Origin of the sequence: Methanobrevibacter sp. V74, assembly GCF_963082495.1 — an archaeon.
Taxonomy (GTDB): Archaea; Methanobacteriota; Methanobacteria; order Methanobacteriales; family Methanobacteriaceae; genus Methanocatella.
The window spans coordinates 288,211-345,881 of record NZ_CAUJAN010000003.1 but is presented as its reverse complement, the minus strand read 5'-3'; the positions used below and the strand labels follow the sequence as shown (position 1 = coordinate 345,881).

Annotated in this window: 59 protein-coding genes and 6 tRNA genes (2 of these 65 only partly in view); 41 read left to right on the top strand and 24 right to left on the bottom strand. The window is 31.6% G+C overall.

All coding sequences use genetic code 11. The annotated features are described in order from the left end of the window. Positions 1–2,661, top strand: the 3' portion of a protein-coding gene (locus tag Q9969_RS06745; protein ID WP_305555657.1) for a hypothetical protein. It extends 705 nt beyond the left edge of the window; only the last 2,661 of its 3,366 coding nucleotides appear in the window; its start codon lies off the left edge, out of view; its stop codon occupies positions 2,659–2,661. A 347-nt stretch (positions 2,662–3,008) separates the two neighbouring features. On the opposite strand, the gene dnaJ is transcribed toward Q9969_RS06745, so the two are convergent. The 3 genes from dnaJ to Q9969_RS06730 form a co-directional block, all read right to left on the bottom strand. Then, a complete protein-coding gene (dnaJ, locus tag Q9969_RS06740; RefSeq protein WP_305555655.1) occupies positions 3,009–4,151 on the bottom strand; it encodes a molecular chaperone DnaJ in 1,143 nt (380 codons plus the stop codon). A gap of 136 nt (positions 4,152–4,287) precedes the next feature. Next, a complete protein-coding gene (dnaK, locus tag Q9969_RS06735; protein WP_305555652.1) occupies positions 4,288–6,162 on the bottom strand; it encodes a molecular chaperone DnaK in 1,875 nt (624 codons plus the stop codon). A gap of 42 nt (positions 6,163–6,204) precedes the next feature. Then, a complete protein-coding gene (locus tag Q9969_RS06730; RefSeq protein ID WP_305555649.1) occupies positions 6,205–6,756 on the bottom strand; it encodes a nucleotide exchange factor GrpE in 552 nt (183 codons plus the stop codon). A 245-nt stretch (positions 6,757–7,001) separates the two neighbouring features. On the opposite strand from Q9969_RS06730, the gene Q9969_RS06725 reads away from it, so the two are divergent. Then, positions 7,002–7,577 (top strand): ArsR family transcriptional regulator, encoded by a 576-nt coding sequence (locus Q9969_RS06725; protein WP_305514657.1) that lies wholly within the window; start codon positions 7,002–7,004, stop codon positions 7,575–7,577. 28 nt (positions 7,578–7,605) lie between these two features. Here Q9969_RS06725 and hypF read toward each other — a convergent pair whose 3' ends face one another. Continuing rightward, positions 7,606–9,846, bottom strand: coding sequence for a carbamoyltransferase HypF (hypF, locus tag Q9969_RS06720; protein ID WP_305555646.1), 2,241 nt, complete (start codon positions 9,844–9,846; stop codon positions 7,606–7,608). 55 nt (positions 9,847–9,901) lie between these two features. On the opposite strand from hypF, the gene larB reads away from it, so the two are divergent. Together larB and Q9969_RS06710 are read left to right on the top strand one after the other, a co-directional pair. Further along, positions 9,902–10,663 carry a nickel pincer cofactor biosynthesis protein LarB gene (gene larB, locus Q9969_RS06715; protein WP_305555643.1) on the top strand — a complete coding sequence of 254 codons (762 nt, stop codon included), beginning with the start codon at positions 9,902–9,904 and terminating at the stop codon, positions 10,661–10,663. Further along, complete coding sequence (locus Q9969_RS06710; protein WP_305555640.1) at positions 10,664–11,224, top strand: GNAT family N-acetyltransferase; 561 nt, start codon at positions 10,664–10,666, stop codon at positions 11,222–11,224. On the opposite strand, the gene Q9969_RS06705 is transcribed toward Q9969_RS06710, so the two are convergent. From Q9969_RS06705 to Q9969_RS06665, 9 genes are all read right to left on the bottom strand, one after another. Next, positions 11,225–11,731 carry a hypothetical protein gene (locus Q9969_RS06705; protein ID WP_305555635.1) on the bottom strand — a complete coding sequence of 169 codons (507 nt, stop codon included), beginning with the start codon at positions 11,729–11,731 and terminating at the stop codon, positions 11,225–11,227. A 14-nt stretch (positions 11,732–11,745) separates the two neighbouring features. Continuing rightward, the gene (locus tag Q9969_RS06700; protein ID WP_305555632.1) at positions 11,746–12,600 is read right to left on the bottom strand and encodes an ABC transporter ATP-binding protein; all 855 of its coding nucleotides are present in this window, start codon (positions 12,598–12,600) and stop codon (positions 11,746–11,748) included. Positions 12,601–12,609: 9 nt separating this feature from the next. Continuing rightward, positions 12,610–13,374 carry an ABC transporter permease gene (locus Q9969_RS06695; protein WP_305514669.1) on the bottom strand — a complete coding sequence of 255 codons (765 nt, stop codon included), beginning with the start codon at positions 13,372–13,374 and terminating at the stop codon, positions 12,610–12,612. A gap of 63 nt (positions 13,375–13,437) precedes the next feature. Beyond that, positions 13,438–13,728, bottom strand: coding sequence for a phosphoribosyl-ATP diphosphatase (gene hisE / locus Q9969_RS06690; protein WP_305514671.1), 291 nt, complete (start codon positions 13,726–13,728; stop codon positions 13,438–13,440). Continuing rightward, positions 13,721–14,533 (bottom strand): CBS domain-containing protein, encoded by an 813-nt coding sequence (locus tag Q9969_RS06685; protein ID WP_305514673.1) that lies wholly within the window; start codon positions 14,531–14,533, stop codon positions 13,721–13,723. The genes hisE and Q9969_RS06685 overlap by 8 nt, the downstream gene beginning before the upstream one ends. A 15-nt stretch (positions 14,534–14,548) precedes the next feature. Next, positions 14,549–15,901, bottom strand: a complete 1,353-nt coding sequence (gene gatB / locus Q9969_RS06680) for an Asp-tRNA(Asn)/Glu-tRNA(Gln) amidotransferase subunit GatB (protein ID WP_305514675.1) — start codon at positions 15,899–15,901, stop codon at positions 14,549–14,551. A 150-nt stretch (positions 15,902–16,051) separates the two neighbouring features. Beyond that, positions 16,052–16,819 (bottom strand): phosphocholine cytidylyltransferase family protein, encoded by a 768-nt coding sequence (locus Q9969_RS06675; RefSeq protein ID WP_305555628.1) that lies wholly within the window; start codon positions 16,817–16,819, stop codon positions 16,052–16,054. A gap of 11 nt (positions 16,820–16,830) precedes the next feature. Then, complete coding sequence (locus tag Q9969_RS06670; protein WP_305555625.1) at positions 16,831–17,802, bottom strand: NAD(P)H-dependent glycerol-3-phosphate dehydrogenase; 972 nt, start codon at positions 17,800–17,802, stop codon at positions 16,831–16,833. Positions 17,803–17,838: 36 nt separating this feature from the next. Then, positions 17,839–18,819 (bottom strand): radical SAM protein, encoded by a 981-nt coding sequence (locus Q9969_RS06665; RefSeq protein ID WP_305555622.1) that lies wholly within the window; start codon positions 18,817–18,819, stop codon positions 17,839–17,841. 190 nt (positions 18,820–19,009) lie between these two features. On the opposite strand from Q9969_RS06665, the gene Q9969_RS06660 reads away from it, so the two are divergent. From Q9969_RS06660 to Q9969_RS06625, 8 genes are all read left to right on the top strand, one after another. Next, positions 19,010–19,082 (top strand) — tRNA-Asn (locus Q9969_RS06660). A gap of 5 nt (positions 19,083–19,087) precedes the next feature. Next, positions 19,088–19,161, top strand: a tRNA-Ile gene (locus Q9969_RS06655). A gap of 30 nt (positions 19,162–19,191) precedes the next feature. Next, positions 19,192–19,266, top strand: a tRNA-Glu gene (locus tag Q9969_RS06650). A 55-nt stretch (positions 19,267–19,321) separates the two neighbouring features. Then, positions 19,322–19,404 (top strand) — tRNA-Leu (locus Q9969_RS06645). 33 nt (positions 19,405–19,437) lie between these two features. Then, a tRNA-His gene (locus Q9969_RS06640) sits at positions 19,438–19,513 on the top strand. Between the two features lie 100 nt (positions 19,514–19,613). Next, on the top strand, positions 19,614–20,024 hold the full coding sequence (gene hjc / locus Q9969_RS06635; protein WP_305514683.1) for a Holliday junction resolvase Hjc: 411 nt from the start codon (positions 19,614–19,616) through the stop codon (positions 20,022–20,024). Between the two features lie 51 nt (positions 20,025–20,075). Beyond that, positions 20,076–20,224: transfer RNA gene (locus tag Q9969_RS06630), tRNA-Trp, on the top strand. A 57-nt stretch (positions 20,225–20,281) separates the two neighbouring features. Then, complete coding sequence (locus Q9969_RS06625; RefSeq protein ID WP_305555619.1) at positions 20,282–20,890, top strand: MBL fold metallo-hydrolase; 609 nt, start codon at positions 20,282–20,284, stop codon at positions 20,888–20,890. On the opposite strand, the gene Q9969_RS06620 is transcribed toward Q9969_RS06625, so the two are convergent. Together Q9969_RS06620 and Q9969_RS06615 are read right to left on the bottom strand one after the other, a co-directional pair. Beyond that, positions 20,879–21,529 carry a TrkA family potassium uptake protein gene (locus Q9969_RS06620; protein WP_305555616.1) on the bottom strand — a complete coding sequence of 217 codons (651 nt, stop codon included), beginning with the start codon at positions 21,527–21,529 and terminating at the stop codon, positions 20,879–20,881. The genes Q9969_RS06625 and Q9969_RS06620 overlap by 12 nt on opposite strands. A gap of 56 nt (positions 21,530–21,585) precedes the next feature. Then, the gene (locus tag Q9969_RS06615; RefSeq protein ID WP_305555613.1) at positions 21,586–22,962 is read right to left on the bottom strand and encodes a TrkH family potassium uptake protein; all 1,377 of its coding nucleotides are present in this window, start codon (positions 22,960–22,962) and stop codon (positions 21,586–21,588) included. A 136-nt stretch (positions 22,963–23,098) separates the two neighbouring features. On the opposite strand from Q9969_RS06615, the gene Q9969_RS06610 reads away from it, so the two are divergent. Together Q9969_RS06610 and fhcD are read left to right on the top strand one after the other, a co-directional pair. After that, positions 23,099–24,163, top strand: a complete 1,065-nt coding sequence (locus tag Q9969_RS06610) for a UPF0104 family protein (protein WP_305555610.1) — start codon at positions 23,099–23,101, stop codon at positions 24,161–24,163. A gap of 342 nt (positions 24,164–24,505) precedes the next feature. Then, positions 24,506–25,396, top strand: a complete 891-nt coding sequence (gene fhcD / locus Q9969_RS06605; protein WP_305555607.1) for a formylmethanofuran--tetrahydromethanopterin N-formyltransferase — start codon at positions 24,506–24,508, stop codon at positions 25,394–25,396. A gap of 25 nt (positions 25,397–25,421) precedes the next feature. Here fhcD and Q9969_RS06600 read toward each other — a convergent pair whose 3' ends face one another. Beyond that, positions 25,422–26,558 carry an NAD-binding protein gene (locus tag Q9969_RS06600; RefSeq protein WP_342766061.1) on the bottom strand — a complete coding sequence of 379 codons (1,137 nt, stop codon included), beginning with the start codon at positions 26,556–26,558 and terminating at the stop codon, positions 25,422–25,424. Between the two features lie 273 nt (positions 26,559–26,831). Here Q9969_RS06600 and Q9969_RS06595 point away from each other — a divergent pair, with 273 nt between their 5' ends. The 3 genes from Q9969_RS06595 to sfsA all read left to right on the top strand — a co-directional run bounded on the left by Q9969_RS06595 (position 26,832) and on the right by sfsA (position 30,548). Beyond that, complete coding sequence (locus tag Q9969_RS06595; protein WP_305555604.1) at positions 26,832–27,995, top strand: ATP-binding protein; 1,164 nt, start codon at positions 26,832–26,834, stop codon at positions 27,993–27,995. A gap of 311 nt (positions 27,996–28,306) precedes the next feature. Continuing rightward, positions 28,307–29,848 carry an NAD(P)H-hydrate dehydratase gene (locus Q9969_RS06590; RefSeq protein WP_305555602.1) on the top strand — a complete coding sequence of 514 codons (1,542 nt, stop codon included), beginning with the start codon at positions 28,307–28,309 and terminating at the stop codon, positions 29,846–29,848. Further along, the gene (sfsA, locus tag Q9969_RS06585) at positions 29,835–30,548 is read left to right on the top strand and encodes a DNA/RNA nuclease SfsA (protein ID WP_305555599.1); all 714 of its coding nucleotides are present in this window, start codon (positions 29,835–29,837) and stop codon (positions 30,546–30,548) included. The genes Q9969_RS06590 and sfsA overlap by 14 nt, the downstream gene beginning before the upstream one ends. 51 nt (positions 30,549–30,599) lie before the next feature. Here the strand turns inward: sfsA and Q9969_RS06580 are convergent, their stop codons facing one another. Next, on the bottom strand, positions 30,600–30,851 hold the full coding sequence (locus tag Q9969_RS06580) for a transposase (RefSeq protein WP_305555596.1): 252 nt from the start codon (positions 30,849–30,851) through the stop codon (positions 30,600–30,602). A 326-nt stretch (positions 30,852–31,177) separates the two neighbouring features. Here Q9969_RS06580 and Q9969_RS06575 point away from each other — a divergent pair, with 326 nt between their 5' ends. Further along, complete coding sequence (locus tag Q9969_RS06575; RefSeq protein ID WP_305555593.1) at positions 31,178–31,360, top strand: hypothetical protein; 183 nt, start codon at positions 31,178–31,180, stop codon at positions 31,358–31,360. A gap of 73 nt (positions 31,361–31,433) precedes the next feature. On the opposite strand, the gene Q9969_RS06570 is transcribed toward Q9969_RS06575, so the two are convergent. From Q9969_RS06570 to Q9969_RS06560, 3 genes are read right to left on the bottom strand one after another with little or no spacing between them, the layout of a single operon-like run. Further along, entirely contained in the window at positions 31,434–31,715 is a 282-nt protein-coding gene (locus Q9969_RS06570; RefSeq protein WP_305555590.1) for a winged helix-turn-helix domain-containing protein, read from the bottom strand. Next, positions 31,645–31,917, bottom strand: a complete 273-nt coding sequence (locus Q9969_RS06565; protein ID WP_305555587.1) for a helix-turn-helix domain-containing protein — start codon at positions 31,915–31,917, stop codon at positions 31,645–31,647. Before Q9969_RS06565 ends, Q9969_RS06570 begins: the two co-directional genes overlap by 71 nt. Before the next feature lie 45 nt (positions 31,918–31,962). Then, positions 31,963–32,601 (bottom strand): NAD-dependent protein deacylase, encoded by a 639-nt coding sequence (locus Q9969_RS06560; protein ID WP_305555584.1) that lies wholly within the window; start codon positions 32,599–32,601, stop codon positions 31,963–31,965. 117 nt (positions 32,602–32,718) lie between these two features. Between Q9969_RS06560 and Q9969_RS06555 the strand changes: the two genes are divergently transcribed. Next, positions 32,719–34,368, top strand: a complete 1,650-nt coding sequence (locus Q9969_RS06555) for a helicase C-terminal domain-containing protein (protein WP_305555581.1) — start codon at positions 32,719–32,721, stop codon at positions 34,366–34,368. Positions 34,369–34,376: 8 nt separating this feature from the next. On the opposite strand, the gene Q9969_RS06550 is transcribed toward Q9969_RS06555, so the two are convergent. After that, positions 34,377–35,555, bottom strand: a complete 1,179-nt coding sequence (locus tag Q9969_RS06550; RefSeq protein WP_305555578.1) for an argininosuccinate synthase — start codon at positions 35,553–35,555, stop codon at positions 34,377–34,379. Positions 35,556–35,797: 242 nt separating this feature from the next. Further along, positions 35,798–37,720: an IGHMBP2 family helicase gene (locus Q9969_RS06545; protein ID WP_305555575.1), complete on the bottom strand. Its 1,923-nt coding sequence runs from the start codon at positions 37,718–37,720 to the stop codon at positions 35,798–35,800. Positions 37,721–37,805: 85 nt separating this feature from the next. Between Q9969_RS06545 and Q9969_RS06540 the strand changes: the two genes are divergently transcribed. Together Q9969_RS06540 and Q9969_RS06535 are read left to right on the top strand one after the other, a co-directional pair. After that, positions 37,806–38,507 carry a succinylglutamate desuccinylase/aspartoacylase family protein gene (locus tag Q9969_RS06540; RefSeq protein WP_305514709.1) on the top strand — a complete coding sequence of 234 codons (702 nt, stop codon included), beginning with the start codon at positions 37,806–37,808 and terminating at the stop codon, positions 38,505–38,507. A gap of 120 nt (positions 38,508–38,627) precedes the next feature. Beyond that, a complete protein-coding gene (locus Q9969_RS06535) occupies positions 38,628–39,329 on the top strand; it encodes a metal-dependent hydrolase (RefSeq protein ID WP_305555572.1) in 702 nt (233 codons plus the stop codon). On the opposite strand, the gene Q9969_RS06530 is transcribed toward Q9969_RS06535, so the two are convergent. Then, complete coding sequence (locus Q9969_RS06530) at positions 39,326–40,288, bottom strand: arsenic resistance protein (RefSeq protein ID WP_305514713.1); 963 nt, start codon at positions 40,286–40,288, stop codon at positions 39,326–39,328. The genes Q9969_RS06535 and Q9969_RS06530 overlap by 4 nt on opposite strands. A 299-nt stretch (positions 40,289–40,587) precedes the next feature. Between Q9969_RS06530 and Q9969_RS06525 the strand changes: the two genes are divergently transcribed. From Q9969_RS06525 to Q9969_RS06515, 3 genes are all read left to right on the top strand, one after another. Next, positions 40,588–41,310 carry a transposase gene (locus Q9969_RS06525; RefSeq protein ID WP_305555569.1) on the top strand — a complete coding sequence of 241 codons (723 nt, stop codon included), beginning with the start codon at positions 40,588–40,590 and terminating at the stop codon, positions 41,308–41,310. 67 nt (positions 41,311–41,377) lie between these two features. Beyond that, a complete protein-coding gene (locus Q9969_RS06520) occupies positions 41,378–41,821 on the top strand; it encodes a transposase (RefSeq protein WP_305555566.1) in 444 nt (147 codons plus the stop codon). Further along, positions 41,721–42,008, top strand: a complete 288-nt coding sequence (locus tag Q9969_RS06515; protein ID WP_342766060.1) for a transposase — start codon at positions 41,721–41,723, stop codon at positions 42,006–42,008. The genes Q9969_RS06520 and Q9969_RS06515 overlap by 101 nt, the downstream gene beginning before the upstream one ends. A 547-nt stretch (positions 42,009–42,555) precedes the next feature. Here Q9969_RS06515 and Q9969_RS06510 read toward each other — a convergent pair. Further along, positions 42,556–45,663, bottom strand: a complete 3,108-nt coding sequence (locus tag Q9969_RS06510) for a hypothetical protein (protein ID WP_305555559.1) — start codon at positions 45,661–45,663, stop codon at positions 42,556–42,558. A gap of 2,364 nt (positions 45,664–48,027) precedes the next feature. Between Q9969_RS06510 and Q9969_RS06505 the strand changes: the two genes are divergently transcribed. The 17 genes in view from Q9969_RS06505 to Q9969_RS06425 are tightly spaced (at most 32 nt apart) and all read left to right on the top strand, a layout consistent with a single transcriptional unit that may run on beyond the window. After that, a complete protein-coding gene (locus Q9969_RS06505; protein WP_305515576.1) occupies positions 48,028–48,342 on the top strand; it encodes a monovalent cation/H+ antiporter subunit E in 315 nt (104 codons plus the stop codon). A gap of 32 nt (positions 48,343–48,374) precedes the next feature. Further along, a complete protein-coding gene (locus Q9969_RS06500; RefSeq protein WP_305515574.1) occupies positions 48,375–48,641 on the top strand; it encodes a hypothetical protein in 267 nt (88 codons plus the stop codon). After that, entirely contained in the window at positions 48,638–49,060 is a 423-nt protein-coding gene (locus tag Q9969_RS06495) for a cation:proton antiporter (RefSeq protein ID WP_305515572.1), read from the top strand. Before Q9969_RS06500 ends, Q9969_RS06495 begins: the two co-directional genes overlap by 4 nt. After that, positions 49,053–49,295, top strand: a complete 243-nt coding sequence (locus Q9969_RS06490) for a DUF4040 domain-containing protein (RefSeq protein WP_305515713.1) — start codon at positions 49,053–49,055, stop codon at positions 49,293–49,295. The genes Q9969_RS06495 and Q9969_RS06490 overlap by 8 nt, the downstream gene beginning before the upstream one ends. Beyond that, positions 49,295–49,681, top strand: coding sequence for a cation:proton antiporter subunit C (locus Q9969_RS06485; protein WP_305515570.1), 387 nt, complete (start codon positions 49,295–49,297; stop codon positions 49,679–49,681). The genes Q9969_RS06490 and Q9969_RS06485 overlap by 1 nt, the downstream gene beginning before the upstream one ends. After that, positions 49,671–51,128, top strand: coding sequence for an energy conserving hydrogenase EhbF (gene ehbF, locus Q9969_RS06480; protein ID WP_305515568.1), 1,458 nt, complete (start codon positions 49,671–49,673; stop codon positions 51,126–51,128). Before Q9969_RS06485 ends, ehbF begins: the two co-directional genes overlap by 11 nt. After that, complete coding sequence (locus Q9969_RS06475) at positions 51,125–51,460, top strand: hydrogenase (RefSeq protein WP_305515566.1); 336 nt, start codon at positions 51,125–51,127, stop codon at positions 51,458–51,460. The genes ehbF and Q9969_RS06475 overlap by 4 nt, the downstream gene beginning before the upstream one ends. Beyond that, positions 51,453–51,731, top strand: a complete 279-nt coding sequence (locus tag Q9969_RS06470) for an EhbH (RefSeq protein ID WP_305515564.1) — start codon at positions 51,453–51,455, stop codon at positions 51,729–51,731. Before Q9969_RS06475 ends, Q9969_RS06470 begins: the two co-directional genes overlap by 8 nt. Beyond that, the gene (locus Q9969_RS06465; RefSeq protein WP_305515562.1) at positions 51,728–52,204 is read left to right on the top strand and encodes an MnhB domain-containing protein; all 477 of its coding nucleotides are present in this window, start codon (positions 51,728–51,730) and stop codon (positions 52,202–52,204) included. The genes Q9969_RS06470 and Q9969_RS06465 overlap by 4 nt, the downstream gene beginning before the upstream one ends. Continuing rightward, positions 52,204–52,452: an energy-converting hydrogenase B subunit J gene (locus Q9969_RS06460; protein WP_305515560.1), complete on the top strand. Its 249-nt coding sequence runs from the start codon at positions 52,204–52,206 to the stop codon at positions 52,450–52,452. Before Q9969_RS06465 ends, Q9969_RS06460 begins: the two co-directional genes overlap by 1 nt. 12 nt (positions 52,453–52,464) lie before the next feature. Further along, positions 52,465–53,874, top strand: coding sequence for a 4Fe-4S binding protein (locus tag Q9969_RS06455; protein WP_305555556.1), 1,410 nt, complete (start codon positions 52,465–52,467; stop codon positions 53,872–53,874). Next, positions 53,875–54,366, top strand: a complete 492-nt coding sequence (locus Q9969_RS06450) for a 4Fe-4S binding protein (protein ID WP_305515556.1) — start codon at positions 53,875–53,877, stop codon at positions 54,364–54,366. After that, entirely contained in the window at positions 54,367–54,813 is a 447-nt protein-coding gene (locus tag Q9969_RS06445) for an NADH-quinone oxidoreductase subunit B family protein (protein ID WP_305515554.1), read from the top strand. It begins immediately after the preceding gene. A gap of 11 nt (positions 54,814–54,824) precedes the next feature. After that, positions 54,825–55,952, top strand: a complete 1,128-nt coding sequence (locus Q9969_RS06440) for a nickel-dependent hydrogenase large subunit (protein ID WP_305515553.1) — start codon at positions 54,825–54,827, stop codon at positions 55,950–55,952. Between the two features lie 3 nt (positions 55,953–55,955). Next, on the top strand, positions 55,956–56,954 hold the full coding sequence (locus tag Q9969_RS06435) for an NADH-quinone oxidoreductase subunit H (RefSeq protein WP_305515551.1): 999 nt from the start codon (positions 55,956–55,958) through the stop codon (positions 56,952–56,954). Between the two features lie 12 nt (positions 56,955–56,966). Beyond that, on the top strand, positions 56,967–57,230 hold the full coding sequence (locus tag Q9969_RS06430; protein ID WP_305515549.1) for an energy-converting hydrogenase B subunit P: 264 nt from the start codon (positions 56,967–56,969) through the stop codon (positions 57,228–57,230). After that, positions 57,223–57,671: the 5' portion of a DUF5612 domain-containing protein gene (locus tag Q9969_RS06425; RefSeq protein ID WP_305515547.1), read on the top strand. Its footprint extends 211 nt past the window's final position; 449 of the gene's 660 nt are visible here — the first part of the coding sequence; its start codon is at positions 57,223–57,225; the stop codon falls past the right edge of the window. Before Q9969_RS06430 ends, Q9969_RS06425 begins: the two co-directional genes overlap by 8 nt.

The window sequence follows — 57,671 nt, the reverse complement described above, 5'->3', positions numbered from 1 at the left end:
GCTTTTAGTGAGGGTATCGTATTTCTTACATGTGAAAATGTAACTTTGACCAGAAATAATATAAAACTCAATTATAGTGGAATTTCTGGATCTTCGGATACTATTTATGTGGTAACTATTGGCAATGCTAATATGAATTATACTGATTTTACTTTTCCGAATGTTTGTAAAAATGTTGTAGTTAGTGATAATAACATCACTGCTAACGGTCATGGGTATATTTATAGTATGTCAATAGTTGCAGATGAATTTGAATTAACTAATAATAATTTCGATATTACTGCTGAAGCAAATTATGCAAATGCTATTGCTGTCGGAGGACCTTCTTCTAATGGGAAAGTTTCTGGAAATGTAATTGAAATAACTGCACCTAACGTAGTGTATGGTATTTATGCCTATCAACTGATGGGACCTATTGAAAATGTTACTTATTCAGATAATATAATCACCGGTAATGCTTATGCTGCTTGTGGGTTTGAAATTGTCATGAAGAATCCTGTAATATCTGACAATAAAATTACTTTAAATGGTAATCACACTGTTGCTATTGTTGCAAATTCTTTAGATGAAGGAACTATCTCTGGAAACCAAATCAATAGCTTAGGTTCCAATATTGGTAATCAAAGTACTGGAGATTCCATGATACATATGGAAAGTGCAGGGATTAGTGTTAAAGGAGATTGGGATATTTCTGATAACTCTATAAATTCTACTTCTATTGGTGTTAATTTAATTCTAGGTGGCGACATTGATTTGGAAGACAATGTAATTAATGTCATTGCTAAAGGCGAAACTGATAATTATGCAGTATATGCTAAAGGCATGGATGAATTGACCATGAGCGGCAATATTGTGAATTTTGTAGGGAATGTAAATGAAAACATCACCAGCAATGGAATATATGTCTTTAGTAGTAATGGGGTTCACATTTTTGACAACGAATTAAATTTAAATTTAGTTTCTGCTTTCGTTCCTTGGATTGAAGAGCCTCCAGGCTCTTGGAATTATGTACGTCATGCTAAGTCTAGTGGAATTGTTGTCGTAAATTCTGAAGATGTTATTTTTGCTTCTAATAATGTTACTACAACTTTTGTTGATGTTGTTGGTAATTCAGATACTATTTATGTTTTAGATTTCACTGATACGGGTAATGCGATAATTAAGAATAATAATATTAATTCTTTGGGAAATACTTACATTTATGGCATTATTATTGAGGCAGATAATTTTACTATTAGCTTTAATAATATAACCTCTTCTGCTAATTATTATGCTGATGGTATTGATATTGAAGGCGGTTATGGTAATGTTGAATCCAACGTAATCACTGTCAATGCTAATAATTCTACTTATGGTATTTACTCTGGTATGAGTGGTAAAAGCGTTTCTGTTAACATTACCCATAATAAAATTCATGGCAATGCTTATTATGTTGTAGGTATTGAAGTAGGTGGAGATGAAGCACTTATTGATAACAATATTATTTATGTAACTGGAAATCACACTATTGGTATTGGATCTAAGGTTGATAAGATAAATATAACAAACAATAACATTACTTCCGAAGCTTCAAATGAAGGTAATTTATCAATTTGGGATTCCATGGGAACTGATACTGTAGGTGTTAAAATTGCTGCTGGAAATGCCACAATTGCAAACAACACCATTCAAACTTCAGGGGATTATGCAGTTAACTTAAACGGCAATAATGCAACCATTTCAAATAATTACTTAACTGGTAAAAAAGGTGTAGGTTCTAATTCTGTTGCTAATGCGGGACCTTCAACTGTCATTACTGATTCAAGTCCTAAATATAAAGTAATTATTTCAGTTATGGATTATAATACTGTTTATAATAGTGGTCTTATCTATTATGCGATTTTATCAGATGAAAATGGAGATCCTATTAAAAATGCAACTGTTTTCTTATCTGCTGGGTTAAACAAGATAAATACAACAACCGATAATTCAGGTGTTGCAGCATTTGAAGTATCTGCTTGGGATGTTGGCAAATACAATGTATATGTCACCTATTTTGGTAATGAAACCTACGGCCCTAAATCTGTTAAAGGTCACATTAATATTGAAAAAAGATTATCTGAAATTGCAGGAGTTAGTTCCAAAACTGTTTTATTGACTGCAATTAAATCTGGATCTTATTACGACATAACATTAAAAGATGATATGGGCAATCCTTTAGCTAATAAAGAAGTGACTATCACATTCAATGGTAAAACTCAAACTGGAATTACCAATTCTGCAGGAGTCGTTAAATTTAGACTGGCTGCAACTAAAACAGGAACTCAAAAGTTAGTTGTTAAATTTAACAGTGATAGTAATTATGTAGCTTCTACACTTACTGCTACAGTTAAAATCACCAAAGAAGCAACTAAATTAACTGCTAATAAGAAAGCTTTCAAGGCTAAGAAAACCAAAAAATACAATATTGTTCTAAAAGACAGTAAGAAAAAAGGCATTAACAAAGTTAAAGTTACCTTAAAAATCAAAGACAAAATCTACAATGCAAAAACTAATTCCAAAGGTAATGCAGTCTTTAAGATTAAATTAACTAAAAAAGGCACATACACAGCTAAAGTTAAATTTGCAGGTAACTCTTATTACAAAGCAGCAAGTAAAAAAGTTAAAATTACTATCAAATAGAGATTTTTCAATCTCTATTGTTTTTTTTATTTTTTCAAGTATCACTTGATTCATTGTTGTCAAGGTTCATTAAGAAATCATATTTCTTTTCATTGGTTGTATTGATTTAACCAGTCGTTTTCTTGATTATTTTAAGACTAACATTGTCTAAAAACTCCTTAATTCTACACATCCTCTAAAATTAATTAGGTTATGTATATCACAGGAAATGCAATGCATATTTTAAAAAGCATCCTATCAAATTATTAAATTATCAATAAATAATTTCAATGTAAAAATAAGTTAGGTATAGTTTAATTAACTATAGTTTCAATAAAAATAGGTGGAGTAAATTAGTAAAAACTAACTTACTTCATAGCATCTTTAACTCTATCAAAGAGTCCTTTTTCAATATGTTTAATCTCTTCTCCGCTGACTTCAGCGAATTCTTCAAGTAATTCTTTTTGTTTTGAGTTCAGTTTTTTAGGAACAACGACCTTAACAGTTACATACATATTTCCTCTACTGGAATGTCTAACAGAGTTCATACCTTGTCCTCTTAATTTGTAAACCGTTTCGCTTTGTGTTCCAGGTGTAATTTTGAATTCAACTTCTTTTCCCTCAATAGTCGGAATGCTTATAACATCACCTAATGCTGCTTGTGGGAAACTTACTTGTTGTTCTAGGTATAAGTGATCTCCTTCACGGATGAATTTTTCATGTTTTTTAACATGTATAGTTACTATTAAATCACCTTCAAGACCAGCGGCTTCACCACAGTTACCCTCACCGGATACTCTTAAGTGGTTTCCTTCATCAACACCATTTGGAATTTCGATTTTAATAGTTTTTGTTTTTCTTTTACTTCCTTTACCGTGACAGTCTTCACATGGATCGGTAATTATCTTACCGGTTCCGCCACATTTTCTGCATGGTTTAACATTAACCATTTGACCTAAGAATGTATTGCTAACTTCTTTAATTTGACCTGTTCCTCCGCATACGCTACAAGTTACGGGATCAGATCCGGGTTTTGATTTAGAACCATGACATGTTGGACATAATTCACTTCTTGTAATTTTAATTTCTTTTTCGCATCCATTAAATGCTTCTTCAAGAGTGATTGGAACTTCAGTGTAAATGTCTGAACCTCTTTGAGGGCCTGTTCTTCCTCTTGAGCGGGATCCTCCACCAAATCCAAACATATCAAATATGTTTCCAATATCAAATCCTTGGAATATGTCTTCGAAGTTCACGTTTTGATAGAAGTCTTCAGCGGTAAATCCATCCATTCCAGCATGACCAAATTGATCATATCTTTGACGTTTTTCATCATCGGACAAGACAGCATAAGCTTCACTTACCTCTTTAAATTTATCTTCAGCTCCTTCCTCGTCACAAACGTCTGGATGGTATTTTCTTGCTAAGTTACGATAAGCTTTTTTTATTGTTTTTTCATCAGCATTTTTATCTACTCCGAGAACTTCATAATAGTCACGCTTGTCTGCCATTTATTCACCTTAAAAAATAATTATAAAAAATAATAAGTTAGAAGAAATAATAGTTTTATCTAAATGTTAGTTTATTACTGATTGATTCTGATTTTGTTTATAACCTAACAATCTCAATAAAACCGTATTATTTATTCTAATCGTCTTTTACTTCATAGTCTGCATCAATTGTGTCATCATCACCATTGTTAGCACCAGCATTAGGGTCAGCTCCTGCTTGTTGTTGAGCTTGTGCTTCTGCTTGTGCTTGTTGGTAAATTTTAGCACCAATCTCTTGAATTAGATTAGATAATTCATCAGACTTTGCTTTAATGGCATCAACATCATCGCCAGCTATAAGTTCTCTTAATTCAGCTACAAGTCCTTCGACTTTAGTTTTTTCATCTTCAGATACTTGATCTTTGAGTTCATCTAAAGTTTTTTCTGAAGTGTAAATTAATGAGTCTGCATTATTTCTGATTTCTATTTCTTCTTGTCTTTTCTTGTCTGCTTCAGCATTCATTTCTGCTTCTTTGATTTTCTGTTCGATTTCTTCATCGGACAATTTGGTGGAGGAGGTAATGGTAATAGCTTGCTCTTTACCGGTTCCTTTATCTTTAGCAGTTACATTAATAATACCATTTGCGTCAATATCAAAGGTTACTTCAATTTGCGGAACGCCTCTTGGTGCAGGTGGGATGCCTATAAGTTGGAAACGTCCGAGAGAGGTATTGTCAGCCGCCATTTTTCTTTCCCCTTGCAATACATTAATATCTACTGAAGGCTGGTTATCTGCAGCAGTGGAGAATACTTGGCTTTTTTTGGTAGGAATAGTAGTGTTTCTTTCAATTAAAGTAGTGGATACTCCACCTAAGGTTTCAATACCTAAGGATAATGGAGTCACGTCCAATAATACGATATCTTTAATTTCACCAGCTAATACTCCTCCTTGAATAGCTGCACCCATAGATACACATTCCATTGGGTCAATACCACGTTCAACTGTTTTTCCTATGAATTTTTCGACGAATTTTTGTACAATTGGCATTCTTGTAGGTCCACCAACTAAGATGATTTTATCAATTTCGGATTTGGTCATTTTTGCATCATCTAATGCTTGTTGCATTGGTTTACCTGATTTTTCGACAATTGAATCAACGAGCTCTTCTAATTTTGCTCTTGTAAGTGAGATAATTAAGTTTTTAGGAGCTCCATCACTTCCCATTGCAATGAATGGCAAGTTTACTTCAGTGGTTGTGGTAGTGGATAATTCTATTTTCGCTTTTTCAGCAGCTTCTCTTAATCTTTGCACGGATTGGTCATTATCCATTAAGTCAATACCTTCTTTTGCTTTAAATTCATCAGCTAAGTATTTGATTAATACGTTATCCATATCGGTACCACCGAGTTGGGTGTCTCCGCTAGTGGATTTTACTTCAAATACTCCTCCACCGAACTCCATAATAGTCACGTCTAAGGTACCTCCGCCTAAGTCGTATACCATAATATTCATGTCATCGTCTTCGGATTTATCAAGACCATATGCAAGGCTTGCTGCGGTTGGTTCGTTTACGAGTCTTACAACATCAAGTCCAGCAATAGTTCCTGCGTCTTTTGTTGCGGTTCTTTGGTTGTCGTCAAAGTAAGCAGGTACTGTAATTACAGCTTTTTCTATAGGTTCTCCGAGGAAGGTTTCTGCATCTTTTTTAATTTTTTGTAAAATAAATGCGGAAATTTCTTGTGGGGAATATTGTTTTCCGTTTACAGTAACTTTGTAATCAGTACCCATACTTCTTTTAATTGCACTGATTGTATTTTCAGGATTTGTTACTGCTTGTCTTCTTGCTGGTTCACCAACTAACATTTGACCTTCTTCGGTAAATGCAACATAACTTGGGAATGATTTACCATATTGACTTGCACCTTCTGCAGATGGGATTGTAGTAGGTTTACCACCTACGAGCACAGATGCTGCAGAGTTACTTGTACCGAGATCAATTCCAATAATTTTTTCTTTTTTAGTATCAGACATAATTATCACCTTATTTTTTTTCAATATATTATTTAATAAACATTATTTTTTACAAACTATAACTTTTGAATATTTAAGAACCTTGTCTTTATACATATATCCTTTCATCAACTCTTCAATAATGTATCCATTTTCAACATCGTCGGATTCTTGCACTATCAATGCTTCATGTTTGTTTAAGTCGAATTTTTCACCATTTGTGGGAATTTCATTAACTCCTTCTTTTTTCAAAACATCACTGAATTTATTATATATGAGTTCTACACCATTTCTTAAATCTTCATCTTTTTCAGTTTCTAAAGCTCTTCCAAAGTCTTCATAGCAATCAAGAAATGATTTTATAACATTTTCATTTGCGAATTTTATTAAATCTTGATTTCTTTTGTCAGTAATTTTTTTGAAATTTTCAAAATCCGCTTGAAGTCTTTGTGATAGCGAGATATATTCTTGAGTTTCATTTTCGGATTTTTCAAGATTTTTTTCGAGCTTTTCAATTTCTTCATCTTTTGAAGTTAACTTTTCAAGAAGTTCTTCATATTTTTCCTGAATATCTTCGTCTTTAACTTCAGTTTTGCCTTTATTTTCGTCAGTCATCTTGACACCTTATTTAGGTTTTTAGAAAAACCAATGTAATAACTCTTAACCGAGAAGTTATTCTTATGATTCTTTAATATTGGTTTTTGGGAATTTATGGACATATAGGAAAATGGTTCATCAAATAAGAGTTATTACCTTAAGTTTTTCTGAACCAAATATTAAAGTAACCAAAAGTTATCTTTCTCTTACATTATTATAGTAACAAAAAGTTATATAAAGGTTTCGATACAGAAAGTATAATCATGAATAATACAAACGACATTGAGAAAAATGAAAGAACTCGCAGAAATGTCGAAATGCCTAAAGGTCACATAGAATTAAGAACTAACTACAATGGCCCTGCTGAAGACATGGATGTGGAAGATATCCTTGATGTAATGGGTTGTAAAACTAGAAGAGATATTATAAATCTTTTAAGAGAAGAACCTATGTTTGTAAGTGAAATTTCCAATGAACTGGACATTGGTCAAAAAGCTATTATTGCGCACCTTCGTGCAATGGAAGATATAGGTATCTTAAATTCTTCTTATAGAAAGATTTTAAGAGGTCGTCCACGTAAATACTACGATTTACAAAATGAAGTTAACATACATATTACGATTAATAGAAACAACTTCGATGTACAACTTACAGATGACATGCTCAATACATTACAACTACCATCTGGGGACGAATGGTCTAAATTATTAGACATTGAAAAAAGAATCGATGACGGTCAACTCGAAGCAATTGACGAGTTGAAAAATCAAATCAGATTATATGGCAATCTTTTAGAAAGAGCGGAATATATTCTTGAGAGAACCATGAAAACTAAATAATATTGTTTGAATTAATTTTCAAACTTTTTTACATTTTTTTAGCCACAATACTTTGACCTAAAGATACAGATCCATCTCCGGCACAGGTATTCGTGTGTTGAATGAAATTAAAACCATTTTTTTCAATGCAATTTTTAACTTGATCGGTAATGGCTTCATTATAAAATACTCCTCCGGTGGCTCCAATATCGGCGATATTCTTTTTATCGGATGCTTGAATTGCAAGTTCGCTTAAGCCATTTGCCACAGCAATTTGACCTGCAGATGCAACATCAGCCTTTTTTTCTCCACTTTGGTATAATCTTACAACTTCACGTAAAATTTCAGTTGTGTTCAATTGATTATTTTCGATTATCACAGGGATTTCTAGCTTTTTGGTTGAGTAATATGCAGCCGATTCAAGTTTCATTGAGCATTCTCCTTCATAGGTACGCTCATGACAAATTTCCAAGGCCACAGCCATTGAATCAAGCACTCTGCCTGTACTTGTGCTTACTCCTACATTGATTCCAGCTTCAATTTGTTTTTTAATGTTTTTAATCTCAATTTCGCCATATCTGAAATAATCAGCATACTTTTTTATTAGCTCATCATCTTTTAAGATACCTGCAAGCATTCTTACAGGATATTTTGTTGCAGCATCTCCACCGGGCATTAGCTGAGGCTCTAAATTGCCCATTCTTTCAAACGAGTTAATATCTGTGTAAAGTATTTCTCCTCCCCAGCTAGTTGAATCGCTTCCATATCCCACTCCATCAGCAGCAATGCTAATCAGCTCATCAATTCCATGGTCATTGGCAAGTGCTGCTGAATGTGCATGATGGTGTTGCACTGGCAGGACTTCTGCACCATACTTTTGAGATAATTCATGTGCTAAACGTGTAGTAAAAAAATGAGGATGCATATCACAGGCAATCACATCAAATTCATTGATTTTTAGAATTCTTTCCATATTGCTAATTGCGGTTTTTAAAAATTCTAATGTTTTTGATTTGTTTGCATTTCCAATGTGCTGTGAAGGATATGCTTTATTTCCTTTAGCTATTGAAAATGTCACATCAAGTTCAGGGCCCAATGCAAGCACATCCAAATCATTAGTTTCATAACTGATTGTATAGGGTTCTGGAGTGTATCCGCGTGATCGTCTAATAAAGGATAACTCGTCATTTCTAAATCTGATTACAGAGTCATCACATCTGTTTAGGATTTTACGATTATGGATGAGGGAATATTCATTAACGCCTGTAATTATCTCAGCGTTATCAATCACCATTGGTTCACCTGGAATATTGGCTGATGTCATAACTAATGTGTCAATATTGCTTTCATCAAATAATAAGTAATGCATTGGTGAGTAGGGAAGCATCACTCCAATATTGTGCAGACCGGGTGATAAGCTTTCAGGGAAGTTATAATTTTCATTTTTCTTTAAAATAACAATAGGTCTTTTATTGGAGGTTAATGTTTCGATTTCTCGTTTGGATAGTTGGGCATATTTTTTCAAGCTTTCTAAATCTTTACACATTACTGCAAACGCTTGACTTGGCCGGTTCAGACGTTTTCTCAATTCATTTATTGCTTCATCGTTATAAGCATCAACTGCTAGATGTGTTCCTCCAATACCTTTAATTGCAAGTATTTCTCCATCACTTAAGATTTCTGCACCTTTTTTAATAGGATTTTCAACATTTAGTTTTTCATTTCCTTTATAAATGGCCATTTGAGGTCCGCAATCACCACAACAAATAGCTTCACCATGATACCGTCTATCTAAGGGTTGCCCGTATTCACTTAGGCAATTTTCACATAATGGAAATTCCTCCATGGAGGTTCTAATTCTATCATAAGGCACACTTTCAATAACTGTAAATCTGGGTCCGCAATCGGTACATGCATTAAATGGATATTTATAGCGCCTATCATTAGGATCTCTAATTTCTTCCAGACATCTGTCACATATTGCAATGTCTGGAGGTATTACACTAACTCCTGAATAGGAATCTTCACTTTCAATTATTTCAAAATCAGAATAATTTTCCACTTCAACTTCACTAACTTTCATTGAATCAATTTTTGCAATTGGGGGTAATTCAAGTGGAAGTCTCTTTGCAAAATCAAGGGCATTTTCACCCTCAACTGTGATTTCAACCACATTTCCAAGGTTTCTAACATATCCTTTTAGATTTAAGTCAGCCGCTAGCCTATATACATATGGTCTAAATCCCACTCCTTGGACAATACCTTCAGTTAAAATCTTTAATGCCTTCATTAAATTATAATATTGTAAGTTAAATTTTATATAATTTTATCTTATATATTATATTATGAAAGATATTCTTGAAAAATTAGCTAATGGCCAACTTGATATTGACCAAGCAGAACAACTTCTAAAAGCGGATAATATTTTAGAATTTGATGATATTGCTAAGTTTGATATTAAACGCAGTGAGAGAACAGGTTTTCCAGAAGCAATATTTTCTCCAAGTAAAGATTATGACGATTTAATTACAATAATCAAAAATTTCCTTAAAAAAAGTGATGATGACTTGATAATTACAAAATTGTCATCTGAGAGGTATGAAAAGATAGAAAGGGATTTAGGCGAAAATTCATATATTTTTGACTATAACAGACGAGCTCACATTTTAATAATTAGAAAAGAAATAACAAAAAAAGATCCTATTGCAAAAATTGGCATTATAACTGCCGGAACATCTGACATTAATATTGCAGAAGAAGCCCGTGTAATAGTTGAAGAAGGAGGATGTGAATCAATTACCTCTTATGATATTGGTGTTGCAGGAATCCATAGGCTTTTTCCTCAAATTGCATATATGGTTGGTCAGGGCGTTAGGGCATTTATAGTTTGCGCTGGAATGGAAGGGGCGTTGCCTTCTGTTGTTGCGGGCCTTGTAGATGTGCCTGTAATTGCCGTTCCAACTTCTGTAGGTTATGGTGTTGGAGAAGGTGGCAGGGTAGCTCTAGATGCAATGCTTCAATCATGTGCTCCTGGAATTGCAGTTGTAAATATCGATAATGGATTTGGCGCTGGAGTATTCGCATTAACAATTGTAAATAGTGATTAAATGAAATATGAAATTTTTAATCCTGAAATACATGATGTATCTAAAGTAGCTAAGCTAGTTTATGATGTTGACTTTAGAACATTTGACATGCTTTTTAAAAGTTCTAATGGCGCTATCAAATCCATTTCTAAAAGCTTAAAAGATGAAGATCTAGAAACATTCCTTGTAATATTAAATGATGATTATGAGATTATAGGTATTTTGATTTACTATGTAAATAAATTTCCAAAGCATTTCAATTTCAAATCTCTAAGGTTATTAATTGTAGATATCCTAGATTACTTTGTTTTATGTGACGTCAAACCTGGAGATTTATATGTAGCCGAGCTGGCAATCGACAATAGTTTAAGAGGCCAAGGTTTAGGTAGAAAAGTTTTAGTTGATGTAATCAATTGGGCTCGTGATGAAGATTTAAATAGAGTGCTTTTGGATGCTGACTTTAGAAATAATGGAGCTTACAGGCTTTATGAAAAAATGGGGTTTAAAGAATTCAATAAAAAAAGAGTAAAATTCCTCAATTTTGAAAGAGGAATGCACAATATGGAATATAATTTAAAATGATTATCCTTTATTTTGTTTGAAATCGAATTTAATTTGTTCGATAATAAAGTTCATCGCATTTTCTTTACTGGTTTCATTAGTAAAATGTTCAAGCTTCATCGAGAATGTATGATTGCACTTATCAAAGTATGCTATTGCATTGTCCTTTTCGTCTTTAGACGATTGGTTTTCATATTCAATCATACTTAAATTTTTGTTTGTAAAATTCTTCTTAATAATTATGTCATCTTGCTGAGTTAATGATTTCAGTTTCTTATTATATTCTTCATTGTTATTGGTCACTTTTTCTAAACATTTAATGCGAATAACTTCATTTGTTTTTTTATTATGGAATACACAATATCTGCTGCCGTCATCAGTTGTGATATATCCTGGAGGCAATGTTACTGCAACATCACTAATCACAGAAACTGCATTGCCTACACTGGTAGAGTTACTGACAACAAGGTACATACATCCTAATCCTGCAAGTAATACAATAATAATTCCAATCCAACGTTTATCCATAATTCTGCCTCAGGTTATTTTTTATTTTTCTTTTTTTTCTTATTTTTTTTTCTGCCTTCAGCATTTTCGACATATGCATCACAAACTTCATCAGCAGGACCTTCCATGACAAGTTTTCCATTATCAATCCAAATACACTTGTCACAGATTTTTCTAATTTGGCTGATAGAATGTGAAACGAGCAATACTGTCACTCCTTCAGCCATAAGTTCATTAATTTTCTCAGAACTTTTCTTTCTAAATTTAATATCTCCAACAGATAAAATTTCATCTACAATCAATATGTCTGGTTGTATGAGAGTGGCTATTGAAAAACCTAATTTAGCTCTCATACCTGAGGAGTAATTCTTAACTGGGTAATTGATAAATTCACCAAGTTCTGAAAACTCTACAATCTCATCATATTTTTCATCAAGTAGCTTTTTGTCCATGCTTAAAAAAGCACCATTTAAGTAAATATTGTTTTTTCCAGTGTAGTTCTTATCAAAGCCAGCACTCAACTCCAATAATGGGGCAACTTTACCGTTGATTCGTATTTTTCCATATGTAGGTTCATATATTCCGGATAATATTTTTAAAAGTGTACTTTTTCCAGCTCCATTAAATCCCAGAATTCCAAGCTTATCCCCTTTATAAATTTCAAAACTGATATCATCTAAGACTCTAATTTTCTCTTTTTCTTCTTTATTGCGTTTAATAGTTCGGATAACATACTCTTTCAAGGTATCAATTTTATCTTTAGTGATTTTAAACTCCATTGATACATGTTCAACTTTAACCGCAACATTATTATCAAGTTTTTCAGCGGTATTATCAGAGTCATTGGAGAGTATATTAATTTTATTTTTTATTTTTCCTATAATGCCCATAATAACACCTTATAATTCTAAAACTAATTTTTTATCATAGATATTAAATAATAATATTCCTATTCCTAATGTAGTAAATGCAAATGCCCCTAAATAAAGTATCATTGTGAAATCAGGTATTGCTCCGTATACGCATTGTCTAAAACAGGACATTGCACAATAAACGGGATTCAGGGTAAATATGAATTGTACTTGTGAAGGAACAATCTCGATTGGATAAAACATTGCAGATGCATATAATAATACTAAAGTAAATACGTTGTACAGGTATCCGATATCTGTGAAATAAGTATTGCAAACTGCTAATATAAGCCCAACTCCAAATACCAATACCACTAAAAAAGAAAGAGGAATTATAGTGTATATTAATGTTATATGGAAAGGTGCTCCGGTAATTAGCATAACTCCAAACAATATCACGAAAGATATTAAAAAGTTAACAAATTCATAACAAACAGAACTAATAGGGAACATCAGTTTTGGAACATAAATCTTTTTTAATAAATTAGCATCCTTTCTAATTGAGTTCATAGCTCCTTTAGTCCCATGGTTGTAAAAATCAAATGCCAATCTTCCTGCTAAATAGTAAACAGGATAGTTTTGAATATTTCTTCCAAACAGCATGGAAAAGATTAATGTAAATACTAACATAGTTAAGAGAGGATTGAAAAAACTCCATAAAATTCCTAAAACGGAATCTTTATATTTTGAAGTTAAATTCTTTTTAACTAGCTCTGTTAGCAAAAATTTTTTTTCCGAATTTGTGTCAAACATAGTAATAACCAATATGTTTTCAATTATCTAAAATTATGTTAAAAATTATTTATAAATTTTTACTCACTTCCGCCTTCTAGCAAACTCTTCATAGATTTCATCAAGTTCTATTCCTTTATGAACTAAAAGCAATAAAGTGTGGAAGATTAAATCAACGGATTCATAAACTAAATTTTCATCGTTTTTAGAAGCTATTATTACTTCTCCAGCTTCTTCAGCGATTTTTTCTAATATCTTATCTTCAGCTTTTTTATCACTATCTTTCATGATATTAGATGTATAAGAATCAATAGGATTGTCTCTTCTTGATTGTAAAACTTCATAAACTTCTCTTATGATTTCATCATTATTCATCATCATCACCGTTTGATTCTTGATCTTGCATACTTTCAGTAATTGCAATTAATGGATGTTTATCATCGTCAATAATTTCAATATCATCAAATGTTTTAATACCTGCTTTATCAGCAGTTTTTTCCATACCTAATTTGATATCTTTGCCTAAATCAACAACATAAGAGTCAACAGTTTCATAACCTCTTTGGACTGAAGCTACTGCTCTGTGATGCCCATCAACTAAAATCCATCTATCATCAGTTTTAACAACAATTGCAGGTTCGGCCAATCCTTTTTCCAACTCATAAGCTCTTCCTTCAAGTTCATCTGCATAAACTCTGTCTTGTGTAGGCCTTAATTTTTTAGTTTCAACAGGCATATGTTTCAAGGTAGTTTTAATGCCATATAATTGTTCCATAGTCTTTTTAAAGTATTCCACTTTATTTGGTGTGGATCTTTCAATATGTGACCTGACCATATCAGTATTTGTAATAATGCCAACTAATGCTCCATCAGCATCTACAACAGGCATTCTTGAAATGCCCTTTCTAAACATTACTCTAGAAGCATCGTTTATTGATAAATCTTGATTAGCGACAACTAGGTTAGTACTCATTATTCCTGAAACTGTGTCTGCCCATTCCTTTGCCACAACATCAAATGCAGTTACCATTCCCACCAGTTTATTGTTTTTAACAACAGGGTAACTGTTGTGGTGACTTTCTTTCATTAAATCTATTATTTTGTCAGTTTCAGTGTCTGGAGAAACAGAAATTACATCTCGGGTCATATAATCTTTTACAAAAGACTTTTTCTCTGCCATATAGTGTCCCCTTTTCTATTCTATATTTTCTCTTAAAAGTTTAACAGTTTCTCCAGGGTCTGCTTTTCCACGGGTTAATCTCATTACTTGACCCACTAAGAAGTTAAGTGAAGCTTTTTGACCAGCTAAGTAATCATCAACTGCTTTTGGATTTTCCTCAATAGCTTGTCTAACAGCGGATAATGTCTCATCTTCATTTACAACACCAAGCAAACCTAATTCTTCAGCAATTTCTTTAGGTGTTTTATCACTGTTTGGCATTTGTTCAATGATTTTATGAGCTGCTTTAGCGGTAATTTCTTTTGTTTCAATCATTTTTAAGTATTCAACTAAATCATCGACACTAATTCCACTATCTGCAAAGTCTAATTTATTATAGGATAATACTCTTTTAAGTTCATCCCTCATCCATTTAGCTGCAAATCTAGAATCAACTTCTTTTACAACTTCTTCATAACTAATAGCTAAATCGAGTTCGGAAGTCAATACTTTAGCAGATTCTTCATCAATGCCGTAATCTGCAACGAATCTTTTCACTTTATTGTGAGGTGCTTCAGGCATGGTGTCTAAGATTCTTTTGATAGTTTCATCAGAAATTTTCATTGGTGGAAGGTCTGGGTCTGTAATAAAACGATAATCATCAGCATCTTCTTTTAATCTCATTCCGACAGTAATCATTTGAGATTCAAGATATGCACGAGTTTCTTGCTTAACTTCAACTCCTCTTTTCATAAGATTTTTCTGCCTTACAAGTTCGAATTTCAATGCTTTGTATGCACCTTTAATGGAGTTAACGTTTTTCATTTCTACCCTGTTTCCTCCATTGATGGAGATGTTAACATCTGCTCTCATGGTTCCCTCTCCACGAGCTCCTCCACTATATTGCAAAACTCGAATTAATTCTTTTAAGAAGTTTCTTGCTTCTTCAGGAGATTTTATATCTGGTTCAGTTACAATTTCAACTAACGGAATTCCTGAACGGTTGAAGTTAACAGTACCTCTGTCTGGTTTAAATTGACCGGGGTCTTCTTCAGCGTGAATTTCTCTAATTCTAATTCCATTTAGTTCACCTTTAATTCCAATAGGAACTGAAGTTCTTTGATATCCTGAAGGCAAATCCGGATAGTCATAATGTTTTCTCATGAAATAAATGACGTCCTGATCAATTTCACAGTTAAGCATTAAAGCAATCATCAGTGCATTTTCCAATGCTTTTTCATTTGTAGGATGTGGTTTTGCACCTGGTTGATTAAGACAAACTGGACAGATGTTTGAATTAATTGGTGCATCCTGGTAATTTGTAGGACAATCACAGAATAATTTTGATTCAGTTTCTAATTGCACGTGGATTTCAAGTCCACACATCATATCGACATCGTCACTAATAGTAATTCCTCCCTTTTAGGATAATTTTTTATACTATCATCATATTTGTTCATTTCAATTTATAAACATTGTTAAAAAATAGGATATTGGTAGGGATTTTAAAATAATAAAAAATAAATAAAAATTGATGAACTAGTTTTCAAACTCATCAATTAATTTTTGAGCTTGATTCCAATCGTTATGGTCATCAATCTCGGTCCATTTAAGTCCATTTGTTAAAACATAATCAATTGTACTGATATTGCTCAATGTTTTATATGCAAAATCATAATAATTCTGTTTATCTTCATCCATTAAGTCTTCAAGAATTTCATTAAATTTAACTATGTCATTTTTAGATACTTTTGAAACACCAATAAATTCCCCTGTAGAACTAGGAATATCAATCCCTTTTCCGATTTCTTTTATAGTTCCATTGGCTATTGATTTATCTTCATCAAATATTTCATTTTCAATAATTAATTTAAATGACTCCTCGTTTAAATCTTTAAAATTATCTACAATTAAACTGGTATTTTCTCTTTCAGCTATTCTTGCGATAATTTCAGGATCAACAACATTGTCTCCATTAATTAATATAAAATCGTCCATCTGATTTTCTTCAATGTATTTGCTTGCGATATATGTTGAAACGGAAGTGTTGGTAACGTCATATTTTTCATTTTCTAAAATTCTAATGTTAATGGAATATTTTTCTTTTAATTTAGGAACTAAATCTTCTACTTTGTCTTTATTGTATCCAACAATCACAATAAATTCTTTAATATCTTCTGCCATTAAATTTTTCATCATTCTTTCAAGTAAGGTCATGCCATTCACTTCAAGTAATGGTTTTGGTATGTCCTTTGTAAGTGGCATTAATCTAGTGCCCATTCCTGCTGATAAAATTACTCCAATCATTTTTTCACCTTTTATTCAAATTTGTCCCATAACATATTAAATGCTTTAATAGGATTTGTCCTTTTAATAATTACATCATAAACAAAATCTACAGTGTCGCTATTGATGTCATATTTAGTGCAAATATCCTTTATTGCTTTAATAGAATTTTTTCCTTCAAATACAATGCCACTTGCAGCTTCATCAATAATTAATCTTTGGCCGTATAAAATTCCAAGAGTGTGATTTCTACTTTCAGAAGAAGTTGAGGTTAAAATTAAATCTCCAAATCCACAATATTCGTGAACTGTATCGCAATTGCCTCCAATTGCCTCAATGATTTTAATGGTGTCCTTAAAACTTTTAGTTAAGATGCTGTATCTGGCATTCTCATTGATGTTCATTCCTTCACAAATTCCGTTAGCTATTGCATTTATATTTTTCAAAACACCACAAAGTTCAATTCCTTTAATGTCATCAATTATTTTAACTTTAAATTGTTTAGTTGACAATACCTCTTTAACTTTCAGGGAGTTTTCACGTTTTCTTGATGAAATATTTGTCACTGTTGGTTGGTTTATCATTATTTCAGATGCAAAATTGGGTCCGGATAATGCAACATAATTTTCATCAAAATATTCAGATATTAAATCGCCCATTGTTTTAAGAGAAGGATATTCAATCCCTTTTGCTGTGGTAACAAGAATTACATCATTAGAAATTACTTCTTTTAAGTTTTTTAAAGTTTCCCTAAAAGCAGAAGAGGGGATTGCTAAAAATATAATTTCGCATTGTTTTAAATCATTCAAATCAGTTGTTGCTTTAATATTTTCATTTAATTTTTGATTAGGATAATACTGTGTATTGTATCCAGTAGTATTAATATCATCACACAAATCTTGATTTCTCGCATGCAATAATATTTGATCTACATTTTCCCTTATTGTTTGTGAAATTGCTGTTCCTAGTGAACCGGCTCCAATAATGCCTACATTTAATGTCATTTTACACCTTGATTTTTAATTATTTTAATGTTGTAATTAATATTTATTTTTTAAAGATTCTTTAACATATCGTTTAATGAATTTATCCAACTCAGGGGAAACTTCACTTTCTTTAGATCCCAATTGGGTTTTATTAGTGAATGTTCCTTTTAATTGTCTTCCAGCCCATTTAACTTCTTCTTCAACTCTTTTACCATATTTTGTTCCAAACATTTTAAACAAGGGGAATTTGGTTATTCCATTTGCTCCACTCAGAATCAATATTCCGATATTTGCTAGATTATCAATCCATGTTCCGCAGATTATTTCAATATCTGGGAAGGCTAACCTTACTTGTGCTACAACTTGAGCATAATAAAGTGAAGGGGGTTGTGAGGAATTTGCATAAATGGTGTCTTTGTGAGGATTAAGCGAATAAAAGATTACTCTATCAATTTTATGATCTCTAATATAATCGATTATATATGAAACATCATCAAGAGTTTCTCCAAGACCTAAAATTATTGTAATTGCCTTTTTAAATCCTAAATCTCCTGCAATATCTAACATATTACTAATGTCATCTAATTTTTTAGAGGGACAAACTTTCTTGTGTATTTTGGGATTAGCTACCTCAACTGCACCGGTTATACCTTTAATTTCTGAACTGTACTGATTTAATTCATCAGTAATTCCAGTATTTAACCAAACTCCATCTCCAGTGATATTCTTTATATTTGTGGCGATTTCTTTAATTTCTTGAGTTGTAAAGGATTCGTATCCTCCAGATAGGAATTCTATATTCCAATCAAGGCGTCTGCACATTTCAGCTTCAGCATATATATTATTAATATTTCTTCTAGCTTTCTTTGGATCTTTTATTTTATCTTTTTGTGTGGACATATAACAAAAGGTACAATCTCCTTTATTACACCACCAAGATAAGAATACTGCTCTTTCCAGAGTTATTAAATCGCCATGTTTCTTTAAAGTAATTTCATTGGCTTTTTTAATTAGGTCAAATATGTTAAAATCCATGTTATTATATATGCTCCTTAAAGTTTATATACTGCAATGACTAATTTATGTATGTTGACGATTTTTTCCATAAAAGTTTTAGAAAAATCAAAACATTTATATACTATGTAATGTATAATTATTATTACTGTTTAAAGTCTTTGATTTTTAATCATGGGTTTTATTTGGTTAAGTTAGTTGGGTGTTTCATGCCATCGTAGCTCAGTAGGTAGAGCGTTCGGCTGTTAACCGATTGGTCACAGGTTCGAGCCCTGTCGATGGCGTTTTTGGGCCCATAGCTTAGCCAGGTAGAGCGTCCGGCTCATAACCGGAAGGTCATGGGTTCGAACCCCATTGGGCCCATGGTATCTTAAAACTTTATTTATTATATGTGCTCCGGTGGTGTAGTCCGGCCAATCATTTCGGCCTTTCGAGCCGAAGACTCGGGTTCGAATCCCGGCCGGAGCATTCTAAAAAATTTTGTTAAGATTTTTAATGGTTTCTATGTATCCTTTCTTTTAAAGCGGGGGTGCCCGAGAGGCCAAAGGGGACAGGCTTAGGACCTGTTGACGCAGGTCTACCAGGGTTCAAATCCCTGCTCCCGCACTTTAACAATTTTTTTTATTTAATTTAATAAATGCCGGGGTAGGGTAGGTGGTCATCCTCCAGGACTGTGGATCCTGGGACTCGGGTTCGAATCTCGGCTCCGGCCCCATTTATAAAAACTATTTTTTCAAATTTTAGAATACTTAGCAAATGCTCTCTCATTTTATTTATATAATGTTAAAATCAAATTATTTAATCGAGTGTTATTTATGGCAAAAAAAGGATCTGCTGAAGAAAGGGATTTGGTACATAAGTTGTGGAATAGGAAGTTTGCTGCTATGCGTGCTCCCGCTTCTGGAGGTGCTACTAAAAGACCTTTACCTGATGTTTTAGCGGGAAATGGTAAAATTTATTTAGCAATTGAAGTTAAAACAACTACTAAAGAAAGAATTTATATTGAAGAAGAACAAATTACTTCCCTTTGTGAGTTTTCAAAAATATTCGGTGCCAAACCTTATATTGGGGTGAGGTTTAAATACACTAAATGGATATTTTTAGAACCTGAAAATACTCCTAGAACTAGAAACGGAAACTATCGTGTTGAAAAGGATTATGCACTTGAAAAAGGTTTTGAAATTGATGAAATAACCGGTATTGATAAGCAAATGAAATTTGAATAATTGCAAATATTTATATATTATTAAAATCAGATTTACTACTGTATGTTATGTGGGGTTATGGTGTAACCTGGCAGCATCGGGGACTCCAGTTGTCTTTGAAGAAAATATACGCGTAACTGAACAGTACCTGTTGTGATGAACAATTGGAGTACTGAGGCAAGAGACATCCCCGGATTGGGGTTCAAATCCCTATGACCCCATTTTTATACAAAGTTTTTTCAAAACTTTTAATTACTTTTTAAATTATACTATCTTTCATGTCAAATATTGTTTTTATAATGGGATTTAATTATGATTCAAATTGTTATTTAATTAATGATAGCATTCTTGTTGATACTGGTGCTGGACATAACAAGGATTATTTATTCTCAAAACTCAAAGAAAATGGCATCAAACCGGAAAATGTCGAATTAATTGTAAACACTCACTGTCATTTTGATCACATTGGTGGAAACTATTTATTTCCTAATGCAAAGATTGCGGTTCATGAATTAGATGCAATTTCCATGAAAAATAAAGATTCATTAGGCACTTCACTTTCTGCTTTTGATTTTGAAGGGGATAACTCTAGAGTGGATATTGAGCTTGTTGATGGCGATAAAATAGAAGATTTTGAAGTTATTCACACACCGGGACATACTAGTGGTGGAATTTGCCTTTGGGATGGCGAAAACTTAATTAGTGGAGACACTATATTTGCCGGTGGGGGTGTTGGTCGAATGGATATTGGTGGAAGCTATTCTGATATGAAAAACAGTATTGAAAGATTATTGGAATTAGATGTTAAAAACATCTACCCAGGTCATGGACCAATTGTTGAGAAAAATGGAAAAGAACATATTAAAATGTCTTATTTATTGCTCTAATTTTTTAGAAACCTTTTTTAAGGTTCCTCTTTTAACAAGGATAGAAACTTTTTCTCCGCGAGCTATTGTATTGTCTGGTTGAGGTATTACAAGTTCACCGTTTTGATATGTAGCAATAATGATGTAGTCTTTTGTAGGGGATACTTCTTTAAAACGTTTTCCAATAACTTTATCGTTAGTTATTGTCATTTCAATAATTTCTGCATCACCTTCACCGATTGTGGTTAATGTAGATACTCTTGGATTAGTAACATATTGTGCTAAGTCTTTTGCAGCACTCATTTCCGGACTTATTACTCTATCAATTCCAACTTCTTTAAATGCTTCTTCGTGTTCGGGGTTACTTACACGTGCGATAATTGTTTCAACATTATATTTTCTAACTAGAATGCATGAAAGTAAGTTTGCTTCATCGTTTCCAGTTGTTGCAATAAAGAAGTCAGCATCTTCAATATTTGTTTCTTCAAGCAATTTGGAACTAGTTCCATTTCCACATATAACTAATGCATCGAGTTCTGATGCAACTTCATTACATAATGATTCATCACTTTCAATTAATGTGATGTCTGCACCATTATCAATTAGTAAATTTGCAAGGCCAAGTCCTACACGACCTCCTCCCATTATAATAGCATACATTATATTACCTCATCAAAATAATTAATAATCAATATTTATTTTAAGATAATATAAACCTATCTTTTAAATACTTCGAAAAATGCTCTTAGTGTAATTAATACTGGATATATTTCCAATCTTCCACTCCACATGTTAAATATGCACGCGAGCTTTAAAGGGTCTTCAAGAGAGAAATTTATCTCTCCAAGGATCACACCATTGTTTCCTTGAATTGAAATAGTGTCAAATAAACTATTAAATGGATCGTGACCATATAAACAGAATAATGCCCAGCTAACCAGAATAAAAATCATATAAAGAGTAATGAAGTTTCCGCTGTCACTAACCGTTTTTTCATTTACTTTTGTTTTTGAAATTTTTATTGGAACAACCCTGCCTTCGGGTGATAAAATTTCACGAATATGTTTATAAATCCCTTTAAAGAATACAATGACTCTTGAAAGTTTAATTGCACCAACTGTGGAACCACTTGATCCTCCAATTAACATCAATGCCATTATACAGATTAATACGAATGGTGGCCATCCTATCATCACGTCAAAACTATTGACGCTGGCTCCGGTTGTTGTTGCAGCAGATACTATTGTAAAAAGTAAGTCTATTGGAACAATATCTGAGACAAAATAAAGTATAACGGCAACAATAGCTATTAAAGAAATCATCACTTTAAATTGCAAATCCTGAATCAAGGATTTTCCTCTTGTTTTAATAACTTTATAATGGACTAAAAAGCTTGTAGCTCCTAAAATCATTAAAACAATAGAAATTAAGTAAATCACATCATTGTGGTAAAAACCCATATTCGCATTTTTAATACTCATGCCTCCGGTGGAAATAATTGTAAATGTATTGCAAATCGAATCAAAAACAGGCATTCCCGCAAGTAAATATAAGCAAATTCCCAGCACTGTATAAATTAAATAAATTTTAATAGTTTGCATAAGAGTAGCTTTAATACTAGGTTTCAGGCGTTCTTCACGAGCTTCGGATTGGTACAATTTTGATGATGCGGTTCCAGGTCTTGTTAAGATTGCTACAGTCATAACAATAATTCCTAATCCTCCAACCCATTGTTCAATAGATCTAAAAAATAAGATACTATGGGGCAGGACTTCAACATTTTGATACATGGTAACTCCACTTCCAGTTAAAGCGGACATGCTTTCAAAAACTCCGTTGATGAAGCTCAAATCACTTACAAGTAGCATGATTGCTCCACCGATTACACTGGCCCATAGCCATGCAAGTGCTGAAATTATCATCCCATGTTTTAGGCGCATTTTATTTGATGAGTATTCTTCAAAGTATTTTGTAAAAAATAGTCCTAAACCTATTGAAATTAAACTGGGGATTATAAATCCTAAAAAATTAAATTCGAAATATATTAAGTCTACAATTATTGGAACTAAACACATTAATCCAATTCCAACCATTATCATACCTGAATTTCTTATAACTATATATAAGTCAGTTTTGTTAATATATCTCATTGTGTAAATATTGATTAAAATTCTATATAAATTTATAAGTATCAAAAGTTCAATATTAAAATATTAAGTTGGTATTATCATGGACCGTAAAACAATATTATTATTTGGATTCAGTATTCTTATTTTAGTCATAATGTTATGGTTTGTAGGAATCGATAAGGTTATTATGGCATTGAAAACAGCTAATCTATATATTATACTTTTAGCAGTTGGTGTTCAAGTTGTTACTTATTTTTTATACACCTTGCGTTGGCAGATACTCAACAATCTTGCTGATATGTATGTCAGTATAAGAAAACTGCTTCCAATGGTAATGGTAGGTCTTGCGGTCAATAACATTACTCCTTCAGGACGTGGAGGTGGAGAGCCTGTAAGAGCTTATCTATTGTATAAGGAGAAAAATTGTTTAATGGAAGAAGCTTTTGCAACTGTTGTTGCTGATAGGGCATTAGATACATTTCCATTCGTTGTTCTTGCAGCCATTACAATTTCTGCAATGACATTATACTTTAATTTTGACACATGGATGCTTGTTGTAATGGTTCTTGCAGTCATCGCGATTATTGCAGTTTTAATTGGTATTATTTACATGTGCATTAATCCTAATTTTGGAAAAAGGGTGGATGGATGGATTATTGGTCTTGTCAGACGTTTTTACAAGAAGAACTCAGAGGAATTTGAAGAAAAAATACATGGAATTATTTCCGGTTTCCAAGACACTATGAAATTATTGATTTCAAATAAAAGGGGTTTGTTGTACACTATTCCATTATCTTTTTTAATTTGGATTTTTGAAATTTTAAGAGTTTATCTGGTATTTTTAGCATTTGGCGCAAATGTTAATATTGTCATTATTGGTGAAGTATTTATTGTAGCTTCACTTGTCGGTATGATTCCGTTGCTTCCTGGAGGTGTTGGGGCTATTGATGGGGTCATGATTCTGTTTTACTCCGCAACAGGAATTCCATCTTCAGTTAGTGCAGCCGCAACTGTAATTGAAAGGTTAATCTCATTCTGGATGACCACCATAATCGGTTTGATAATATTGCCATATTATGGATCAGCTATTTTAAATAAGATATCCTTTTCATCATCTTCTGGTGAAATCGAAGAATCCGATGGCGACGAATCATCTGAGGAATAGGCGATTATTGTCTAAATATTGTTTGATTATGATCATGTTTAATTGCCTGATTTTACAACTTCTGTAATTTAGAAGTATCAGGTTTTTATTTATACGCAGAAACATCTAAAATTTTTATATGGAATATATTTTATTGTTCTTAGTTGGAGGCATTATTCTTGGATTGTAATTTACATTTTAAGTAAAATTCCATATTTAAATGAGTTCATTGGTGTTAAATGCTTTTTTAATCATATAATGTTTTTCCATGATGATTATTAAATAGAAAACTTTATTTTTATATATATTCATAAACTTTATTATCACAAAATATTTAATTTTTTAAAAAAATTTGGTGAAAATATGGAAATAAATGGCGTAGAAATTAAAGATACTTATGCAGAAGGTTTTGGAATCAAAGTAACTAGAATTTTAGTTACTGCAGAAACTGAAGAATTAGCAAAAATTGCAGCAACTGAAGCTACCGGTTACGGAACTTCTGTTATTGGATGTCCTGCTGAAGCAGGTATTGACTGCTTTGTACCGGCAGAAAACACTCCCGATGGAAGACCTGGTTATGTTATAATGATTTGTCAAGGTGGTAAAAAAGCACTAGATCATGAATTAATGGAAAGAATAGGAATGTGTATTTTAACCGCTCCAACCGCAGCAGCATTCAACTGTTTAGAATCTGGAGATACTTTAAACACCGGTGCAAAATTAAAATTCTTCGGGGACGGTTTTGAAGAAGAATTAGAAATTGATGGAAGAAAAGTGTTCTCCATTCCAATCATGTCCGGCGACTTCTTAGTAGAATCTGACTTCGGATACAAAAATGGTGTGGCTGGAGGAAACTTCTTTATCTTAGCGACCGAACAAATGATTGGTGTAGCCGCAGCTCAAGCAGCAGTTGAAGCTATTTCTAAAGTTGAAGGCGTAATTACTCCATTTCCTGGAGGTATGGTCGCTTCTGGTTCTAAAGTAGGATCCAACAAATACTCAAAATTCTTAAATGCATCCACTAACGAAAAAATGTGTGTAACTTTAAAAGACAAAGTTGATTCAGACATTAGAGAAGATGCTAACGGAGTATTTGAAATAGTTATCGATGGTGTTGATGAGGAATCTGTAAAAGCAGCTATGAAAGCAGGAATTGAAGCTGCTTGTGCTGTTGAAGGTGTACTTGAAATTTCAGCAGGTAACTTCGATGGTAAATTAGGTTCTGCTATTATGCATTTACACGAATTGTTCTAGAGAATTTAATTCTCTTCATTTTTTTTTATTTATTGAGTATTTCTTTTTGAGTTAGCTTAGCTATCTCTTCATTAGATAAATTAACACCAATAATCTCTTCTTGTTTTCTTAAATCTTCAAGCAATTTATCAAAAGTAGTATTATTAGGTCCTGAAATTAAATGGGAGTGGATATTATTTGCACTTCGGTATAGGTTATCTAATGCTTGTTTTTGATCATCATGAATGCTTAGGCGATTTACAAATCTCTGACCATCTGCTATGTTCATTGTTTTAATTTGGCGGGTAAGTGTTGTTTCAATTCCCGGTAAGTGATACTCAATATTTTCTAATGTACATCCATGTTTAGTTATTATTTTAAATTCCTCATAAATTTCATCGGAGTTATGTCTTACAGTCACTCTTAAAAGATGAGGACTTGCAGATTCATAATAAAGGCCTTCCCCTCCAATCACTTCAGGGGATACAATTTTATTTGCTCCAGCTTTTTTAAGTCTTTTAATATTTTCAAGTTTACTGGCTCTTGATACAATCCATGCATCAGGATTTGTTTCTCTAATGGTCAATACTATAAATAAATTAGTTACATCATCTCCAGTACAGACTATAACGCTTCTACATTTAGTTCCTGCCAGCTTTGCAATTAAATCATTTTCTATGGCATCGCCATTTAGGATTACAATGTTTTTCTTTTCTTCAATGTTTTCACATTTTTCCTTGTCTTTTTCAATAACAATTACATTCTGATTTCTATCGGTTAACTCATCAAAAACCACTTTCCCAACTCTTCCTAAACCACAAATAATATAATAATCTTCCATATTTTCAATAGCTTTCAATTTTCTCGCTCCCTTTGAATACTTGGTCATTTTTTCCTGGAAATTTGTTAACATCATATTAAATACATATGCAAGTAAAGCAACTCCTGCAAGGGCTAGGGATGTTGCAAATAATTTTTCGATTCCTGTTTGAGGAAGATAATCCCCATATCCAACAGTTGCCATTGTAATGGTCGCATAATAAATTGAATCAATAAGGTTTAAGTCCATTATAAAATAAGAACCTAGGATACCATAAATAAAAATGGCCATAATTATTATTAATCCACTACTAATGTATTTTGTTGGAAGTTTTGTTAAAATTTTAAATGTTATTTTTCGCATATGATTTTTCCTAAAACTTAAGATAATTATACTTATATACTCTACTATATTTTAAACTATAATGTGTTTTGGCAATGGATAGTTCAAATCAACAAAGTTTTTGAAAGAGTCTGAAAACATAAGAAACATAAGTATCATAAATTTCTTTTATGTTAGTTATGAAATTCATGTTTTCTAATGAAAATTTTTAAATATTCTAAAAAACATAAGAAACATAAGTATCATAAATTTTTTTCATGTTTATCATGAAAATTATTAATAGAGGTTATAACCATGAAACATAATCCTTTTAGAAAACGAACAGGAATTCTTCCATCTTATTTCACTGGTCGTGAAGAAGAACTAAATGAACTTAAAAAAATATATCAATCAACCAAACAGGGGGTTCCTGGTCATTTAATATTATATGGCTCAAAAGGGATTGGAAAAACATCATTATTATTAAAGTTTCAAGAAGAATTAACTAATTTTGATGATGTATACTCAGTTAGAATTCCATTAATAGAAGGAAATTTTGAAGATATCTATACATTAATAATAGAAAAATGTTCCGACACTTTAGATATCAATATCAGTCATTTCTGGGAGAAAATAAATTCATTAGGTATCAATATACCCTTGATTGGAGGCATATCTCTATCACGTGAAATACCTAAAACCAGCCCAGCCATTGCATTTGAAAAAATATTAAATGTAATTTATGATGAGTTAGACTCTGACAATCCGGTTTTAATCTTATTGTTCGATGATCTTCAAAGGATAATGAGCAATGAAGAAACAATGAAGATACTAAGCATTTTACAAAATGCTCTTGTAGAATTAAATTTAAAAGGAAAAAATATAATGTTTGTAGCTACAGGTTCAGAGGATATTTTCTACAGAATACAAGATAAACTCGACTCTGCAGTACGAATATTCGAACCTTATCTAATAGGACCATTATCATACGACGAAGTATGTGAAGCAATCAATATTCCAATTAAAAAACAAAATGTAAGCTTTGAAGAAGATGTTTTAAAAGAAATATACGAATTATCTAATGGAATTCCATATTATATGCAAATTTTAGCTTACAACTGTTTTGACGAAATCAATGAGGGGAATAAAGTAACAATGGCTGAATTTAAAAAGGCATCTATACATTCCTTAAATATTTTAGCTCAACGAGAATTTAAAGTATTATTTAGCAAATCCACTATGGAAGAAAGAAAAATACTATGCTTGATGGCTGAAAGTGATGAAACAGTTTTATCCTATTCTTATATAAAATATAATGCTAATTTAAACTCAGAACCCTCAGCATTATTAAAAAATTTAATTAAGAAAAACATGATAATCAAACCAGCAAGAGGCAAATATAAATTAAAAAACAATCTTTTCAAATCATACCTACAAAATCTAGGGATAAATCAAGATACTGGTTTAATCAACTATTAATGCATTGTTCTTTTTATAATAATGAGACAATAGCAACCTTTATTTTTTTCTGTACGTATTGTCTTGTGTAGTGAGCTAATGGGAGTATGTGAAAAATTATGTCATCTTATGGGAGTAACTAATAGGAATAAGTTTGTCCGTTTTGTGAACAATTTAAACAATGTTTGTTTATTATATTTTTCATATAAATTTAGTGATAAAGCTATTGCTAGGAATTTAATCAATTTTCGTAAAGTTTTGGATTTGAAAAAATTTAATTAATAGTAAATACAATACAAGTATTGTTGTAGATATTAAAAGTGTGGGATATTATGCGTCCTATTGATATGATGGTTACAGATTTTAATTGCGAATATTTGGGATTGTCTCGATTATGTTTGATGGAATCGGCTGGAAAGTCTTTAGCTGAAGAAATAGGCAAAATTGCAGTTTATACATTTTCAAAACCTGTTAAAATAATAATTTTTACAGGCTCTGGTGGAAATGGTGGAGATGGTTTTGTAGCTGCAAGATATTTGTTGAACAGAGGTTATGATGTGGATATTTACATGCTAAAGGATAATATACGTTCAGCTGAAGCTAAAATAAACTTTGATATTTTGCAAAACATGCATCCTCGTCTATCACACTTAACAATTTATAATTTAAAAACTCTTGAAGATATTGATAATACTGAGGTTAATAAAAACTCTAAAGGGGAATATATTATTGTTGATGGACTTTTAGGAACTGGAATTAAAGGAAAACTTCAGACTAATATTAAAAGAGCCATTGAAGTTATTAATAAGTCAAATGGAATTAAAATTAGTGTTGACGTGCCTTCTGGAATGGACCCATTAAACGGTGAGGTAAGTGATTTGGCCGTGATTCCTGATTATACAATTAGTTTTCATAAAATCAAGGATGGTGTAAGGCATGCTGATGAAAAATGTGTTGGAGGTCTTGTAACTGCCGATATTGGAATACCGTTTGAAGCCGAATACTTTGTAAGTTATGGGGATTTTTTAAGACTTAAAAATAGAGATTCATCATCTCATAAAGGAAACAATGGACGTTTGTTAATCATTGGTGGAAGTAATGATTACTCTGGTGCGCCTGCGATTGCAGGTATGGCAGCTATTGGCGCCGGTGCTGATTTGGTCTATGTTGCAACACCTGAAAAATCAGCTGAAGCTATCAAGGCAACCTCTCCTGATTTAATTGTAAAATCACTTGAGGGGGATAAACTATCATTAAGTCATGCTGATGAGATATTGTCAATTGTTGGTGATGTTGATGCTGTTTTAATGGGTCCTGGCGCTGGAATTGATGATGAAACTTCAAATTTATTCAATGTTTTAGCTACAAAAATTAAAAAACCAATTATATTGGATGCAGATAGCTTAAAACAAGTTAATTTATCATTAATCAAAAATCGTGAAGATATTATATTGACTCCTCATATCTTTGAGTTTAAATCATTTTTCAATGTTAGTGATGATTTAAAGTTGGACATTAACTCATATGACTTTAAAAAGGTCGATGAAAACATATCTGAATTTCAAAAAATCACTGGTCAAATTAAAGGGACTGTTCTAGTTAAAGGCAAATATGATTTAATATTGTCAGGCACTAGTTTTAGAATTAATAAATCTGGCAATGCCGGAATGACTGTTGGTGGAACTGGGGATGCATTAGCTGGAATATGTGCCAGTTTGCTTGCACAAGGCCTAAATTCATTTGACTCTGCTGCTTTAGGAGTTTTCATAAATGGTGTTTCAGGTGATAGGGCGTATGATGATAAAGGAAACGGCTTTTCAGCAACTGATTTGGTATCATACATTGGTAATGTGATTAAAGATGGATTATGTTAGGGGAATTTTTAAAGCAAGACCTAATCGCTTTATTGCTGAAGTAGAAATTGATGGTAATAAAGAGATAGCTCACGTACCAAATACTGGAAGATGTAAAGAGTTATTGGTTGAGGATGCAGTCGTTTGGCTTAAACCATCAGACAATCCAAATCGAAAAACTAAATTTTCACTGCATTTTGTTGAAAACAAGGGAGTGTTAGTATCACTTTACTCTCAACAAGCTAACAGTATTGTATATGATGCAATCATAAATGGTAAAATAAAAGAGCTTGAGGGTTATGATTACCATGTAAGAGAAAAAACAGCCGATAACTCCAGAATAGATATATACTTGTCCCGTGAAGATGAGGAATGTTATGTTGAAGTAAAGGGAGTTACATTAATCGTTGATGGTGAAGCAAGATTTCCTGATGCACCAACCGAACGCGGTGCAAAACATCTAAAAGAATTGATAAAACTTAAAAAAGAGGGAAATAGATGTTGCGTGTTTTTCTTAATACAGCATCCGATTGGAAAGTTCTTCAGACCCAACTGGGAAAATGATCCTAAATTTTCACAAACTTTAAATGATGCATACGATGCCGGTGTTGAAATACTAGTCTACAGATGCAATAATCAACTAGAAGGAATAGAATTAGTTCCTGAATCTTTAGATTTTGATTTGGGAGAAAACATCACCAATGGCATCGTTAATGACTAAACTGGCAATGTTGTCATAAGGTGTTTTGCTTTTGTTAATTATAGTTAATTACTAAACTTTTGGTATAAATGTTTCGAGCCATTTGTCATGAACTTTTGTTCCAGAAATCGATTCATTATATGTTTTTATAGTTAATTCTTGTAGAAATTCTTTTGATTTAAGGTAATAATGTTTTATTTCTTTTTTCATTTGTCTCCATATTTGTTCGATTGGATTTAGGTGAGGAGAGTATGGTGGAAGGTATATTAGTTCAATATTAAGATATAATGCTATTTTTTTTGATAAATACGGATTTGTGGACATTGTAATTATCTAGAATTAAACATATTCTTTGTTCGGTTTGCATTTTTGTTATTATGTCTTCTTTTTGTAATAGGTTTAATGTTATTTTTCTTCTTATTTCTCTTCTTTTTTTCACATTATTGAGGGATTCTCTATTGCAGTGTTTTTCCAATGATTCTAGTGATTGTGGATGTGGTATTGTCTTTATATTTTTTCTAATGTTTTTAAAATTTTTGCTGTAAAAATTTCATTATTTTTGTTATTTTTCATTAATAATTTGTTTATGTCTTTATCAGTTAGATTAACATCGGATATTATTTTGTTTAATATTTTTACTGTATTTTTCATTGTTAGTATTTGCTACTCTTAATTTTAAAAGTGCTATTGCAATTTCTGGTGCTGTTGATGAATTTGTGATTGTGATGGTTGAATTTCCATTTATTGTTAGTGATCCTGTGGCGTTGATTTTGAATTTGTATGGATTTACAGTTTGTGTGTGTTTTGTTCCTTGTTTATATAGTGATTTTTGAGTATAGGGTTCATTTTGGAATGATGCTTCATCAAATAAGATTATAATATCATTTGTTGTTACATTATATTCTTCTAAGTTTTTTTTAACTGTTCTTCAGCATCTTTTGGGGATTTTGAAAATTTAGGATATGCTTTGCTATAATTGTATCCTAATTTCTTTATAATTTTTCCTATTTGCTTTAAACTATAATTTACATTGAATTTTTCATTAACAAGTTTATGTACGTCTTTCATTGACATATTGGGTGTTTTTTCAATGAGTTTATCTAATTCAATTAGTTGATCATAAGTTAATTTTGATGGTCTTCCACCACCAAAAGATGGTTTTAAACCTTCTAATCCTATCAGATTCACATGTTTTAATCCATCTGTGAACTGTTTGATAGGATTTTCCCAATATATTTGCGGCATTAGTTATGGTATTTCCTTCACTAACTATTTTGACTGCAATTAGCCTTTGATAATACCTATGGTAAGCCACACAATTGCTGATTTCTTCATCCAAAGCGATTTTTGTCATTTTGTTAAAAACATTAATTTTAGATTTTCCAGACATATTTTATAATTTATCCGACATCTATAATAAAAGTTTGGTTAGTAACTATAAAACCAAATTTTCACCGTTGAAGTAATTTATTAATCCGGCGGCAGGATAAACAACAAGAGAAGTGCCGCCAATAATTAAAGTATCGGCTTGAGATATGAGGTCAACTGAAAAATTTAAAACAGCATTTTTTAAAGGTTCTCCATATAAAACAACATCAGGCTTAACAATACCTCCGCATTCACACCTTGGTATCCTTTCACTTTCTAAAACATGATCTAATCCATATTGTCTGTTGCAAATTTGACAGTAGTTCCTATGAACACTTCCATGAAGCTCTAAAACTTCCTCACTGCCTGCCTTTTGATGAAGTCCATCGATATTTTTAGTGATAACTGCTTTTAATTTGCCTGCCTTTTCCATCTCTGCTAATTTTAAATGAGCCGGATTGGGATGGGCATTCTTAAAAACAAGTGTGTCTTTATAATATTCGAAAAATTCCTCGGTATGGTCTAGATAGTAGCTATGGGAGATTATATTTTCCGAAAGGTCTCCATATTTTTCTAAACTTTTATAAATTCCGCTTTCAGACCTAAAATCAGGTATTCCACTTTCTGTTGAAACACTGGTGCCTCTAAAAAACACAATATTGTCTGAATTATTGATAATTTCTTGTAATTGGTTAATTTTAGACATGTTTTTATTTATATTGTTAATAAATAATTAATTTTTCATCAGTTGATGAATAAACATTTAAGTATTATATTTTATAGAATGATTATTAACAACTTGTTGGTAATGATTGGGAATTTTATGGATAGTAATAATTCAACTCTAGAATGGATGCTTCATTGGTCACTGCCGAAGTACAGTCCCCGAAATAGTCAGGTCAGACTCATCAATGAAATTAACGTTGCAATAAAAAAAGGATTTAAAAATATCATTCTCGAAGCGGGAACAGGCATTGGTAAATCTGCAATAGCTACAACCTTAGCCAATATGTATGATGATTCATATATTTTAACAATGACTAAACAACTTCAAGAACAATATTTGGATGATTTTGAAGAGATATTGGTCGAAATTAAAGGTCGTGGAAATTATAAATGTAATTATAAAGGTAGCTGTGACTTTTGTATTAAGGCGGAATACAATTTAAGAAGATGCTGTGATTGTGAGTTTAGAATAGCATTTAAAGAGGCCCAGAAAGCTAAAAATGTCATTACTAATTATGATTTTTTATATTATGGGGGTGTTGTAAATCCTATTTTGGATTCTCGTGAATTGCTAATTTTAGACGAAGCACATAATTTGGAACGTAAAATGTTAATGCTGTCTTCATCTGAGCTAAACCGTGAATATATATCCACAAAATTTGGTATTGATATTTTTGAACCAGTAATGCATTTTACAAAATCAATCTATGATTTAAAAAGAAATCCAGAGTATTGGATTGGAATTTGCAATGATTTAATAAGGGAATGCAAAAAGAGAATTAAAAAAATTGAGGGAGATGCTAACAAGTCTGTTCAAGTTTCATTAGATGAGTTTGAAAGCAATCCTTCAAAGTATTCTGATTTTGATTATGTTGAAAAGCAAAATCTGGAACAAGACCTTAAAACATTTGTTGAAATTAGTTTGGGACTATCTAGTAAGGATCTAATTATTGATTTGCCTGATAAAGATATTATATTGGATAATAAAATGGATATTTCAGCTGAATTCAAACCATTTTCTGTTGTAGATGACACTCAAAACCTATTAAGCTTAGGCAACATCCGTATATTTTTAACAGGTACATTGGGAAGCAAAGACAAGTTCTGTAAGTGGAATAATATTGATCCTGATGAAACTCATTATATTTATGAAAAAAGTCCATTTGATGTGGCAAAAAGACCAATTTATATAGATTTCGTTGGAAGAATGAGTGGTAATGGACGTAGGGGTCCTAAATGGAAGAATAAACGAGCTATTGATAAAGTCAAGGAATTGCTTGATAAACATGAAAACGAAAAAGGTGTTATTCACACTTCAAGTAATGAACAGGCATTTTGGATTATAAATCAATTAAAAGATTATCCGTTAGTTTTTGTTGGGGGTGAAAACAGAAACGCTGTATTAAAGAAATTTAGTTTATCTAAAGGCAATAGTGTTTTGATTGGAGCTTCCATTAAAGATGGTGTTGATTTTAAAGGTGATTTGTGCAGATTCCAGATAATATATAAAATTCCTTATCCTCAATTAAATGAACAAGTAAAGTATAGAAGAGAAATTGATCCTAAATGGTTTTACTATCAAACCGTAATGGCTTTAATGCAAGCTTATGGTCGTGGAATACGTGATGAGGATGATTGGTGTGTAATGTATATAATTGATTCTAGTTTTAAAGAGTTATTTGAATATAATCGTGGCTTTTTCAATGAATATTTCACAGAAGCCGTACAAAAAGAAGTAAAGGGATAGCTTGAAAGCTATCTGTTTAATTTTTGATAATTTACAGCTTGAAGGCCGTGGTATTTAATCATGCCTTCGACTTCTCTTTGGTCAGTTTCTTTGTCTTCAAAGGTAATTTGTTCAATGCTGTGTAAGCTGAAAGGAGATTTTCTAACGATTGGTTGGATTGAACCTTTAAACAATTTCATTACAACTTCTCCACTTACTCTTTCTTGCATTTTATCAATTGCTTGGTCTAAATCTTCTCTTAAAGGTTCTTGCCAGAGAGCTCTGTATACTAAACCAGCATAAAGTGTTGACATGTATTCTGCAAATCTTAATTCGTCAGTAGTTAAAACTAATTCTTCTAATGCTTGGTGTGCTGCGATTAATAATTTTGCACCGGGGGTTTCGTATATTTCCCTGCTTTTAAGACCAATCATTCTGTTTTCAATTGTATCTACTCTACCGATACCGTTTTCACCGGCAATTTCATTTGCTTTTCTGATAATGTCTATTAATGGCATCATTTCACCATTTATAGCAACAGGTATGCCTTCTTCGAATTCAATAGATACTTTTTCGGGTTCTGCTTTGGCATCTTCCCAGGATGCAGTCCATTCATAAATATCTTCTGGAGGTTCGTTTGCAGGATCTTCTAATACATCTCCTTCAATAGCTCTTCCCCAGAGGTTTTCATCAATACTGTAAATTTTATCGTAACTTAGTTCAATACCTTTAGATTCAGCATATTCTTTTTCTTCCGTTCTGGTTAAATTCATTTCTCTGATTGGTGCAATAATATCTAAGTTAGACATTGCAAGAATAACTGCTTCAAATCTAAATTGATCGTTTCCTTTTCCAGTACATCCATGTGCAATTGCAGTTGCTCCTTCTTTTTCAGCTACTTCTATGATTTTTTGAGCAATCAGTGGTCTTGCAAGAGCAGTACTTAATGGATATCCTTCATATTCTGCATTTGCTTTAATTCCGCGTGAGATGTATTCGTTTGCAAATTCTTCTTTAGCATCGATATTGTAGTGTTTTAATCCACCAATTTTTGATGCCATAGTTTTTGCTTTTTCCATTTCTTCTTCACCTTGCCCTACATCTACACAAGCAGTAATAACTTCTACATCATATTCTTCTTCTAATAATTTAACACACACGGAGGTGTCTAACCCACCACTGAATGCTAAAACTACTTTATCAGTCATTTAATCACCATATAATAAAAATAAGTTTTATATAACATAATATATTTTTAATAGTATTTATAATTTTTAAAAAAAGTTGACAGAAGAGAACTCTTAATTGAGGGTTATAATTGAGGTTGAAAAGTTATATGGGCTTTGAAAAATCAAAACCTCAATTAAGAGTCTCGAGTTTAAAGTATCGAAATACTTTTCATCTCTTGTTTATACATTATTCTTCATTATATATAAAAGTTTAGGTTTACCTAAATTTTTAATAATAAGTCATTCTTTTCGCAAAAATTAATCAATCTCTCATAAGTTGGATCAACTTTTAAAGTATTTTTGTTGCCAATTATGATTAATTTTCTTTTTGCACGGGTAATTGCAACATTTAATCTTCTCAAATCTCTCAAAAAACCAATATTTCCATTTTCATTACTTCTAACTGTGGAGATGATAATGATTTCTTTTTCTCTTCCCTGAAAACTATCTACCGTTTTAACCTCAACGGGGGTCATATCTTGGATAATTTTTACTTGGTCGGCATAAGGGCTAATGATTCCAATGTCTTCCTGATTTACACCTATTGTCAAATAATCTTGAGCAATTTTTGAGCTAATTTCTGCTTCGAAGTTATTGATAATGGATTTTGAATCTTTTAGATGGGTTTCCCCTTCTAAATCAACATCAGAGGTATCAATAAAAAGCAATGCTTCTTCATTTTGATCAGATTTGACAATGTCATTAATATTTATCTCATCAACACTTGAATCGCTCTTGAGGCTCTTGTTGTAGAATTCCTCATTTGGAAACTTCATAAGCAAACTATTCATGCGGTATTGGATATTTAATAACTGGGATTTAAAAGGATACATCATTATTAACTCTTCAAATAAAGTTTTTGAGAGTGCTCCTGCTCTATCGCTAATGATTGTTGGAGGCAGCTGTTTGTGGTCTCCTGCAAGGATAAATCTATGGGCTTTAGCTATCGGGATTAAAACACTTGGAATCGTAGCTTGGGATGCTTCATCAATAATTGCAACGTCAAATTTAACTCTTTCAATTGACTCAAGAGCTGCTGATGAGTTAGTGGCAAGTATAACATCACTTGTTTCAATGATGTCTTTAATCATTTTATTTTCAATTCTCTTTATCTCGTCATGGGCTTCGTCGATTTCTTGGTTAATTTCAATCCATTTGGCCATGGATTTCATCTTTCCAGAGCTAATTCCACGACCGCATTTTCCTTTTGATGCCATATGGAGAATATCATAATCTCCATATCCTCTACGATACTGCGGTGTTGGTTTGGTGTGGACTTTACGTTTTTCAATCAAATTATTGATTTTTTTATTAATTTTTTTAATTTTTTTATTTAGCTCATGATTTTCAACTTTATATGCTAAAGTTTGTGTAATATTGTGTTTTGAAACTCTTTGAGGATGACCAAGCCTTGTAAGATTTAGTTTTTTATTTTCCATCAATCTCTCTAAAATGTTATCAACAGCAGCATTACTTTCAGCAGTTGCTAAAACCTTATGGTTTTGACGTGTTTCTTGGGATATTAGCTCAACTAATGTTCTGGTTTTGCCCGTTCCAAAAGGACCATGAATCAAAAAAAAATTTTCACAGGATAATGCATCTTCAATAGCCGACTTTTGAGAGGAGTTGAGATTTTCATCAATGTATGAAATGTATGGGGCAGGTCTGTTTTTCCTTGGATTTCTATCTTTTAAGATGTATTCAAGAGCATTTTTACCTTTCAGACTTAAATGTTTCAAATTATCTTCCATTCTTCTAAATGTAATGTCATTAGCATATAAATCAAGCCTAACTTTCTTTTTAATTGCCCATCTTGGAACACGTTTGTCAAAAGCAACTTTGACGAATCTGGTGCCTTTTTCAGTAACTGTGCCGGTTAAATCACTTCGCAATGGATCTTCACTGCTTACTAAGACCATATCTCCAACTGATATTTCAGTGTCAATAGCCTCTGGCCTTCCAAACTGGACAATCTCTAAGCCTAACTCATTACCTAAACTTTTTCCTTTAACTTTATTAATGGCTCTTCCAAGTTCTTCTCTTTTTTTACCTGACATGGTACTTATTTCATATGTCATTAAGTCAATTTCAGCATCTCTTTCATAATTTATGAGTCTTATTAAGTTTTTAATATATTTCTTCAATTTAATCCCTTAATATTAAATAAGAGTTTCACAGTATAATTAATATATGCATTTTAGAAAAATTGAGCAATTTGGTAATTTGGAAATGAAGTATATTTCTGATTTTTCAGGAGGATATATTTCAAGAAATAATCATCTTTTGAAAAATTTAGAATTAAACAAATTAACTCATTTTGTTCTTGAAAAATGTGTTTATGGAACTCCTATGTTTAAATTGGGAAACAAGGGAACCAAAGTATTGATTTTATCCGGAATTCATGGAAATGAACTGCCGTCACAAATAGCTAATATGCGATTATTAAATAAACTGGTTTATAAAGATTTAAATTGTACAATATATTTCATACCATTCGCATCACCAAAATCAAGCATGAATAATGAGAGAACATTTAATGGAATGGATTTAAATCGTTCTACTCACATTAAAAACTCATTAAGTAATTTGATTCTTCAAAATGTTGAAAATTTGGGGATTAACTTTGTTGGGGACTTTCATTCAACTGCCTATAATGCAAATCCGGGTATGGAATCAATCTTTTCATCAAAATCTCCATCTCCTGAAAGCTATTTGATAGCAAATTATATTTCACAAAATATCGGTTCTGAAATAATTTCATTTGATTATGCTGGTTCATCATATAATGGTGCAGTTGAAGATGTCTGTAATTTAAAAGAAATTCCAGCTATTACTGGTGAGGTATTATCTCCATTTGCCAGTGTTGGAGAGGGTTCTGTTGATAGGTCATTTGCTCAAATGGAATGTTTTTTAAGTTATTTTGGTGTTTGATCTTGTTTGGTTATTGATAAATTCATGATATTTTTCAATTTAAACTTAAGAGAACTCCTCAAATGCTCTCTCATTAATTGTTTATAATATATAAATCATATTTTTATATTGGTGATTTAATTGTCTTCATATAAGGGACACTCAGTATTTGCATTATTACTAGCTTTGATGTTTTTTCACAATCCTCTATCAATTGCTTTAGCTTTAATCGGTGCAAATGTTCCTGATTTTGACCATAAATTCAAAAAGGATAATGTGTATAAGATAATTATTTTGGGATTGGTCGTGTTTATTTCACTTTATATCCTTAAATTGCCTTATTATATTGGATTAATCATTGTATTTTTAGGTGCGGTTTTCTATTTTTCTGAACATAGAAGTTTTACACACTCTATTTTTGGGGTTTTAACTTTAACTTCAGCTGTTAGCTTAATTTTAATTTGGGCTTATGAATTAGTAAGTGCTGTAACTATTTTAAATAATCATTATCTTTTAATGGCTATTTTAATAGTTCTTTTAAGTTTTTTATTCCTAAATAAGAAGTTATTGATGATTTTCATTCCATTATTTTTTATTAGTTTGTTTATCCTGCCTACAATTGAAATTTCTTATATTGAAATAGTTTTAAGCATATTTTTAGGAGTATTTTCACATATGGTTCTTGATTCATTCACTCCTGCTGGAATTAAGATATTTGCACCTTTATCTTCAAAAAAAGCTTATAGAAATTTTGGATTGAGCATGGTATTCTTATTGGCTGTAATTTCCATAATTTACCATATTCCTGTTTTATTTGTACTGTTCAGAAGTTATATTGGTTAATATCTGCAACTAAAGAATAGTCCTGAATTTTTAACCCATAAACAGAATTTTGAAACAATATAAAGTATCGGTAGTTCTATTAATGGTCCAATTACAAGGGCTATTGAGATTAACTCATGGCCGGGAAAGGAATTAATGGCTATTGCAAGAGCTAGTGGTGAATTGCGGGCCAATGTTGTCATTGTCAGGCTGGCATACTCGGAATATGTAAAATTAATCTTTTCAGATACTAATAAATCTATTATGGCATTTGCTGTGAAAAATAGGATTAATGGAATAAATATGCTAACGACAGAGTCTAAATTGCTAAACAACAAATCTCCCTGACTTGCAAATATGCAAAACACCGCAAGTGATAAGAAGCAAATCTGTAAAGATGAAAACGAATCAACCGCCTTTTCTTTTAAATCGGCATTTAAGATAAATTTAACAAGTTGGGCTGCAACTAATGGAATTACAATAACAATTAAAAGTGAGTATGCGAGTTGGGCATAACCCATTGTATTTCCACTTGAGAAGAAAATAACTAAATAGATTGGCAGCAATATAATTTGCAAGACCAAATTCATAGGCAGTATTGATAAACTTAGTGTTAAGTTTCCTTTCGCCATTTTTGTAAATACTAGATACCAATCAGTACATGGAGTTAATATTAGCATGAAAAACCCAATCAAGATATCAACATTTCCTTTTAAAAATAGGGAACCTAGAAAGTATCCAAAAAGGGGTGTCCATATGAAATTAATTATTAAGCTTGTTGATGTGAACTTAAAATTTTTAAAGCTGTCTTTTAGCTCAACTATTGGCACTTCGAGAAATACTCCGAAAAGCATTAAGCATAAGAATATATTTATCAGTTGTTCTGTGTTTTGGGATGTAATTTCTATGTTTGAAAATATCAATCCAGCTATTACTGCTGAAAATATGATTATTGGTTCAAGTTTTTCTACTAAATCCATATTCTTCACCTATTTTGGCATAACTAAATTTGTATATTGGCATATTTAATGTTTTATAATTTATTAAAAAATAGTTATTTTTCAATTAATCTGTTAATTTATGAGTATTTGATTATTTTTTGGGATGCTTTTCTTTAGAAATATTTTTTAACAGGGCTAGTTTATTTTTATATATTTTTGAGGATGTGACACGAAGTCACAATTTTTTCTAATTTTAATTGACTAATTTTCCTTTAATTTTATATACTATGAAGTACAATCTTTTATTATAGATATTAATATTTATGGTTGTTTTATTCATGGTTTTAAAAGATGATAATATAAATCAGACTATGTTGGTCCCTATGGACTTGCGAAATTTGATTCCTGAAGATCATCCTTGCTATTTTATTAAAAATGTGGTTGATTTAATTGATTGTTCGAAAGCAAACCAGGAATTTCGTGGAAAGCCTGGTGAATTTGCTTATCCTCGAGAATTATTGCTCAGGCTCATTTTAATGAGCGTATTTGATGGAGGATTGTCTTCAAGAGAAATAGAAAGAAAAACAAGAACTGACATTGCATATATGTATCTTGCAGCAATGGAAAAACCATCCTATCGGACAATTGCGCGATTTAAAGTCGATTATGCTGATTTAATCGACGAAGCATTCAAAACAACCATCAAAATTGCAAAGGAAAATGATTTAATAAAAATCCATCATTTGAGCTTGGATGGAACTAAAATCAAAGCAAAAACATCAATTAATAAATTAACTGATGAAAACCAAATTAAAATCATGAAAGAACACCTTGAAAAAAGTATTGAACTTGATCAGCAAGAAGATGATGAACTCGGAGATGAATCTGGAAATTCAGTTCCAGAATCATTAACAGACAAAGAAAAATTCAAAGAAACAGTAAAAGAAATTCAAGAATCTTCTAAAAATAATAAAAACAAAGATAAATTGCGTTCTTCAAGTTTAAATCTTTTAAAACAAGCAGAAAAAAAATCCAGAAAAAGTTTTAAAAAAACTCAATGAACTCGAAGAAAAAGTAAAAGAATCACCAAAAGATGTAATCAGCATTAACGACCCTGATGCTCGCTTGATGATGAATAAAAAAGGCAAATGGGAATGGGATTACAATGCACAAATCATTGTGGATGAATACAAAGGAATAATCCTATCTTCATACATTACACAAAATCCAACAGACCATTTCGAGCTTATTCCATCAATAGAACAATTAGAAAACAATTTAACTGGAATCTATGATGAATTGCCTTCCAATTTCCAATTCAGTGCTGATAATGGATATTCAACTGATGAAAACACAACCTATCTTGAAGAAAAAGGCTTAGAAGGATACATATCCACCAGAAAACTCTCAAGAAAAGAAAAGAAATATAATCTATGGGAAAAACCATTCCAAAAAGACAATTTCTGCTACGATGCAGAAATTGAAACCTACATCTGTCCTTTGGGAGAAATTTTATATCGAAGACGAACATATGAATACAAAAACAAACAAAAAAATAACTTATTGGACTAATAAATGTAAAAACTGTGTTATGAAAGAAATCTGCTGCAAGAAAAAGAATTACAGAACAATTCAAGACTATGGCAACCCTTCCAAGATTAGAATGCAACGGAAAATGGAAACAGAATGGGCACAAAAAATCTACAAAAAACGATCAAAAACAGCAGAACTACCATTTGCACACATAAAACAAACATGAAACTCCATGAATTCACAACAACCGGAATAAAAAACACAAATACAGAATTCAAATTATATACAATCGGACACAACCTAAAAAGAATATACAACGAAATAAACACTAAAAACAACTAAAAATAAGAAAAAATATAAAAAATCTAAAAACACAAAATTCAATTAAAAATTTTGCGTCACATCCTCAAAAAAAAAAAAAAATGCCAAAATAAAAATTCTCAAAAAAAATCAAAAATAAGAGTTTTAAAAAGAGTATGAGTAAAACAAAGAATAATTGAATATTAAAATAAGAAAAATTATTAAATTAAAGATTTATTGACAAATCCCATACTAAAATAATGAAAACACAATTCTAATATCAAAAAAATAATGTCGATGTGAAATTTCAAGTGAAAAAATATAGAATCTCAACAAAGTCATTAACTACTATTTCCTAAAAAAATATCATCGAAGTGCAATTTCAAGTGTAAAAAAGCACTCCGAATTCCAAATATTCAATCCAAAATTTCAAAATCAAATTATTGGACAGTCTCAAAAGGTAATCTTTTTTTTTAATATTTGCGTTTGATTAATGGGATTATTGCTAATACTATTAATAGTGCTAATATTGGATTACCTGTAGTTTTTTCAACATTATGTTCTTTTACAATAGGATCTTTAGGATTTTTAGGATCTTTAGGATTTTTAGGAGTTTTATTATTACTTTCATTTTTGTGTTTTTTTACAACTTGTGTAGTGTTGTTAACAGTTTTGTTTCCTGTTTCGTTACTGCCTGCCATTATAATATTGGTGAAGTTTCCAGTTTTTGTTGTTTTAAAGAAGATTGTGAAATTTGCGGATTCACCTACATTTAAAATTTTGTTGTAAATAAATTTGTTTCCTATTTTTGTCCATTTTGATCCTTTAAAGGAATCATATTTAAGTCCTTTGTAATTTTTTTCGATTATGAATATTTTGGTTAGTTTGTAGTCTCCGGTGTTGCGTACAACGATTGTAAAACTACATTTTTGTCCTACAGTTACGATTTGGGTGTTGGATAATTTAATAACACTTAGTTTAGGAGTGAATACTTTGGTTGTGTTGTTTGTAGTGCTGTTTGGTGTTTCGTTGGAACCTACGACTACTATGTTTGTGAAGTTACCTGTTTTTATTGTTTTAAATTTAACAATGAAACTGGCTGATTCTCCTATGTCTAAGATTTTGTTGTAAATAAATTTGTTTCCTGATTTTGTCCAATCAGCTCCAATAAAGGAATCATATTTGAGGCCATCATATTTAGTCTCATAAACAAAAACACCGTTTAGTTTACAGTCTCCTGTGTTGGTGACTTTGATTGTGAAGCCTACATAATCGCCAGCAAAAACAATGGGATTATTGGTTAATTTAATTACTTTAATATTAGGTTTATAAACTGTTGTGTTGTTTGTACTGTTGGATAATGTGATATTGTCAAATCCAGAGCTAACGTTGTTTATTAAAGTTCCATTTTGCACAGCTTTGAATAATAGGATTATAGATACGCTTTGACCAGCTTTTAATGGGTTGTTTAAAATCCATTTTTTATGTGTTGCATCATAAGTCCAATTGCCCACAACATTTTTCCAACCATAATAGACAAGACCATTACTATAATCATTATCTTGTATAAAAGCATTGTTAATACTTTCATTGCCTGTATTTTTTAGTGTTATTTTAAATTCGACAATTTGGTTGATTAATACACTTTGGTTTAATGTTTCTTTTGTAAGGTTTTCTGTGATATTAAGGGATCTGAATTTAAATAATACTAAATTTTGCCATAATGATGGTGTGATTAATGATGAGAAATCATAAAAGATTATTGATCTGTTATCTAAAAGTTTAGAAGCATTTTTATTAGGAACTCTCATTCCAGACTCATATAATGCTAAAACTTTTTTAACAATTGTGTTGTTGGAATTTCTAAAATTACCATCAGTAAATTCCCAAACAGCATTATTTAAACCAGTGCCATTTAAGTCTTGTTCTTTGTTTACAAAAGTATAAATCAATATTTTAAGATATTCACTAACATCTTCACCACTAAGACTATTTCTTAATAATCTAAGACCATCATCACGAATACCATTTAAAGCCTCACCTAAAAATCTTTCAGTACATAATCCATAAAAACCATTAATTACAGTGAAATAATTGTAGTCATAATTGTTAATAACTTCTAATTTTTTATTTAAGAATTTTTTTACAACATCACTAGAATCAATATTACAATTTTCTAATGTTACATTATTAATTGCATATATTGATTTGCCTTCTTCTTTAGCAGAGTTATCTTCAAATGTAGAATCAATAATAGTTGAATTAATTACATAAATAGCTCCTCCAAAGATAGCAGAGTTATTTTTAAATGTTGAATTTATTATCATTACATTAGCAACACTTATTGCTCCACCATAAATCTTAGCAAAATTATTTTTAAAAACAGAATTAGAAATAGTATTATTTTTTAAATCCATATCTGTGTCATCAATTGCTCCACCACAATATTTAGTGGCAGAATTATTAATAAACTGACAATTATCCACCAATGTATTATTAGAAGCTAAACAAATAGCTCCAGCATTATAAGCAGTATTATTAGTAAAATTACTATTTAAAATAGAATTTTTGATATTATTAGCATTACTCGGACAATAAACAGCTCCACCAGAACCATTTGCATTATTATTTTTAAAAGAGGAATTTATAATATTACCTTCCTTACAATGGAAGAATACAGCTCCACCAGAACCATTTGCATTATTATTTTTAAAAGAGGAATTTATAATATTACCTTCATCACTTTGGAAAGATATGGCTCCTCCCCAATGAATTGCATAATTATCATTAAAAGAAGAATTTACAATAGTAACAGTTTCATCATTAACAAAAATAGCTCCACCATATTCTGCATTATTATAAATAAATATAGAATCTTCTAAAATTCCATTTGAATCAAAATAAATAGCACCACCCCTATGGGCATTATTTTTTTTAAATGTGGAATTTTTAATTCTAAAATTATTATTAGCTGTATAAATAGCTCCACCATGATCTGCAGTATTATTAATAAAGACGCAATTAGAAATTATTCCACGATCCCAGCCTAAATATATTGCACCACCATAAGCATCATCAGCTTTATTGTTTTTAAAGTAACAATTTTTTATTTCTATATCATCTGATAATGAGTAGATAGCAGCTCCACTTTCATCAGAATACCCATTAATAAAAGTTATATTATCTAAAACAACATGAGAAAGACCAAAACCCTTTATTTTTAAAATAGCTGATTGATTATTTCCATTTAATGTAAAATTATTACCAAGTATAGTTAATTTCTTATTAATTGTTATTGGATTAGAGTCTGTTAAATTATTATAAACATAATCTTTATCCAAAGTTATAGTAGATCCAGCTGATGCATTATTGATAATTGTTTGTAAATCAGTGAAAGAACCTGGAGTTCCTCTATCACCAACTATATCATTTAAATCATTAGAATATGAAAGAACATCCGAATCATTTAATGCTACTCCTTGAACTGCATCAGTTGAATCATCAACTGCAGAAATAGCCGATATAGACATTAATAAAATAATAAATAAAAATAACAATTTACCCATATTTTTACATAACATATTCTTTTTCACCTCACTCATTTTTTTTATATGTAGTTAAAAAATTACTACAATTAATATTAATTAAAGTAATATACTTTTTAACTATATTATAATATCAATAACACATATATTTAAAAGTTTTGAATTCCTGACATTCCTAGAAACTTAAGAATTTTTAGCTGAAAATTTTTATTATATCTTTTCATATTATAATAGTGTTATTAATTAGTTCTTAGATTTTGGCACTTTCAAAAACTTAAGTGATAAATTATTTTTTGATTAATTTATGCACTTAAATTATTTCACAATAAACGGTTTATTAGCTTTAAATTATAAAAATAAAGCCAAATATCAGGAAAAAGTTTTTAGTAAAAGACTTGTTTAAAGTGAAATCACCTAAGTTTTTGAAAGTGCCTCTTAGATTTGAATTTGATTTTTCGTAAGTTTTTTTTATATGATTTGCAGGATGGGACATGACTCTCATTAATTTTTAAAATTTTTTTCGCTTATTTTTTTCCCTTTAATTTTATATACTATGAAGTACAATCTTTTATTATAAATATTAATATTTATGGTTGTTTTATTTATGGTTTTAAAAGATGATACTATTAATCAGACTATGTTGGTGCCTATGGACTTGAGTAATTTGATTCCTGAAGGTCATCCGTGTTATTTTATTAAAAATGTGGTTGATCAAATTGATTGTTCCGAAGCTAACAAGGAGTTTTTCGTGATAAGCCTGGTGAACCTGCTTATATCCTCGTGAAATGTTGCTTAGGATTGGTTTGGATGAGTGTTATTTGATGGTGGATTGTCTTCTCTAATTGAGAGAAGAACAAGAACTGAATATTGCTTATATGTACTTTAGCAGGCATGCAAAAGCCAGTTTATAGGGACAATTTTATAAGATTCAAATTGGATTATACCTGATTTAATTGATGAAGCTTTTAAAACAACTTTAAAGATTGCAAAAGAAGGAAGATTTAATTAAAATCCACCATTTAATTTTTAGATGGAACTAAAGTAAAAGCAAAAACATCTTTAAAAAATAATAACCAATGAACAACAATTAAAAATAATCATGAAAAGAACACTTGGAAGAAAAGTATTATAAATTGGATCAAGAAGAAGATTTGGAATTGGGCGATGAATCTGGAAAAATTAGTGTTCCTGAATCATATTAACAAACAAAAATTCCAAGAAACAGTAAGAGAAAATCAATAACTCCTCTGAAAATGATGGAGACCAAAGATAAATTGAGAGCTTCAAGTAAAAACCTCTTAAAACAATCCAGAAGAAAAATCCTGAAAAAAAATTTACAAAAAAGCTTGAAACACTCGAAGAAAAGCTTAAAGAATTCTGGAAAAAATGATGTAATTAAGTGTAAATGATCCAGATTCAAGATTTTTATGATTAATAAAAAAAAGGTAAAATGGGGAATTTGGATTACAATGGACAGATTGCTGTAGACTCACATAAAAGAATAATCCTAGCATCATACATAACAATACAATCCAACAGACCATTACGAACTTGTTCCATTAAATGGAACAAGTACAATCAAATTTAACAGAAATATAACGATGAAAATGCCTGTTAATTACCAAGTAAGTGCAGATAATGACTATTCAACAGATGAAAAACACAGAATATCTTGAAAAACATGGACCTTGACGGTTACATATCCTCACGAAAACTCTCAAGAAAAGAAAAAAAATAGTATAATAATTGTCCGAAAAAAAAAACCATTTTTCCAAAGATTAATTATCAACTATGATCACGAAATGATGACCTATATCTTCCCCCCAATTGGTCAACCACTATAGAAAAAAAAGCGAATACCAATACAAAAACAAAACAAGAATCACACATTGGACCAAAGAATGCAAAAACTGCCCAGTACAAAAATATTACAGTAAAAACACAACAATACAGAATAATCACTGACTATGGAAAATATTTCAAAAATAAAAATGCAAAGAAAAATAGAAAACCACAAAAGCCCCCCCCAAAAAAATCTACAAAAATACGCTCAAAAAAACAGCAGAAACTACCATTTACAAACATGAAACAAAACATAAACCTAACAAAATTCACAACAACGGACTTAAAACAAATAATTACAGAGTTTAAACTATACACAATAGGACACAACTTAAAAAAGAATATACAACGAAATAAACAATAGAAAACAACTGAAAAATAAAATTATTGCAAAAAATTTTTAAAATAAAAAATTCTATGAAAAATTAAAAAATTTCATGTCCCATCCTGTTTTTTTAAAAAAGCATAACTTTATAATGAATAATCATGATAAATATAAGTGTTATCAAATGTCAACTTTTTGACTGTAAATTTATATAATGAAATGGAGCTTGTTTAATGTTTTTGACTAGAATTGGATACGGAATTGTCTATTTCGTAGTTCTCATTTTGGAAATAATTAAATCAACATGCAGTGTTGCATTTAATGGAATTATGAGAAGAAATATTGATCCTATTGTTGTTGATATTGAAACAGTTTTGGAGAGACCTGTTTCACAAACAATTTTAGCAAATAGTATTTCTTTAACACCTGGTACTTTATCTGTTGATTTAGATAGTGAAAATAACATTATCAAAGTAGCTGCTATTTCTCCAAGAAAAAAAGAGGATATTATTCCTTTCGAGCCTTATATAAAGAAAATGTTAGAATAATGTTTCTTTGATAAAAAATCGAGTGAGATAGTATGGATATATTGTTTGTTTCAAAATATATTATGGTTATTGCATTGATTATAATAATGTTAGTTAGCCTAAGGATTAGTGCATATAAATCCACATCCATGGGGCTTTTAGGAAGTTCCGTCATTGTCAATGCATTTGCTGTTGCATTGCTTATCGGTGGAGATTTATATAATCTTGAATTCTTTAGAGATATATCATTAGCTTTAATATTCTTTGGTTTTGTAGGAACTATTGCTTTCGCTGTTACTTTGGGGGGAGAAGACATATGATCGAATATATTCAATCAGTTCTTCTTTTAATAGCGGCCGTTATTACTATAATTGCAGCAATAGGTCTTATAAGTTTGGATAAAAATACTAAAAATGTGGTTTATGCTAGAATCCACATAGTGGGTTTATTTGATGTTGCTTGTATTATTGCAATGATTGGTCTTGGCCAATATCTTTTAGCCGGAATTTACTTTATTCTGGCACCATTTATAGCACATGCAATAGCTAATGCCTATTGGAAAAAGGAAGATAGGGAAAATGAAGAGGATTTATTGGTAGTTGAAGAAAAAGTAGATGAAAATCATCCATTTTTACATTCTAAAGAAAAGGTACAGGCTTTAGAAAGTGAAAATTCAGAAAAACTTAAAGTAGATGATAGATTTTCAGTAACTACCTTGGAAATTGATGAGGGTGAGTAGTATGTTGGAAATCGTTTTATGCATTATAGTAATATTAAGTACCATTCTTGCCCTTATTCAAAAAGATTTATTAAAAACAGCTATTCTAACCGGATTTAGTGGGGGGGCATTGGCTTTATTGTTCCAGATATTATTAGCACCAGATGTTGCTTTAACTCAGGCAATTGTGGGTGTAGCTATTATTCCGGTATTTATTGCACTTGCTGTTAAAAAAACTCAAAGGAGTGATGAATAATGGCTCAACTACAACTTGTAATATTATTGACCTCAGCTGCTTTAGTCATTATTGGGCTTTACTCAGCTATATTCATTGATAATATTATTAAAAAGATAATTGGTATTAGTTTCATTGAAGAGGGAGCTAATTTATTCATTGTTGCTATTGGTTATAAGGCAGGTGGAGTTGTACCAATTTTAATGCCGGGAATGGATACTTCATGGTTTGCATCAAATGCAGCATATCCCCTTCCTTTCGGATTGGTACTTACCAGTATTGTAATCGGTGCAAGCACTCTTGCAGTGATGCTTGCTTTAGTGATGGTTTTATACAGAAGACATGGTACATTATCTACAAAAGTAATGTTGGCCGATACATCAAAACAGGAGGAATATGATGAATGAATTAATTCCACTTATGGTGATTGTTCCTCTTATGGCGGCATTATTAATTAGTGCATTTTCAAAGTTCAATAAAGCTACTAAAATTTTTGCATTTGTTGTAGCAATATGCTTGCCCCTAATTCCATTGTTGTCTAATTATGGTCTTCACTATTTCGGAGGTTATGAACCAATTCTAGATAATGTAACTGGAGTTGCATATCATCCGGCAATTACATATTCATTTACATTCTTGCAGCAGATATTTATAGGGGGCATTGGCCTTTTAACATTTTTAGTAATATTTATTTACTTGACTAAATACAGAGAAGTTTCTGGACCTTATTTGTTCCTGTTATTCTTAGGTACAGCCGCTGTAACTGCAATAATATTAACAGATGATATATTCCACATGTTTGTATTCTTTGAGATACTGGCGCTTGCACAGGTGGGCATAGTTGCCGCATCTTCAATTGATTACAGTTACGAAATGGCTTTAAAATATATGATTTTAGGATCAATTGGTTCTCCAATAATGCTTTTAGGAATTGGATTCTTGCTGGCATTAACTGGTAGTGTAAATGTTACTGATATTGCACATGCGGTTCACAGTGGTTTGGTCAACGCCAACTCTCCAGTATTTTTATTGTCACTCGCATTAATATTCTTTGGATGGTTATATGCATCTGGTTTACCGCCATTCCATACTATAAAATCTGGAATTTATTCAAAAGCAGAACCTCATGGAGCAGCTTTACTGCAATCATTTACAGTTATTTCAATGATTTCAATTGTATTGATAATGTTTAGAATATATTCATCACTTCCAATCTTTGAAGTTCTCATAGTATTCTTCTCTATTTTGGCCATGATATTAGGTGTTTCTCTTGCATTGACTCAAACAGACTTTAGAAGAATGATTGGGTTTTTAGCAGTAGGGGAATTAGGTTTCATCGGATTAGGTATAGGGCTTGGAACAAATTTTTCAATAACTGCAGGACTTTTCCAAGCATTAAATGAAATCGTAATTACTGCACTGTTATTTATCGGATTTGGTGCAATTGTAGATGCAACAAATGAATTGGATACAAGAAAATTAGGCGGACTTCTTGCATACCATCCAAAAGTGGGGGTCATGCTTTTAGTTGCAGGTCTTGCAATGGCTGGAATTCCTCCATTAAGCGGTTTCCAATCTAAATTAATGCTTGTTCAGGCATCTTTAAGTTGTGGATTTCCGGAAATATCCATTTTAGCTATTATGGTAAGTATCGCTACATTTGTAGTATTTGTAAAAACATATTATACAATGTTTTTAAAACCAAAACCTAATGAATTGGATCTTGAAAATAAAGAGGTTCCAAAATCAATGATATTTGCAATGGGAATATTATTGATAATTATATTATTGTTAGGTGTCTTCCCGGACATTGTCACAAATGGAATTTCTGATTTTGTAGGGGGGATATTATGAAATTGTATGATCAAATATTCAATGTTGTAAAGCAATTCAGACAATTGTTCTCACCGGGGCCTGTAACTAATGCAGACGTTTCAGGAAGCATTACAGCGGAAATATTTTTAATTGTATCTTTAGTATTATCTGCAATTTTATTAAGACATGTAAGTGTGTTGCTTGCAGGACTTGTTTCATTAATGCTAGCTATTGTGTTAATTAGTAATATTCCACTTATTCCAAAATTCAAAATAGAACAGGAAGATTCATTAGAGAAGATGTTGTTCTATGCAATTGCAACACTTGCACTTATAGTTACTTTCATGTACTGGGGTGGTAATCTTGTCTGAAACAACTGTTCGTAATTTACTTGCAGCGGTTTTAACAGCAATATTTTCTGTTAGTTTACTTGATGCGATATTCCATTTAAGTAGCATGATAAATCCGGGTGTAAGTAATATTTACAATGCTTTAGGAACTCAAATTGCTCCAAACATGGTTACTGTCGTAATATTTGATTTTAGAGCATATGATACATTAGGTGAATCAATTATATTGTTATCTGCCGGGTTAGTTGTTTTACTAATATTTGGTAGAGGATTATTGGGAGGTAAAAGATGAGCCAAGGTAGTGTAATTTTAAAACTCATATCTTTACCAATTTCAATCATATTGTTTTGTTTAGGTATAATGACCATTCTTGGAGGTCACATCACTCCTGGTGGAGGATTCCAAGGTGGTGCAATGATAGCTAGTGGTGTTATATTGTCTGTAATTGTTTATGGAGTGGGCAATTCTCCATTAGAATTTTCACACTTATATATTGAAGTTTTAGAATCTGTCGGTGCATTGGGATTCATTGTCTTTGGATTGATAGGTTTGTTTGTAGGAGGGTTCTTCTTATATAATGTCGGAACAGATATATTGAATATTGTTCCTCAAACTATCCAAGGCATCTTACATTATCCAGATGTTACAAATGCAGGTATCATTCCATACCTTAACATATTTGTAGGTTTAAAAGTATTTGTAGGTTTATCTTCAATAGTTATTGCATTTGCAGGTTTTAAAAAAATTGTAGGGGAGGGTGAATAATGTTATCTCTAGGACCAATCATATTTGGAATAATATTAGGTTTAATCATAGGTTCACAGATTAAACTTAATGTTAATGATACTCACTTCACTCTTGGAGCTTTTATGATAATAATTATTGCAGGGATTATTGTAGCATGGCAGTCTGGCAACTTCCCATTCTACACAGATTTACCGCTTTCCACTGCATTTTTATCTGCATTAATAGGGATTTTTGTAGGCAAACTAATATTTGCAAGGAGTAAATAAGGAGTTTTTATAATGTTTTTATCGACTAATATATGTGAAAAAAACGAAGACTGTATTAAATCATGCCCTACAAAATCTATTAGATTAATTAATGGCATTCCATTTAGTTGTCTTACTTGTGGAATTTGTTATAAAAACTGCCCAAACCATGCAATATTTAAAAATAGCTATGGAGGATATGTTGTAGACAGAGCCAAATGTAATGGTTGTGGAATGTGTATGTACAATTGCCCTACAAACAACATTACCATAGAAGATGGAGTAGTTTATGGTATATGTTCTCGTTGTGGAGTATGTGCAGAGCAATATCCTGAATGTCGTGTAGATGGTTTCGAACTTGAAAAAGAAAAGCAGCTTTCCTTAATTAAAGCATTTAATATTTTAAATCCGCCATTGGATAATGTGCCTCATAAAACTGAAAATAAAATCAAAGAAGTTTCAAGAACTTACTTTGGAACTGATATAGATAAATGTATTTTATGTGGCAGATGTGAAGAATACTGTCCGAATGGTGCAATTCATGTTAAAGTAGATAGGGATGAAGGAATTTGTAGAGAATGCAGATTATGTGCTGACGTTTGTCCAAATCAATCAATGAACAAACATCAATTGGTAGATACTTCTACCTGTACTCTTTGTCTTAATTGTTTGAAGGCTTGTCCTCACGATGCGATTTCTCTAGATGACTTTAAGATTGTTGTCAATAAATTAAATCAAAAAGCAACTGGAAAAATCGTATCTTGTCTAAATTGCGGATTATGTGCAAATTTATGTGAAAATGAATCACTTAGAAACGTTGAAGGAAAATTAAGATATGATCCAACTGTTGATACGGAAAATGTTACTCATGACCGGGCAATAAGTCATTGTCCTGTCCATACATTACGTGAAGATGGCGAAATGTTTATTTATGATGAGCATAAAGATGAAGAGTTTCCTACATTAGCAGGTTTCTGTGTAAGCTGCGGGAAATGTGTGCAGGTTTGTGATGAGGAAAATGCGCGTTTATTTATGACTCAAACATGGAATGGGAGTGTATCTGAGGAATGCATCTCCTGTGGGATTTGTGTGGAAGTATGTCAGGAAGAAGCCATTACATTGCACAGGGGAAAGATTTCTGTTAATCTTGATAAATGTATATTATGTGAAAATTGTGCAGTTCACTGTCCGGTTGATGCAATTCCTAAATCAACAATGTATAAAAATGAAATTAAAGATGGATTTAACTTCATTGAACAGGAATTATGTATGCATTGTGGGGTTTGTTATAGAATTTGTTCATATGATGCAATTGATAAAGTTGATGGTAATTACGTAGTTAATGATGAAAATTGTATTTACTGTGGCGCATGTAAGAACGCATGTCCTGCAAGGGCATTTTTATTTGAAAGAAATTTTAAAGATTCAATAGAGGGTATTTAAATGAGCAGCATACTTAGAATAGCTTTAGAAGGAGCTTTTACTAACTTTAAAAGAATCTTTTTTGCAGCTGATAGAGTTACAGATATGGATATGAGAAATCAAGTTGCAACATTGTCAGTAAAAGTTGACGATAGAGTTGATGAAAAAGCCTGTATTGGATGTGCAGGTTGTTCAAATGTCTGTCCGACAGGTGCAATTGAGATGAAAAAATTAAAAAAACCTGTTAAATTAACTGAGAACTGGGTTAAAATTGAAGTGCCTGAAATTAATCTTGAAAAATGTGTTGTATGTTATTATTGTCATGATTTCTGTCCTGTTTATTCACTTTATGGCGAAAAAGGAACAATACATCCAAATAATGTTGGAGATCAGGAAGTTGACATAACAGAAGCATTAAATCATCCATTTAAAATTTCAGATGATAAACTTAAATTTATTGCACAATACTTATCTGATAAAACAGTATTGAAAAATAGGGAGGAGGGTGATTAAATGGGAATTAAATCATTTTCAAGAGCAAGAGCAATACATGTCCTGCTGGTTTATACAGGGGGATGTAATGGTTGCGATATTGAGATTGTTAATACAATTTTATCTCCTCGTTTTGATGCTGAGCAATATAAAGTGTTTTTAACTTGGAATCCTCGTGAAGCTGATGTGCTGGTGGTAACAGGACCGGTTACACATTTAAATAGAAAACCGTTAGAGGCAATTTATGAAGCTATTCCTAATCCAAAATTGGTGGTGGCTGCTGGAAGTTGCGCTTTAATGGGTGGTGTTTATAAGAATTGTTATAGCGACATTCCTTCTGAAGAAATTGAAGGACCAGTCGAAAATATTATACCTGTTGATGCAAAAGTTCCGGGGTGTGCTGTAAGGCCTCAGGATGTTTTAGCTGGAGTTGTATCACTTTTACCTAAATTATTAGATGCGGACTAGGAGGGGATTAGATGGATAAAAAAGTACCGACAAGCAATATTATTGAAACAGAAATTCCAATGGGTACAGTTCACCCTGCTGCATTGGAACCATATAGGGTAAGGTTTTTTGTAGAAGATGAAATTATTCAAGAAGCTGAAATAACTATTGGTGTTAATCATAGGGGAATAGAAAGGATTATGGAAGGCCTTCCAGTTGAAAAGGCAAATGCTCTTACTGAAAAGGTTTGTGGAATTTGTTCCAATTCACATATATGGAATTCATGCAGAACTGCTGAAATGGGATTGGGCATTGAAATTACAGATAGGGCTAAGCATATTCGTGTAATTATGGGTGAACTTGAACGTTTACATTCACATTTCTTGTATTTGGCGCATGGTTGTGAAGTGTTGTCTCATGAAACATTTTCAATGAGAGTATTCTACATGAGAGAAATCGTAATGGAATTGCTTGCAATGATTGGAGGAAATCGTGTACAATACGGATGTTCAGTTATTGGCGGAGTAAGGCCGAGATGTGATTTGGATGAGGCTAAAATATTAAGACTTAAAAATGATATGGATAAATTAGAAGAGGCACTTAACTCTTTTACCGAAAGATTTTTAGGAGATTCTATAGTTTTATCAAGGATAACTGGTGTGGGGGTGCTTCCTCAAAAACAAGCTATCGAACTAGCGGTTACCGGACCAACTCTTAGAGCTACTGGCGTTGCAAGGGATTTGAGAACAACAATGTTTGAATATGAAGATTTTGACTTTAATGTTGTCACTCAACCTGATGGAGACGTTAAATCAAATTTGGTTATGAGGGCATTGGAATCAGTAGAGTCAATTAAAATTATTAGGCAAGCTATTGCAAACATTCCAGAAGGTAAAGTAGTAAATCGTGATTGGGAAATGTTTGATACCGACATTATTCAAAGTTACATTGAAGTTCCAAGAGGAACTCTATATCATTCATATGCCCTAGAAAGTGGAAGGGTAAGGCATTCAATTATAAGAACACCTTCAATGTCAAATATTGGTGCAATGCAATATGCTTGTATTGGTGATCAAATTACAGATGCACAATTATGTATCGTGCAATGTGATCCATGTTTCACTTGCAGCGATAGATCGATTGAAATAATTAGGAGGTAGACAATGTTTGAAAATACAATTATAAATTCGGTTCTTGCAGTAGCTCTTACAGTATTTGTCTGTTTTATAATATCAACATTGCTTCCGGGAATTGAAAGAAAATATATTCATGCAAGAATCCAACAAAGAATCGGGCCTCCTGTAACGTCTCCAGGAATAATGGCTCCAATTAAATTCATGTTTAAAGAGAATGTTGAAGTTTCATCTCCTGTTCCAGGATTATACAAAGCTCTGCCAATAATATGTTTTATTGTAGTTTTATGTGTTTTAATCGCATTAACTCCTGAAGCTTATAAAATCCCAGCACTTTCAAGCTTAGTGGCCATTGTTGGATTTTTAAAGGTAGAGGAAATATGTTATGTATTGATGGGAGCATTGTCTAAATCTGTAATGTCAGTTAATATGCCATTTCCAGATCAAATTAAAGGAGCAGCTCACACTAATGCAAATCGTTCTTTTATTGAAGATATAAGTGCAAGAAGATCACTTAGAATGATTACATATGCTTCATTTCCACTATATTTGGCATTATTTGCACCTATTACTTCTTCAAGAAGCATTTTCTTACAAGATATAGTAACTTTTCAGCAAGTACATGGGCCATTCTTATTCACAGTAGCTGGTGGAATCGCAGCAATTGTATTTTTCATTGGTTACATGATTATATTAAACGAGTATCCATTTTCAATTATCAAAGCTAAATCTGATGTAATTGAAGGGCCATATATGGAATATGCAGCTAAATATCGTGCAGTTGTTGTTGTAACAAGAGGATTCTTCATGTTTGTACTTGGTGCGGTATTTTCAGTATTGTTCATTGGAATTCCACCGACAATTTTGTCATGGGGAATCTTAATAAATATTGCAGTAGCATTAATATTGGTATTTATGATGGGAATATTTTCTGCATTTGCTCCAGTATTTACAAATAGACAGTTATTGCCATCTATTTTAGGCGCTACATTACTTGGAATTTTAGCTATTGTAATTGGATTATTATAAGGAGGATTATTTATGAAGTTTGTTATGAGACCGTATCACATGGTAAGTCTTGGAGGATATATTGTAGAATGGGATTTTCCCTACAGAAATCTTATAATTATAAATAAAACCTCTGAACCAATTAAAGTGGAGATACCTGTATTTCGTGAGGAATGGATTCAGGAGCATAGGGATTTAGGTCTTGATGTGCTTCCGGTTAGTTTTAATGATAATTTTTTAAGCATGTGGAAAAGAGCACATGCAGAACTTGATAAAATAAGGCCAAAAAATGAGTGATTATACTTTAACGATTAAATCAGATGAAAAAACGGGTGTTTTAGATGACATTACTGATGTTATCGCTGATCATGGTGCTAATATTAGTTATGTTCACCTTTTTGTTGAAAAAAATAACATTGGTTCTGTTAATATAGAACTTGAGCAAGTTGAAGATATTGATGCCCTAATTGAAGATTTGGATAAAATTAATGAAGTAAAATCAATTGAGCTGCATGGTTCTCAATTGGATATTTATGGAAAACGTATTATCATTGTCGGTGGTGGAGCACAAGTATCACAAGTAGCAATGGGTGCAATTACTGAAGCTGATAGGCATAATATACGTGGAGAACGCATTAGTATTGATACAATCCCTCTGGTTGGTGAAAGTGATTTGGCTGAAGCTGTTGAAGCTATCTCAAGACTTCCTCGTGTTAGTGCTTTAGTCCTTGCCGGTTC

Excerpts from the sequence above, each read along its gene's own strand:
- dnaJ (WP_305555655.1), bottom strand. The coding sequence starts at position 4,151 with ATGGCAGACAAGCGTGACTATTATGAAGTTCTCGGAGTAGATAAAAAT.
- dnaK (WP_305555652.1), bottom strand. The coding sequence starts at position 6,162 with ATGTCTGATACTAAAAAAGAAAAAATTATTGGAATTGATCTCGGTACA.
- Q9969_RS06730 (WP_305555649.1), bottom strand. The coding sequence starts at position 6,756 with ATGACTGACGAAAATAAAGGCAAAACTGAAGTTAAAGACGAAGATATT.
- Q9969_RS06725 (WP_305514657.1), top strand. The coding sequence starts at position 7,002 with ATGAATAATACAAACGACATTGAGAAAAATGAAAGAACTCGCAGAAAT.
- hypF (WP_305555646.1), bottom strand. The coding sequence starts at position 9,846 with ATGAAGGCATTAAAGATTTTAACTGAAGGTATTGTCCAAGGAGTGGGA.
- larB (WP_305555643.1), top strand. The coding sequence starts at position 9,902 with ATGAAAGATATTCTTGAAAAATTAGCTAATGGCCAACTTGATATTGAC.
- Q9969_RS06710 (WP_305555640.1), top strand. The coding sequence starts at position 10,664 with ATGAAATATGAAATTTTTAATCCTGAAATACATGATGTATCTAAAGTA.
- Q9969_RS06705 (WP_305555635.1), bottom strand. The coding sequence starts at position 11,731 with ATGGATAAACGTTGGATTGGAATTATTATTGTATTACTTGCAGGATTA.
- Q9969_RS06700 (WP_305555632.1), bottom strand. The coding sequence starts at position 12,600 with ATGGGCATTATAGGAAAAATAAAAAATAAAATTAATATACTCTCCAAT.
- Q9969_RS06695 (WP_305514669.1), bottom strand. The coding sequence starts at position 13,374 with ATGTTTGACACAAATTCGGAAAAAAAATTTTTGCTAACAGAGCTAGTT.
- hisE (WP_305514671.1), bottom strand. The coding sequence starts at position 13,728 with ATGAATAATGATGAAATCATAAGAGAAGTTTATGAAGTTTTACAATCA.
- Q9969_RS06685 (WP_305514673.1), bottom strand. The coding sequence starts at position 14,533 with ATGGCAGAGAAAAAGTCTTTTGTAAAAGATTATATGACCCGAGATGTA.
- gatB (WP_305514675.1), bottom strand. The coding sequence starts at position 15,901 with ATGATGTGTGGACTTGAAATCCACGTGCAATTAGAAACTGAATCAAAA.
- Q9969_RS06675 (WP_305555628.1), bottom strand. The coding sequence starts at position 16,819 with ATGATTGGAGTAATTTTATCAGCAGGAATGGGCACTAGATTAATGCCA.
- Q9969_RS06670 (WP_305555625.1), bottom strand. The coding sequence starts at position 17,802 with ATGACATTAAATGTAGGCATTATTGGAGCCGGTTCACTAGGAACAGCA.
- Q9969_RS06665 (WP_305555622.1), bottom strand. The coding sequence starts at position 18,819 with ATGGATTTTAACATATTTGACCTAATTAAAAAAGCCAATGAAATTACT.
- hjc (WP_305514683.1), top strand. The coding sequence starts at position 19,614 with ATGGCAAAAAAAGGATCTGCTGAAGAAAGGGATTTGGTACATAAGTTG.
- Q9969_RS06625 (WP_305555619.1), top strand. The coding sequence starts at position 20,282 with ATGTCAAATATTGTTTTTATAATGGGATTTAATTATGATTCAAATTGT.
- Q9969_RS06620 (WP_305555616.1), bottom strand. The coding sequence starts at position 21,529 with ATGTATGCTATTATAATGGGAGGAGGTCGTGTAGGACTTGGCCTTGCA.
- Q9969_RS06615 (WP_305555613.1), bottom strand. The coding sequence starts at position 22,962 with ATGGTTGGAATTGGATTAATGTGTTTAGTTCCAATAATTGTAGACTTA.
- Q9969_RS06610 (WP_305555610.1), top strand. The coding sequence starts at position 23,099 with ATGGACCGTAAAACAATATTATTATTTGGATTCAGTATTCTTATTTTA.
- fhcD (WP_305555607.1), top strand. The coding sequence starts at position 24,506 with ATGGAAATAAATGGCGTAGAAATTAAAGATACTTATGCAGAAGGTTTT.
- Q9969_RS06600 (WP_342766061.1), bottom strand. The coding sequence starts at position 26,558 with ATGCGAAAAATAACATTTAAAATTTTAACAAAACTTCCAACAAAATAC.
- Q9969_RS06595 (WP_305555604.1), top strand. The coding sequence starts at position 26,832 with ATGAAACATAATCCTTTTAGAAAACGAACAGGAATTCTTCCATCTTAT.
- Q9969_RS06590 (WP_305555602.1), top strand. The coding sequence starts at position 28,307 with ATGCGTCCTATTGATATGATGGTTACAGATTTTAATTGCGAATATTTG.
- sfsA (WP_305555599.1), top strand. The coding sequence starts at position 29,835 with ATGGATTATGTTAGGGGAATTTTTAAAGCAAGACCTAATCGCTTTATT.
- Q9969_RS06580 (WP_305555596.1), bottom strand. The coding sequence starts at position 30,851 with ATGTCCACAAATCCGTATTTATCAAAAAAAATAGCATTATATCTTAAT.
- Q9969_RS06565 (WP_305555587.1), bottom strand. The coding sequence starts at position 31,917 with ATGTCTGGAAAATCTAAAATTAATGTTTTTAACAAAATGACAAAAATC.
- Q9969_RS06560 (WP_305555584.1), bottom strand. The coding sequence starts at position 32,601 with ATGTCTAAAATTAACCAATTACAAGAAATTATCAATAATTCAGACAAT.
- Q9969_RS06555 (WP_305555581.1), top strand. The coding sequence starts at position 32,719 with ATGGATAGTAATAATTCAACTCTAGAATGGATGCTTCATTGGTCACTG.
- Q9969_RS06550 (WP_305555578.1), bottom strand. The coding sequence starts at position 35,555 with ATGACTGATAAAGTAGTTTTAGCATTCAGTGGTGGGTTAGACACCTCC.
- Q9969_RS06540 (WP_305514709.1), top strand. The coding sequence starts at position 37,806 with ATGAAGTATATTTCTGATTTTTCAGGAGGATATATTTCAAGAAATAAT.
- Q9969_RS06530 (WP_305514713.1), bottom strand. The coding sequence starts at position 40,288 with ATGGATTTAGTAGAAAAACTTGAACCAATAATCATATTTTCAGCAGTA.
- Q9969_RS06525 (WP_305555569.1), top strand. The coding sequence starts at position 40,588 with ATGGTTTTAAAAGATGATAATATAAATCAGACTATGTTGGTCCCTATG.
- Q9969_RS06520 (WP_305555566.1), top strand. The coding sequence starts at position 41,378 with ATGATGAATAAAAAAGGCAAATGGGAATGGGATTACAATGCACAAATC.
- Q9969_RS06515 (WP_342766060.1), top strand. The coding sequence starts at position 41,721 with ATGCAGAAATTGAAACCTACATCTGTCCTTTGGGAGAAATTTTATATC.
- Q9969_RS06510 (WP_305555559.1), bottom strand. The coding sequence starts at position 45,663 with ATGTTATGTAAAAATATGGGTAAATTGTTATTTTTATTTATTATTTTA.
- Q9969_RS06505 (WP_305515576.1), top strand. The coding sequence starts at position 48,028 with ATGTTTTTGACTAGAATTGGATACGGAATTGTCTATTTCGTAGTTCTC.
- Q9969_RS06500 (WP_305515574.1), top strand. The coding sequence starts at position 48,375 with ATGGATATATTGTTTGTTTCAAAATATATTATGGTTATTGCATTGATT.
- Q9969_RS06495 (WP_305515572.1), top strand. The coding sequence starts at position 48,638 with ATGATCGAATATATTCAATCAGTTCTTCTTTTAATAGCGGCCGTTATT.
- Q9969_RS06485 (WP_305515570.1), top strand. The coding sequence starts at position 49,295 with ATGGCTCAACTACAACTTGTAATATTATTGACCTCAGCTGCTTTAGTC.
- ehbF (WP_305515568.1), top strand. The coding sequence starts at position 49,671 with ATGATGAATGAATTAATTCCACTTATGGTGATTGTTCCTCTTATGGCG.
- Q9969_RS06475 (WP_305515566.1), top strand. The coding sequence starts at position 51,125 with ATGAAATTGTATGATCAAATATTCAATGTTGTAAAGCAATTCAGACAA.
- Q9969_RS06465 (WP_305515562.1), top strand. The coding sequence starts at position 51,728 with ATGAGCCAAGGTAGTGTAATTTTAAAACTCATATCTTTACCAATTTCA.
- Q9969_RS06460 (WP_305515560.1), top strand. The coding sequence starts at position 52,204 with ATGTTATCTCTAGGACCAATCATATTTGGAATAATATTAGGTTTAATC.
- Q9969_RS06455 (WP_305555556.1), top strand. The coding sequence starts at position 52,465 with ATGTTTTTATCGACTAATATATGTGAAAAAAACGAAGACTGTATTAAA.
- Q9969_RS06450 (WP_305515556.1), top strand. The coding sequence starts at position 53,875 with ATGAGCAGCATACTTAGAATAGCTTTAGAAGGAGCTTTTACTAACTTT.
- Q9969_RS06445 (WP_305515554.1), top strand. The coding sequence starts at position 54,367 with ATGGGAATTAAATCATTTTCAAGAGCAAGAGCAATACATGTCCTGCTG.
- Q9969_RS06440 (WP_305515553.1), top strand. The coding sequence starts at position 54,825 with ATGGATAAAAAAGTACCGACAAGCAATATTATTGAAACAGAAATTCCA.
- Q9969_RS06435 (WP_305515551.1), top strand. The coding sequence starts at position 55,956 with ATGTTTGAAAATACAATTATAAATTCGGTTCTTGCAGTAGCTCTTACA.
- Q9969_RS06430 (WP_305515549.1), top strand. The coding sequence starts at position 56,967 with ATGAAGTTTGTTATGAGACCGTATCACATGGTAAGTCTTGGAGGATAT.